The 56,884-nt window shown below is 65.5% G+C and carries 48 protein-coding genes (2 of these 48 running past the window's edge); 15 read left to right on the top strand and 33 right to left on the bottom strand.

Features of this window, described 5'->3' with window-relative positions; translation table 11 throughout:
• The 3 genes from I6F28_RS30200 to I6F28_RS30190 form a co-directional block, all read right to left on the bottom strand.
• Nucleotides 1–353 carry the 5' portion of a hypothetical protein gene (locus tag I6F28_RS30200; RefSeq protein ID WP_036015590.1) on the bottom strand. The gene continues 1 nt to the left of window position 1, outside the view, so 353 of the gene's 354 nt are visible here — the first part of the coding sequence; the start codon lies at nucleotides 351–353; its stop codon straddles the left edge of the window (only 2 of its three bases are visible, at nucleotides 1–2).
• 257 nt (nucleotides 354–610) lie between these two features.
• Complete coding sequence (locus tag I6F28_RS30195; RefSeq protein WP_036015584.1) at nucleotides 611–1,204, bottom strand: DUF2147 domain-containing protein; 594 nt, start codon at nucleotides 1,202–1,204, stop codon at nucleotides 611–613.
• A 173-nt stretch (nucleotides 1,205–1,377) separates the two neighbouring features.
• Nucleotides 1,378–2,406, bottom strand: coding sequence for an NAD(P)/FAD-dependent oxidoreductase (locus I6F28_RS30190; RefSeq protein WP_036015581.1), 1,029 nt, complete (start codon nucleotides 2,404–2,406; stop codon nucleotides 1,378–1,380).
• 182 nt (nucleotides 2,407–2,588) lie between these two features.
• On the opposite strand from I6F28_RS30190, the gene I6F28_RS30185 reads away from it, so the two are divergent.
• Nucleotides 2,589–3,056, top strand: a complete 468-nt coding sequence (locus I6F28_RS30185; protein WP_036030229.1) for an acyl-CoA thioesterase — start codon at nucleotides 2,589–2,591, stop codon at nucleotides 3,054–3,056.
• Between the two features lie 130 nt (nucleotides 3,057–3,186).
• Here the strand turns inward: I6F28_RS30185 and I6F28_RS30180 are convergent, their stop codons facing one another.
• Nucleotides 3,187–3,507, bottom strand: a complete 321-nt coding sequence (locus I6F28_RS30180) for a 2Fe-2S iron-sulfur cluster-binding protein (protein ID WP_008143731.1) — start codon at nucleotides 3,505–3,507, stop codon at nucleotides 3,187–3,189.
• Nucleotides 3,508–3,672: 165 nt separating this feature from the next.
• Complete coding sequence (locus tag I6F28_RS30175; protein ID WP_225142575.1) at nucleotides 3,673–4,047, bottom strand: Hpt domain-containing protein; 375 nt, start codon at nucleotides 4,045–4,047, stop codon at nucleotides 3,673–3,675.
• Between the two features lie 396 nt (nucleotides 4,048–4,443).
• On the opposite strand from I6F28_RS30175, the gene I6F28_RS30170 reads away from it, so the two are divergent.
• Nucleotides 4,444–10,212: an apolipoprotein A-IV repeat region-like domain-containing protein gene (locus I6F28_RS30170; RefSeq protein ID WP_225142573.1), complete on the top strand. Its 5,769-nt coding sequence runs from the start codon at nucleotides 4,444–4,446 to the stop codon at nucleotides 10,210–10,212.
• 143 nt (nucleotides 10,213–10,355) lie between these two features.
• Here the strand turns inward: I6F28_RS30170 and I6F28_RS30165 are convergent, their stop codons facing one another.
• From I6F28_RS30165 to I6F28_RS30155, 3 genes are read right to left on the bottom strand one after another with little or no spacing between them, the layout of a single operon-like run.
• Nucleotides 10,356–11,222 (bottom strand): MlaD family protein, encoded by an 867-nt coding sequence (locus I6F28_RS30165; RefSeq protein WP_036015558.1) that lies wholly within the window; start codon nucleotides 11,220–11,222, stop codon nucleotides 10,356–10,358.
• 28 nt (nucleotides 11,223–11,250) lie between these two features.
• Complete coding sequence (locus I6F28_RS30160) at nucleotides 11,251–12,033, bottom strand: ABC transporter ATP-binding protein (RefSeq protein WP_036015555.1); 783 nt, start codon at nucleotides 12,031–12,033, stop codon at nucleotides 11,251–11,253.
• A gap of 2 nt (nucleotides 12,034–12,035) precedes the next feature.
• Nucleotides 12,036–13,169 (bottom strand): MlaE family ABC transporter permease, encoded by a 1,134-nt coding sequence (locus I6F28_RS30155; RefSeq protein WP_036044530.1) that lies wholly within the window; start codon nucleotides 13,167–13,169, stop codon nucleotides 12,036–12,038.
• A 130-nt stretch (nucleotides 13,170–13,299) separates the two neighbouring features.
• On the opposite strand from I6F28_RS30155, the gene dgcA reads away from it, so the two are divergent.
• A complete protein-coding gene (gene dgcA, locus I6F28_RS30150) occupies nucleotides 13,300–14,295 on the top strand; it encodes an N-acetyl-D-Glu racemase DgcA (protein ID WP_225142571.1) in 996 nt (331 codons plus the stop codon).
• On the opposite strand, the gene I6F28_RS30145 is transcribed toward dgcA, so the two are convergent.
• The gene (locus I6F28_RS30145; protein WP_225142569.1) at nucleotides 14,265–15,461 is read right to left on the bottom strand and encodes an MFS transporter; all 1,197 of its coding nucleotides are present in this window, start codon (nucleotides 15,459–15,461) and stop codon (nucleotides 14,265–14,267) included. The genes dgcA and I6F28_RS30145 overlap by 31 nt on opposite strands.
• Nucleotides 15,462–15,536: 75 nt before the next feature.
• Here I6F28_RS30145 and I6F28_RS30140 point away from each other — a divergent pair, with 75 nt between their 5' ends.
• Nucleotides 15,537–16,958, top strand: a complete 1,422-nt coding sequence (locus tag I6F28_RS30140) for a hypothetical protein (RefSeq protein ID WP_225142567.1) — start codon at nucleotides 15,537–15,539, stop codon at nucleotides 16,956–16,958.
• Nucleotides 16,959–17,079: 121 nt separating this feature from the next.
• On the opposite strand, the gene I6F28_RS30135 is transcribed toward I6F28_RS30140, so the two are convergent.
• Nucleotides 17,080–17,475: a hypothetical protein gene (locus tag I6F28_RS30135; RefSeq protein WP_225129748.1), complete on the bottom strand. Its 396-nt coding sequence runs from the start codon at nucleotides 17,473–17,475 to the stop codon at nucleotides 17,080–17,082.
• Nucleotides 17,476–17,569: 94 nt separating this feature from the next.
• Complete coding sequence (locus I6F28_RS30130; protein WP_036015548.1) at nucleotides 17,570–18,013, bottom strand: RbsD/FucU family protein; 444 nt, start codon at nucleotides 18,011–18,013, stop codon at nucleotides 17,570–17,572.
• Nucleotides 18,014–18,178: 165 nt separating this feature from the next.
• On the opposite strand from I6F28_RS30130, the gene I6F28_RS30125 reads away from it, so the two are divergent.
• On the top strand, nucleotides 18,179–19,990 hold the full coding sequence (locus tag I6F28_RS30125) for a caspase family protein (protein ID WP_225142565.1): 1,812 nt from the start codon (nucleotides 18,179–18,181) through the stop codon (nucleotides 19,988–19,990).
• A 187-nt stretch (nucleotides 19,991–20,177) separates the two neighbouring features.
• Here I6F28_RS30125 and I6F28_RS30120 read toward each other — a convergent pair whose 3' ends face one another.
• From I6F28_RS30120 to thiD, 4 genes are all read right to left on the bottom strand, one after another.
• Nucleotides 20,178–21,161: a threonine/serine dehydratase family protein gene (locus tag I6F28_RS30120; RefSeq protein ID WP_109143149.1), complete on the bottom strand. Its 984-nt coding sequence runs from the start codon at nucleotides 21,159–21,161 to the stop codon at nucleotides 20,178–20,180.
• Between the two features lie 157 nt (nucleotides 21,162–21,318).
• Complete coding sequence (locus tag I6F28_RS30115) at nucleotides 21,319–22,362, bottom strand: glycosyltransferase family 4 protein (protein WP_225142563.1); 1,044 nt, start codon at nucleotides 22,360–22,362, stop codon at nucleotides 21,319–21,321.
• Nucleotides 22,363–22,375: 13 nt separating this feature from the next.
• Complete coding sequence (locus tag I6F28_RS30110) at nucleotides 22,376–23,188, bottom strand: UDP-2,3-diacylglucosamine diphosphatase (protein ID WP_109143147.1); 813 nt, start codon at nucleotides 23,186–23,188, stop codon at nucleotides 22,376–22,378.
• Nucleotides 23,189–23,378: 190 nt separating this feature from the next.
• On the bottom strand, nucleotides 23,379–24,179 hold the full coding sequence (gene thiD, locus I6F28_RS30105) for a bifunctional hydroxymethylpyrimidine kinase/phosphomethylpyrimidine kinase (protein WP_225142561.1): 801 nt from the start codon (nucleotides 24,177–24,179) through the stop codon (nucleotides 23,379–23,381).
• Nucleotides 24,180–24,535: 356 nt separating this feature from the next.
• On the opposite strand from thiD, the gene I6F28_RS30100 reads away from it, so the two are divergent.
• Nucleotides 24,536–26,479, top strand: coding sequence for a hybrid sensor histidine kinase/response regulator (locus I6F28_RS30100; protein ID WP_225142559.1), 1,944 nt, complete (start codon nucleotides 24,536–24,538; stop codon nucleotides 26,477–26,479).
• A 102-nt stretch (nucleotides 26,480–26,581) separates the two neighbouring features.
• Complete coding sequence (locus I6F28_RS30095) at nucleotides 26,582–26,827, top strand: Lrp/AsnC ligand binding domain-containing protein (RefSeq protein ID WP_018642903.1); 246 nt, start codon at nucleotides 26,582–26,584, stop codon at nucleotides 26,825–26,827.
• 137 nt (nucleotides 26,828–26,964) lie between these two features.
• Here I6F28_RS30095 and I6F28_RS30090 read toward each other — a convergent pair whose 3' ends face one another.
• Nucleotides 26,965–27,888: a c-type cytochrome gene (locus tag I6F28_RS30090; protein ID WP_225142557.1), complete on the bottom strand. Its 924-nt coding sequence runs from the start codon at nucleotides 27,886–27,888 to the stop codon at nucleotides 26,965–26,967.
• Nucleotides 27,889–28,035: 147 nt separating this feature from the next.
• On the opposite strand from I6F28_RS30090, the gene I6F28_RS30085 reads away from it, so the two are divergent.
• Nucleotides 28,036–28,455, top strand: a complete 420-nt coding sequence (locus I6F28_RS30085; RefSeq protein ID WP_036015536.1) for a CHRD domain-containing protein — start codon at nucleotides 28,036–28,038, stop codon at nucleotides 28,453–28,455.
• Nucleotides 28,456–28,667: 212 nt separating this feature from the next.
• On the opposite strand, the gene I6F28_RS30080 is transcribed toward I6F28_RS30085, so the two are convergent.
• The 4 genes from I6F28_RS30080 to I6F28_RS30065 form a co-directional block, all read right to left on the bottom strand.
• On the bottom strand, nucleotides 28,668–29,951 hold the full coding sequence (locus tag I6F28_RS30080; protein WP_225142555.1) for a cystathionine gamma-synthase family protein: 1,284 nt from the start codon (nucleotides 29,949–29,951) through the stop codon (nucleotides 28,668–28,670).
• A gap of 228 nt (nucleotides 29,952–30,179) precedes the next feature.
• The gene (locus I6F28_RS30075; RefSeq protein ID WP_036032069.1) at nucleotides 30,180–30,629 is read right to left on the bottom strand and encodes a cytochrome c; all 450 of its coding nucleotides are present in this window, start codon (nucleotides 30,627–30,629) and stop codon (nucleotides 30,180–30,182) included.
• A 128-nt stretch (nucleotides 30,630–30,757) separates the two neighbouring features.
• A complete protein-coding gene (locus tag I6F28_RS30070; protein ID WP_225114174.1) occupies nucleotides 30,758–33,067 on the bottom strand; it encodes a xanthine dehydrogenase family protein molybdopterin-binding subunit in 2,310 nt (769 codons plus the stop codon).
• A 176-nt stretch (nucleotides 33,068–33,243) separates the two neighbouring features.
• Complete coding sequence (locus tag I6F28_RS30065; protein WP_225142553.1) at nucleotides 33,244–33,531, bottom strand: hypothetical protein; 288 nt, start codon at nucleotides 33,529–33,531, stop codon at nucleotides 33,244–33,246.
• Between the two features lie 257 nt (nucleotides 33,532–33,788).
• Between I6F28_RS30065 and I6F28_RS30060 the strand changes: the two genes are divergently transcribed.
• The gene (locus I6F28_RS30060; protein WP_225142551.1) at nucleotides 33,789–34,253 is read left to right on the top strand and encodes a hypothetical protein; all 465 of its coding nucleotides are present in this window, start codon (nucleotides 33,789–33,791) and stop codon (nucleotides 34,251–34,253) included.
• Nucleotides 34,254–34,267: 14 nt separating this feature from the next.
• Here I6F28_RS30060 and I6F28_RS30055 read toward each other — a convergent pair whose 3' ends face one another.
• The 6 genes from I6F28_RS30055 to I6F28_RS30030 form a co-directional block, all read right to left on the bottom strand.
• A complete protein-coding gene (locus tag I6F28_RS30055) occupies nucleotides 34,268–34,663 on the bottom strand; it encodes a DUF1127 domain-containing protein (RefSeq protein ID WP_225142549.1) in 396 nt (131 codons plus the stop codon).
• 256 nt (nucleotides 34,664–34,919) lie between these two features.
• On the bottom strand, nucleotides 34,920–36,446 hold the full coding sequence (murJ, locus tag I6F28_RS30050) for a murein biosynthesis integral membrane protein MurJ (protein WP_225142548.1): 1,527 nt from the start codon (nucleotides 36,444–36,446) through the stop codon (nucleotides 34,920–34,922).
• A 214-nt stretch (nucleotides 36,447–36,660) separates the two neighbouring features.
• Nucleotides 36,661–37,812 carry a DegT/DnrJ/EryC1/StrS family aminotransferase gene (locus I6F28_RS30045; protein WP_225142602.1) on the bottom strand — a complete coding sequence of 384 codons (1,152 nt, stop codon included), beginning with the start codon at nucleotides 37,810–37,812 and terminating at the stop codon, nucleotides 36,661–36,663.
• A 38-nt stretch (nucleotides 37,813–37,850) separates the two neighbouring features.
• On the bottom strand, nucleotides 37,851–38,855 hold the full coding sequence (locus I6F28_RS30040; RefSeq protein WP_225142546.1) for a Gfo/Idh/MocA family protein: 1,005 nt from the start codon (nucleotides 38,853–38,855) through the stop codon (nucleotides 37,851–37,853).
• Between the two features lie 182 nt (nucleotides 38,856–39,037).
• The gene (locus tag I6F28_RS30035; protein ID WP_057028743.1) at nucleotides 39,038–40,450 is read right to left on the bottom strand and encodes a mannose-1-phosphate guanylyltransferase/mannose-6-phosphate isomerase; all 1,413 of its coding nucleotides are present in this window, start codon (nucleotides 40,448–40,450) and stop codon (nucleotides 39,038–39,040) included.
• Nucleotides 40,451–40,457: 7 nt separating this feature from the next.
• Nucleotides 40,458–41,447: an SDR family NAD(P)-dependent oxidoreductase gene (locus I6F28_RS30030; RefSeq protein WP_225129368.1), complete on the bottom strand. Its 990-nt coding sequence runs from the start codon at nucleotides 41,445–41,447 to the stop codon at nucleotides 40,458–40,460.
• 225 nt (nucleotides 41,448–41,672) lie between these two features.
• Here I6F28_RS30030 and I6F28_RS30025 point away from each other — a divergent pair, with 225 nt between their 5' ends.
• Together I6F28_RS30025 and I6F28_RS30020 are read left to right on the top strand one after the other, a co-directional pair.
• Nucleotides 41,673–42,632, top strand: a complete 960-nt coding sequence (locus I6F28_RS30025; protein WP_109143136.1) for a lysylphosphatidylglycerol synthase transmembrane domain-containing protein — start codon at nucleotides 41,673–41,675, stop codon at nucleotides 42,630–42,632.
• Entirely contained in the window at nucleotides 42,629–43,648 is a 1,020-nt protein-coding gene (locus tag I6F28_RS30020) for an MraY family glycosyltransferase (protein WP_225114167.1), read from the top strand. The genes I6F28_RS30025 and I6F28_RS30020 overlap by 4 nt, the downstream gene beginning before the upstream one ends.
• Here I6F28_RS30020 and I6F28_RS30015 read toward each other — a convergent pair.
• The 5 genes from I6F28_RS30015 to rfaD all read right to left on the bottom strand — a co-directional run bounded on the left by I6F28_RS30015 (nucleotide 43,636) and on the right by rfaD (nucleotide 50,377).
• On the bottom strand, nucleotides 43,636–44,583 hold the full coding sequence (locus I6F28_RS30015; RefSeq protein ID WP_225142544.1) for an NAD-dependent epimerase/dehydratase family protein: 948 nt from the start codon (nucleotides 44,581–44,583) through the stop codon (nucleotides 43,636–43,638). The two genes, I6F28_RS30020 and I6F28_RS30015, sit on opposite strands and share 13 nt — an antisense overlap.
• 35 nt (nucleotides 44,584–44,618) lie before the next feature.
• Nucleotides 44,619–46,532 carry an SDR family NAD(P)-dependent oxidoreductase gene (locus I6F28_RS30010; protein WP_074448259.1) on the bottom strand — a complete coding sequence of 638 codons (1,914 nt, stop codon included), beginning with the start codon at nucleotides 46,530–46,532 and terminating at the stop codon, nucleotides 44,619–44,621.
• Between the two features lie 84 nt (nucleotides 46,533–46,616).
• Complete coding sequence (locus I6F28_RS30005) at nucleotides 46,617–47,903, bottom strand: O-antigen ligase family protein (protein WP_225142542.1); 1,287 nt, start codon at nucleotides 47,901–47,903, stop codon at nucleotides 46,617–46,619.
• A complete protein-coding gene (gene rfaE1, locus I6F28_RS30000) occupies nucleotides 47,900–49,384 on the bottom strand; it encodes a D-glycero-beta-D-manno-heptose-7-phosphate kinase (protein WP_225142540.1) in 1,485 nt (494 codons plus the stop codon). The genes I6F28_RS30005 and rfaE1 overlap by 4 nt, the downstream gene beginning before the upstream one ends.
• A 12-nt stretch (nucleotides 49,385–49,396) precedes the next feature.
• Entirely contained in the window at nucleotides 49,397–50,377 is a 981-nt protein-coding gene (gene rfaD / locus I6F28_RS29995) for an ADP-glyceromanno-heptose 6-epimerase (protein ID WP_225142539.1), read from the bottom strand.
• A 158-nt stretch (nucleotides 50,378–50,535) separates the two neighbouring features.
• On the opposite strand from rfaD, the gene waaF reads away from it, so the two are divergent.
• A complete protein-coding gene (waaF, locus tag I6F28_RS29990) occupies nucleotides 50,536–51,597 on the top strand; it encodes a lipopolysaccharide heptosyltransferase II (protein WP_036029947.1) in 1,062 nt (353 codons plus the stop codon).
• Nucleotides 51,598–51,782: 185 nt separating this feature from the next.
• Here the strand turns inward: waaF and I6F28_RS29985 are convergent, their stop codons facing one another.
• Nucleotides 51,783–52,820, bottom strand: a complete 1,038-nt coding sequence (locus I6F28_RS29985) for a glycosyltransferase family 4 protein (protein ID WP_225142538.1) — start codon at nucleotides 52,818–52,820, stop codon at nucleotides 51,783–51,785.
• Nucleotides 52,821–52,946: 126 nt separating this feature from the next.
• Between I6F28_RS29985 and galE the strand changes: the two genes are divergently transcribed.
• From galE to I6F28_RS29970, 3 genes are all read left to right on the top strand, one after another.
• Complete coding sequence (gene galE, locus I6F28_RS29980; RefSeq protein WP_036015779.1) at nucleotides 52,947–53,960, top strand: UDP-glucose 4-epimerase GalE; 1,014 nt, start codon at nucleotides 52,947–52,949, stop codon at nucleotides 53,958–53,960.
• Between the two features lie 119 nt (nucleotides 53,961–54,079).
• Nucleotides 54,080–55,882, top strand: coding sequence for an ABC transporter ATP-binding protein (locus I6F28_RS29975; protein ID WP_225142537.1), 1,803 nt, complete (start codon nucleotides 54,080–54,082; stop codon nucleotides 55,880–55,882).
• A 33-nt stretch (nucleotides 55,883–55,915) separates the two neighbouring features.
• Complete coding sequence (locus I6F28_RS29970; RefSeq protein ID WP_036029941.1) at nucleotides 55,916–56,617, top strand: fumarylacetoacetate hydrolase family protein; 702 nt, start codon at nucleotides 55,916–55,918, stop codon at nucleotides 56,615–56,617.
• A 72-nt stretch (nucleotides 56,618–56,689) separates the two neighbouring features.
• On the opposite strand, the gene I6F28_RS29965 is transcribed toward I6F28_RS29970, so the two are convergent.
• On the bottom strand, nucleotides 56,690–56,884 hold the 3' end of the coding sequence (locus I6F28_RS29965; RefSeq protein ID WP_036015790.1) for a YybH family protein. It continues 264 nt past the right edge of the window; 195 of the gene's 459 nt are visible here — the last part of the coding sequence; its start codon lies beyond the right edge, outside the window; it ends in the stop codon at nucleotides 56,690–56,692.

The raw sequence follows: 56,884 nt of genomic DNA, 5'->3' as shown, positions 1-56,884 counted from the left end.
TACGTCATGCTGCCCGGCATGAAGCAGCGCACGCGCGGATGGCCGTCGATATAGTGCTTCCACACCATGGTGCGGCCGATCTTGTTCGGGACGGTGATCACGGCGCCGTCAGGCACCACGACCCACTCGTCGTCGATGCGCACGCGGTAGCGACCGCGATCGGACTCCCAATCGACGTCGGCGATGACGTAGCCGTCGGCATCCGAGCAGCATAGCCCGAACTCGCTACGCAGACTCTCGAACCAGGGTTTCAGGGGCGAGTTGGCGAAGCGGCCGTCGTCGCGCGCCAGCGCCGCATGCGTCAGAACCGCCAGCCCCAGCAGCACGGCGGCACACTGTCTTGCACGTTTCATGTGGTCTCCGCGGTCGAAGTGATCACCGCGGGGCAAACGCTGCCGTCCGCCTTCCGCATGGTGCGCGGCAGGCGTGGAGACGGCGACTCGCTCCCCCAGCAGCTTTGCCGACAGCTATGCAAATCCAGCGCCAGCGCGCATTCCGGGGAACTACTGGAGGGCGCCCGAGGCACGTTCGCCCTTCGGCGAAGGTGGCCGCACAGGCTGGAGACCCTGCGCTAGGGCCATTGGGACCGCGCAGCGCGCGGCTTGCGCCCTTACTGCTTTGCCGGCGCCATCATCGCGCCGCCCTTCTTCGCCGCGGGCGCCGGTTGCTTGGCGGCTGCAGCCTGCGCGGGCAAGTATTTTGCGACGATGGCCGGATCGACCTGCGCGATGTTGGCATCGGGCAGGCGCGTCCAGGTCTCGTCCTTGCCGAGCAGCGCGATGCCGAGATAGCCGCGCAACGTCAGGGTCTGACCGTCGGGGCTGACCCGCATGTTGGCCTTCCAGATCTGGCCGTCGCGCGGATTGAGCACGTTGCCGCCCTCGTACTTCAATCCTTCGCGCTTCATGTCGCGGACGAAGGAGATGCCGAGCACCCGAGCGTTCTTGCGATCGTCGGTGCACTTGGAGCAGACCTCATTCGGGTCGTCGGTTGGCCGCGGGAAGGTCTTGGCGATCACACCTTCGAAGACGCCGTTGCGATCTACGAAGAGGAACCATCCGACCGTCCTGCCGTCTTCGACCTTCTGCCAAAGGCCCGCCGCAGTGGGCTCGGCGGTCTGCGCCGCGCACGGCGTCACGATCGCGAGCGACAATGCGAGCGCCAGGAAGGAGGGCAGCCGAAAGCTGGAAACGAGAGTCCGCATTATGATCACCTTGCTGAGCCAATCACCTTTGCTGAGCCAAGACTTCGCAGAGCCAAACTGTGCTAAGCCAAAAACCTGGCCAAGCCTATGACCGGAATGGCCGCAGACTACGGCGATTTCACGAACGGTTCCAGCACCAGAAACATGGGGCATCGCCGCCCCGAACGCTTCCGTCAGTTGACACCGAGCTTCTTTTGCAGGCTGGAGGACGAGGTCGTGTACTGGAACACGAGCCGCTTCTCCGGATAGACATAGCGATGGGCTTTTTGCGACATCAGCGCGCCCTCGTGGAAGCCGCACAGGATCAACTTGATCTTGCCGGGATAGGTGTTGATGTCGCCGATCGCGAAGATGCCCGGCACATTGGTCTCGAACGCGGACGTCTCGACAGGCACCAGATTGTTCTCCAGCGCGATGCCCCAATTCGCGACCGGGCCGAGCTTCATGGTCAGCCCGAAGAACGGCAGCATGGTGTCGCAAGCGATTTCGGTGACGCTGTTGTCGTTGCCCTTGACGGTGGCGCCGGTGAGCTTTCCGTCAGCGCCGGAGAGCGCGGTGACCTGGCCGAGCCGCAGATCCATCTTGCCGCCGGCAACCAGCGCGCGCATCTGCTCGACACTATGGGGCGCGGCGCGAAACTCGTCGCGCCGATGCAGCAGCGTGATGCGCTTCGCAATCGGATGCAGATTGAGCGTCCAGTCGAGCGCGGAATCGCCGCCGCCGACGATCAGCACGCTCTTGTCGCGGAACGTCTCCATCTTGCGCACGGCGTAATGCACCGAGGTGCCTTCATAGGCCTCGATACCGGGCACAGGCGGGCGCTTGGGCTGGAACGAGCCGCCGCCGGCCGCGATCACCACCACCTTGCATTCGAACACCTTGCCGGCATCCGTGGTGCAGCGAAACAAGGGATCGCCGATCTTCTCCACGGTCTCGACCATCTCGCCGAGATGGAAGGTCGGATGAAACGGCTTGATCTGCTCCATCAGCGCGTCGGTCAGCCCCTGCCCCGAAACCTGGGGAATGCCGGGAATGTCGTAAATCGGCTTTTCCGGATAGAGCTCGGCACACTGGCCGCCGACCTTGTCGAGGATGTCGACGAAATGCGCCTTCATGTCGAGAAGGCCGAGCTCGAAGGCGGCGAACAGACCACACGGCCCGGCCCCAATAATCAGCACATCGGTTTTGATCACGTCGCTCATGTCGTCTCTTTATCGATCGTTATCGGTTGGACGGCGCCCGTTGGGCAGAGGTGACCCTGCCTGTCTAGCCAACGGGGATGGAACAGGAAAGGCATAAAAGCGGGATCGCCCCGCAGCCGCGCCCACTTGCCGGGCCAAAATAACTGGGCTGTAACGAGGATGGATATGACGGAGATCAATCGGTGAACGCGCCAGCCCGCCTCGACACGACCCCGCGCCTTGAGGACTTTCCGTTTCGTCTCAGCGACAACGTCCGGTTCGGCGACCTCGACCCGAACCAGCACGTCAACAACGCGGTCTATGCCACATATTTCGAGACCGGCCGTGTCACGCTGATGAAGCTTCCCGAATACGGACTGACCCCGCCGGGGCTCGCCTGGATCATGGTGCGGCTCGACATGCATTTTCGCGCCGAGCTGCACTGGCCCGGCTCGATCGAGCTCGGCCTCGGCGTGGTCAAGCTCGGGCGAACGTCGGTGACATTCGAGCAGGTCGTGTTCTCGAACGGCACGTGCATTGCGTCGGCGACGTCGGTCGGCGTCCTGCTCGACGAGGCGACGCGGCGACCGGCGCCGCTGACCGCAGAGGTGATCGAGAAGCTCAGACCCTGGCACAAGCGCGGCATCGAGGTCGCGCCGCCGAGCATTTAGAGCATGATCCGGAAAAGTGTGTAGCGGTTTTCCGAAAAGATCATGCTCAAACAATAACCTAAAGCGCGATGACGATTCATCCTAATCGCATCGCGCTTTAGTCGACTTGGACAGTCTGCTTGGAGACGGATCAGGCCTGGCGCTCGGGCGTCGCCACGACGAGGCCGTCGAGCTCGTCGGAGACCTTGATCTGGCAAGACAGGCGCGAATTCGGGCGCACGTCGAAGCCGAAGTCGAGCATGTCCTCTTCCATCGGCGTCGGGCTGCCGACCTTCTCGCGCCAGGCTTCGTCGACATAGACATGGCAGGTTGCGCAGGCGCAGGCGCCGCCGCATTCGGCCTCGATCCCGGGAATGCTGTTGCGGATCGCAGCTTCCATCACGGTTGCGCCGTTCTCGATTTCCACCGTGCGGGTTTCGCCCTTGTGGTCGACAAAGTGAATCTTGGCCATGTGTGCTCGTGCTGCCGCGGTGCTTTGAATGAAGGAGGGTCCCGGCTGTCCTATAACGGGTCGGTCAGCCCGGCGCCATAGCGTTTTGAAGCCAAATGATTCCCGCTTTGCGGGAAGAAAACGCGTCAAAACAAGCGACTAGAGCCCGGCTCCGGACGTATCGGCTCAACGCTTCAGCATCGCTGCGATGGCAGCGCGGGCCTCGGCCACCGCCTCTTTCAGCGCGGCGAAGGCGTGGGGCCGGCCATGGCCGGTCCGGATCGCAGTCTCCAGGCTGGCAGCGGCATCAGCGACCGCAAAGGCGCCGATCCCGCGCGCCGAACCCTTGAGCTTGTGCGCAAGCGTGCCGGTCTCGGCCGGCAATGCGGTCATCGCCGCGAGCAGACGGGCCGCCTGCTCCGCGAACATGGCCAGCACTTCCTGCTCCAGCTCAGCGTCGCCGAGCGTCATTCGAGAGAGGTGATCGAGGTCGAGCGGGCTGTCGATGGGCGCAAGCGGGGGCGAAGGCATCCAGTCCATCCCTTGCAGGTCAGGCGTCATGGCGCAGGCCCCGGCTTCGCGCGACGGCCGCCGGTCCGGCGGTCAGATTCCCCTCACCCAAGCATGGAAATGGTTAACGAAATGTTTGGGGGATTTGACGCAGATCCGCCGGTTTATTGACGAAAAGTTGCCGCAATTGGCCGAGTCCGGTTGAGAATTGCGTTGATTGCTAAGGCGTTACGGCGCGATCCTGTTAACGATGATTAAGAATGTCTTAATCGCGGGCATTTCATTCGCGACGCTCTGCCAATAGGATGTTGCAGAAATTGGCGGACAAGCCGTCCGGGTGGGGACGGCTCGGAGATCCGCGCAAGCGGCATGATCCGGTCTGTGGGCTTGCGTCGCGCGCAGGGCTCGCGGGGGGACGCGTACAAGTAACGAGGGCTCGGACTGAACATGGCGAACACTCCGAAAAAGGTCAAAGACCCTACAGAAGTTGCGCTTTCTGCAATCCAGGAAGCTCTGAACATCAGCGACACCGCGGCCGATACCAGCCGCAACGCCGCAATGCGCAACGAAACGGCGCCCCCGGTGCCGCCGGCCGCGCCTCCGGTCTTCGACGAGCCGAGCTTCGAGCCGCGCCCCGCCGCCAACGAGCGCTCGACCGTGTTCGACCCGGTCGAGGAGCCGCGCACCGCGCGCCGCGCCGCCAACGACGATCGCGAGACCATCGGCCAGCTGCTCCAGGCGCTGCAGAAGGGCCGCCCTGCCCGCAGCGTCTACACCTTCGCCACCATCTTCGCCGGCATCTGGCTCGCCGCATGCGCTGCGCTGACCTTCGGCTTCCTGCCCTCGATCCAGGCCGCCATGGGCCAGAGCGGCGGCGTGCTCGTGATCGCCGGCCTCGTCGCGATGTTCTTCGCACCGGTCATGCTGTTCTACTTCCTCGCGAGCCTCGTCTGGCGCGGCCAGGAAATGCGCATGATCGCGCAGGCGATGGCGCAGGTCGCGATCCGCTTCTCCGAGCCGGAAGGCTCGGCCTCCGATTCCATGGTCACCGTCGGCCAGGCCATCCGCCGCGAGGTCGCGGCGATGGGCGACGGCATCGAGCGTGCGATCGCGCGCGCCGGTGAGCTCGAGACGCTGGTCGCCAATGAGGTCGCCGCGCTCGAACGCGCCTATTCCGACAACGAGGTGCGCATCCGCGCTTTGCTCCAGGACATCGCGCATCAGCGCGACAACCTGGTCGGCCAGGCCGAGCAGGTTCGCAGCGCCATTTCCGGCGTGCAGATCGACCTGCGCCACGACATCGCGCTGATCTCGGACGCGATCGCCTCCCGCGTCGACGAGGTCGCCAAGTCGATCACCGGCGCTCTGGAAGAGCGCGGCGCCCACATCACCCAGGCGCTGAGCAACGCCGGCGACAACATGATCCTGGCGCTTGGCGAGCGCGGCGGCGACCTGCTCGACCGTCTCGAGGAGGCCAGCAACGAGACCACGCGCGCCGTGCTCGACGCCAGCGAGCGGCTGACCACGAGCCTCAACTTCAAGACCGGCCACGTCCACGACGAGTTCGTCGACCTCGCCGACCGCGTCCACGAGATGCTGAACGAGCGCATCGACCGCATCACCGGCGAGTTCGAGCAGCGTTCCGCCGCGATCGTCGACGGCATCTCCGAGCGTACCGAGCAGGTGCACGATTCCTTGAAGAACTCATCGGACTCGCTGCTGCTCGAGCTCGAGCTGCGTTCCAACGACATCTCCGCCAAGATCGACGACGCCGGCAACCGCCTCGCCGGCCAGATCATGACGAGCGGCGACAAGGCCAGCGAAGCGCTCGACGCCACCGTCAACGCCCTGGTCGCCAAGGTCGTCAGCCAGACCGAGACCGCGCACGATTCGCTGTCGCTGCAGATGAGCGCGTTCGACGAGCTGGTGCGGAACCAGGGCACCGAGCTGGTCGAGAAGTTCGCCCGCGATTCCGGCACGCTGGGCGCGCTGATCACCCGCCACATCTCCGAATTCGACCGCACCGTGAAGACCTTCGGCGGCGAGATCGTCGAGCGCATGGGCCAGCGCACGCAGGACATCGCCGAGACACTGAAGACCTATGTCGACGATTTCGACACCCGCTTCACGTCGAACGGCGGCCAGATCACGGCGGTGCTCGACCAGCGCCTCGTGCAGTTCGAGACCACGATCGGCGAACGCGTCGGCAATATCGACGCCTCGCTGAACGGCAAGATCGCCAGCCTCGACGGCACCATCCAAGGCCACATCAGGACCTTCGACGAGCAGCTCGTCGGCCGCGTCGCCGCGCTCGAGCTGTCGTTCGACAGCCGCGCGAAGTCGATGACCGAGACCATCGACGGACGCATCAACACGCTGGCGACGTCGCTGAGCGACGGTGCCGCGCAGGCGATCCAGTCTATCGACTCCCGCCTCACCTACCTCACGACGTCGCTGACCGGCGGGGCGTCGCAGGCCATCGAAACAATCGATGCACGGCTCAATCACCTCACGAGCTCGCTCACCGACGGTGCCTCGCAGGCCATTGAAACCATCGATGCGCGCCTCAACCACCTCACGAGCTCGCTGACCGACGGCGCATCGCAGACCATCCAGTCGATCGACACCCGCCTGACCCACCTCACGACCACGCTCACGGGTGGCGCGACGCAGGCGCTCGAATCCATCGACTCCCGCCTCACCTACCTGACCACCGCCGTGACCAACGGCGCATCGCAGGCCGTGCAGTCGATCGACACGCGCCTGACGCTGCTGACCTCGACGCTCACCGACGGCACCGCGCAGGCGATCGAGGCGGTCGACCGCCGCATCACCGGCGTCACCGAGATCATCGACGGCCGCAGCACGCATCTGACCGACACGGTCACGGCACGCTTCCAGGAGATCCAGCAAGCCATCGAGACCAAGGTCGGCTCGGTCGCCAGCGACATCGACGTGCGCGTGGCTCAGTTCGAGGATCTGCTCGGCTCGCGCGTCGAGGCCGTGGCCGGCCGCATCGAAAGCAGCGGACGCCAGGCCAGCGAGGACATGATGTCCCGCGCCGAGATGATCTCGACCGCGATCCGCTCGCATGTCGAGGACGCCGAGCGCTCGCTCACCAACCTCGTCGTCAACACCAGCGAGACCATCCAGACCGGCGCGCGCACCGCCCAGCAGTCGCTGCTGACGGTCTCCTCCGATGTCAACGCCCAGCTCAAGATGACCTCCGCCGAGGTCGAGCAGGCGCTGACCGCAGTCGGCACCGGTGCGGCGAACTCGATCCTGACCAGCGCGCGCGAAGCGCAGTCGACGCTGGTTGCGGCCTCGGGCGAAGCCTCCACCCAGATCAAGGGGCTCGCGGCCGATGTCGAGCGCACGCTGTCGGCGGCGGGCTCCGCCACCGCGGCCTCGATCCTGGCCGGCGCCCGCGAGGTGCAGACCACCCTTGTCACCGCGTCCTCGGATGCGGCGAGCCAGGTCAAGACGCTCACCGCCGACGTGCAGCGCTCGCTGTCGATGGCCGGCACCGCCACGGCGGAGTCGATCACCGCCGGCGCCCGCGATGCGCAGAGCACGCTGATCGCGGCCTCGACCGAGACCGCAAACCAGATCAAGGCGCTGTCCTCGGACGTGCAGCGCTCGCTGACGATGGCGGGCACCTCGACGGCCGAGACCATCATGAGCGGCGCCCGCGAGGCCCAGAGCACGCTGGTGACGGCGTCCTCGGACGCGGCGAGCCAGGTCAAGTCGCTCGCAGCCGAAGTGCATCGCTCGCTCTCGCAGGTCGGCCAGACCGCCGCCGAGACGATCACCACCAGCGCCCGCGACGCCCAGAGCACCCTTCTTGCTGTCTCCGCAGAACAAACCAGCCAGGTCCGTTCGCTTGCGGCCGAGATGCAGCGCGCGCTGGCGACCGCCGGCGGCGCCACCATCGAGGCGCTCACCAGCGGCGTGCGCGAGGCCCAGGGTACGCTGATCTCCGCCTCGACCGATGCGGCGGGCCAGATCAAGTCGCTGACGACGGACATCGAGCGCACGCTGACCGCGGTCGGCGCCGACACCGCCTCGACCATCCTCAACAGCGCGCGTGAAGCCCAGATCTCGCTGACCTCTACCTCGGCCGACGCCGCGAGCCAGATCCGCACGATCTCGACCGAGATCGAGCGTACGCTGAGCGCGGCCGCCGCCAACGCGACCAACGATATCCAGACCAGCGCGCTCAACGCCCAGAACGCGCTGATCTCCGCCTCCAACGAGGCGAGCTCGCGCGTCAAGTCGAGCTCGGCCGACGTCGAGCGCTCGGTGCTCGCCGCCAGCTCCAGCTTCGGTCAGGCCATGACCGGCAAGACCGACGAGATCGTCACCTACGTGCAGCAGCAGGCCGACCGCCTGTCGAACATGATCGACGCCAAGCGCGGCGCACTGGTCGACGCGATCGGCTCGAAGACCAGCCAGCTCACGCTCGACATCGACCGCGTCACCTCCGACGCGCTGAAGTCGATCGAGACGCGCGGCCAGGCCTTCTCGCAGACCATGATGGGCAACGGCTCGGAAGTCGCCCGCACCATCAACGCGGCGAGCGAGGTCGCCACCAGCGCCGTCGGCAAGTCGCTCAAGGACCTCGAGCAGGCCTCGCGTTCCGCGATCGACCAGTCGCGCCAGGTCTCGATCGCGGCCGTCACGGAGATGCAGGAGACCAGCAAGATCCTGCGCACCGACACGGTCGCCCTGTTCGAGCGCCTGCGCGAAGGCAACATCCTGCTCCAGGAGGTGCTGACCGGTGCGCACGACAACCTCAACTCGCTCGAGCGGGCGCTGGTGACCCGCGTCGCCGACTTCGTCTCGGCGATGAACGACGTCACCTCGCGCAACGGCGCGGCGACGCAGAACCTGGAAGAGCAGCTCAACGTCTTCAACAGCAAGACCACGAAGGCGCTGCAGGATCTCGGCGAGCTGTCGACCCAGTTCGACAAGCATGGCCAGGCGCTGGTCGAGGCCGCGCAGGTCGTCGAGCAGAGCAACAAGAACACCACTGCCTCGCTCGCCGAACGCAAGCAGGCACTGGAATCGCTCGTCACAACGATCGACCTGCGCACGGCCGATCTCGACCAGCGGCTGTCGCGCTTCACCGGCCTGCTCGATGAATCGCTTGCCGCGGCCGAAGAGCGCGCCCGCGACATCGCCCGCGTCGTCGCCGAGACCGCCGGCGCAGGCTCGGCCGCGATCACCCGCCAGTTCGAGGCGGTGCGCGCGGCGTCCGAAGAGGAGCACCGGCAGACCATCGAGGCCATGCACGACATCTACCGCCAGACCACGGACGAGGCGGATACGATGTTCAAGCAGTCGACCGAGAAGTTCACCAACCTCGTCGCCAGCATGAAGCAGATGGCTTTGGAGATGCACAACGAGCTCGAAGCCACCCGCAACGAGCTGCGCCGCGGCGTACTCGAGATGCCGCAGGAGGCCGCCGAGAGCACGGCGCAGATGCGCAAGGTGATCGTCGACCAGATCGAGGCGCTCGCCGAGCTCAACCGCATCGTGGCCCAGCACGGCCGCGGGCTCGACGTCACCACGGCGGGCCGCGCCAGCGTGCAACGCCAGGAAGAGCCGGTGCTGGCCGCCGTCGGCGGCCGGGCTCCCGAGACCCGCATGCGCGACATCGGCAGCGCCTCGACGCTGCCGCCGCCGGACCTCGGCATGCCGGCCGGGCGCCGCACCGAAGCGCCGCCGGTCGCGCCCGCTGGCAGCGACCAGGGCCGTGACGGCTGGCTGTCGGACCTGCTCAACCGCACCGACGCCAATCAGGGCGCACCGGCCGGCCAGGCCCCGCGTGGCCGCGCGGCACCCGCGCCGCAGCCGCAGGCGCCGCAGGCAAGCAGCAATCCGCTGGAATCGCTGTCGCTCGACATCGGCCGGCTGATGGACCGCAACCTCGCCGCCGAGATGTGGGACCGCTACCAGCGCGGCGAGAACAAGGCCTTCACCAAGCGCCTGTACACGCCCGCCGGCCAGAAGGCCTTCGACGAGGTCGCCCGCAAGTACCGCGCCGACCGCAACTTCAAGGGCACGGTCGACCGCTACGTCGCCGAGTTCGAGCGCCTGCTCGACGAAGTCGCCCGCGACGGCCGCGGCCCGCAGGAGCTGCGCAGCCACCTGATCTCGGAAACGGGCCTGGTCTACACCCTGCTCGCGCACGCGGCGGGCCGGCTGGGGTGAGCGGAAGCTCGCCAATGGCGAATTGCGAATAGCGAATGAAAACGGAGCCCTCGCGGGCTCCGTTTTTGTTTGGGATCGATCCGTGAGGAAGGCTGTATACGCTACTCGCTATTCGCCACTCCCCATTCGCGCTTTCCTACCGCCTACCGCCTCGGCGCTGCCGCAGGCTTCGGCGGCTCGGGCGGCGGGGCGGGCTGCGACGAGTTGCTGGCGCCGAACAGGACGCGGGTCGGGTTGCGGTCGAAATTGTTCACGGCGCGGCTAATGTCGCCGAGGGTGCGGCGGCCGTCGGCCATCAGAGCGCCCGAGCGCTTGTCGAAATCTTCGGCTAGCTCGCGGATCGACTTCACCGCCTGGAACAGCTCGCCGCCGTCCTTGCCGCCGGCCAGCGTGTTGAGGCCGAGCATGAGATTGTCGGCCTTGAGCATGACGCCATCGACCTTGGCCATCACGGCGTCGATCTTTTCGGAATTGCGCGCCAGCGAGTTGGTAAAGGTCTCGAGGTTCTTCAGCGAGTTCTTCACCGATTCCTGATTGTCGGCGACGATCTTGTTGACGTTCTGCAGCGTGGCGCGGATCGCCTCGGTGACATCCTGGAGCTTGTTGGGGTCGGCCGTGAGCGTCGGGATGCCGTCCTGGTCGAGCGGCGGAGCCGGCGCGGCCTCCTCGCCGCCCTTCAGCGAGATCGCCGCAACGCCGGTGAGACCCTGGAATTCGAGGCCGACCAGGGTATCCTTGCGGATCGGGGCGTTATTCTCGATCATGGCGAGTGCGACAACCCGCCGCGGGTTGTCCAGCTTCACCGAGACCACCTCGCCCACCCTGATACCGTTGAAATTGACGCTGCCGCCGTTGCGCAGCCCCGCCGCGGGGCCCTCGAACACGACGCGCAAGGGGCTGCGCTGCTTGGTCGTGTGCAGCGACTGAAACCACAGCACGAAGCCGATCGCGGCGGCGATCACCGCCAGCGTGAACGAGCCGATCAAAATGTAGTTCGCCCGCGTTTCCATCAGGTGCTCCGGCTACTCAACCCAGCTCTCAACCCATGACCGCGCGGGCGCGCTTGCCATGAAAATACTGCCTCAGCCAGGGATGCTGCGAGGCCTGCATGTCGGCGATCGACCCTGCCGCAATGATCTTACCGTTCCCTAAAACGGCGATGCGGTCACATGCTGTGTATAGGCTGTCGAGGTCGTGGGTTACCATGAAAACCGTCAGCCCCAAAGTGCGCTGCAGGGTCCGAACCAGCTCGTCGAAGTCGCCCGCGCCGATCGGATCGAGGCCGGAGGTCGGCTCGTCCAGGAAGACGAGGTCGGGATCGAGCGACAGCGCACGCGCCAGCGCCACGCGCTTGATCATGCCGCCGGAGAGTTCGGACGGGAAACGCTCGGCGACCTCGGGCTTGAGGCCGACCATCGTGAGCTTGGCCATGGTGATCTCGTCCATCAGCCGCTGCGAGACGCGCAGATATTCGCGCATCGGAAACTGGATGTTCTGCCGCACGGTCAGCGATGAGAACAGCGCGCCCTGCTGGAACAGGACGCCCCAGCGCCGCTCGACATTGCGCCGCTGCGACGCGCTCGATGAATCGAGGTCAACGCCGAACACTTCGATGGAGCCCGCGACCTTCGGCACGAGGCCGATGATGGTGCGCGTCAGCACCGACTTGCCCGCGCCCGAGGGGCCGACAAATCCCAAAATCTCGCCGCGCTTGACGTCGAGGTTGAGCCCGTCCAGCACGCGCGTTGAGCCAAACTGCACGGTGATGCCGCGGACGCGGATGATCGGGTCCTGGATCTCGCTTTGAGTTTCTCTTGCCATCGTCACATCCCGATCGAGGCGAAGAAGATGGCGAAGATGCCGTCCATGACGATGACGAAGAAGATGCCCTTCACCACCGACGCGGTGGTGTGCTGACCCAGCGATTCCGCACTGCCCTGCACGGCGAGCCCTTCGACGCAGGCGACGATGCCGATCACGGCGGCCATCACCGGCGCCTTGACGATGCCGACGATGAAATGGTCGATCGAGATGGCGTCGCGCAGGCGCAGCAGGAAGGCCTCCGGCTGAACGCCGCCATAGAGCCAGGCCACCAGACCGCCGCCATAGAGCGCGGCCATGGCGCCGAGAAACGCCAAGATCGGCAGCGCCAGCACCAGCGCCATCATGCGCGGCAGCACCAGGACCTCGATCGGGTCGAACCCCATGGTGCGCAGCGCGTCGATTTCCTCGCGCATCTTCATCGAGCCGAGCTCGGCGGTGTAGGCGCTGCCCGAACGGCCCGCGACCATGATCGCGACCAGGAGCACGCCGATCTCACGCAGCACCAGCACGCCGAGCATGTCGACGACGAAGATGTCGGCACCGAACCTGCGGAAATGGAAAATGCCTTGCTGCGCGATGATGCAGCCGATCAGGAAGGTGATCAGCACGATGATCGGCACCGCGCGCCAGCAGACCTGCTCCATGTGGTGCACGGTCGAGGTCAGGCGGAACGAGCGCGGATGGATCAGGACGCGAAACCACGCCGCGAGCACGGCGCCCAGCATGTCGACGAGGCCTGCCACCGTACCGGCGACGCCGGCCACGGTCCGGCCGATCTGCTCCAGCATGCCGGAGATGGTGATCGGGTCGCTGTCGACCACGGCCGCCCCCCTGACCCGCCGCACCTCGTCCACGAGGCTGGAATAATTGGCGGAGAGCCCCGCGATCTGCGCCTCGACGGGTCCCTTGGTCAGGCTGCGGCGCAGCCGCTCGATCAGCCAGGCGCCGAACGTGTCGAGCTTGGCGACCTCGGAGACGTCGATGAAGATGCTTTGCGGGGTGTCTGCAAGCTTCTCGGCGTCGGCGACCATCCGCTCCAGGACCGGCGCAAAGCTCGCGGTCCAGGTGCCGGTGGCGCACAGTGCCAGGGCGTTGCCCTTGGCAATCCGTTCCAGCTTCGGATCGCCACTCATGTCCGCTCCCGTGCCGGGGCGGAGAAAATCAGATGGTTGCGCACGCGCCCTTACCCAGAGAAGGTATCCCCAAGGGTTAATGTTAGTTGCTAGAGGTAACTAGCAGGTTCAGATTTCGCCAGAGTTCAAAATGACTTCCATGAAATTTGCAGCTCTGGCGACGCGAATCGAGCGCTTCCCGATCGCCGGCAGCTTTACCATCAGCCGGGGCGCCAAAACCGAGGCCGTCACGGTCGTGGCGGAGGTCAGCCGGGGCGGCCTGACCGGCCGCGGCGAATGCGTGCCCTATCCCCGCTACGGCGAGACGCCGGAGGCGACGCTGGCTGCGATCCAGGCCATGCAGGAGGCCGTCGCGGGCGGGCTGACGCGAGAGACCCTCCAGGCCGCAATGCCATCAGGTGCGGCCCGCAACGCCCTGGATTGCGCCCTGATCGACCTCGAGGCCAAGGCGGCGGGCTTGCGCGCCTGGAACCTGCTGGGCCGCCCGGCCCCGGAAGAGCGCACCACGGCTTACACGATCTCGTTAGCGACCCCAGAGGCCATGGCAGCCGCGACCGCCAAAGCGGCGCACCGTCCGCTGCTCAAGATCAAGCTCGGCGGCGACGGCGATCCGGAGCGCATCGCCGCCGTGCGCAAGGCCGCTCCTGAGGCCGAGCTGATCGTCGATGCCAATGAGGCCTGGACCGAGGCCAATCTCGAAACCAATCTCGCCGCCTGCGCCGCTGCCGGCGTGACCCTGGTGGAGCAGCCGCTGCCGGCAGGCCGCGACGAAGCCTTGGCGCGGATCAGGCGCCCCCTCGCCGTCTGCGCCGACGAGAGCGTGCATGACCGCAAGTCGCTTGCGCCTTTGCGCGATCGCTACGACGCCGTGAACATCAAGCTCGACAAGACCGGCGGCCTCACCGAGGCGCTGGCCATGGCCGATGCTGCCCGGGCGCTCGGCTTCGAGATCATGATCGGCTGCATGGTCGCGACCTCGCTATCGATGGCGCCTGCAATGCTGGTGACGCCCCAGGCGCGCTTCGTCGATCTCGACGGCCCCTTGCTGCTGGCGCGCGACCGCGACCACGGCCTGCGTTATGACGGCAGCCTGGTCTACCCGCCGGACGCTTCGCTCTGGGGCTGAGCCGTGAGGCGATGCCGCGCCGACCAGATCAGAATGGCGCCGGCAGCGGCCATCGCGGCCATGACGTAATAGACATTGTCGCCGATGCGGGCGTAGATCGCGCCTGATGCGATCGACGTCGCCGCCCCCAGGAGCCCGTTGCAGGCGGCGTAATAGCCCTGCCCGCGCGCGATCTGATGCGAAGACACGCGCTGCGCCAAAAGGTTCATGGTGCCGACGATGGTCAGGCCGAAGCTGAAGCCGTGGCCGAGCTGGGCGATCGCGAGCAGCACGAGCGGCGGCTCGCTCGCGGTGACGATCCAGCGCTGCACGGCGATCACGCCGCCGATGGCTATCAGCGTGGACGGCTGCAGCGAGAAGCGCGGCGACAGCGCGAACACGACGATCTCTGCCATGATGCCCAGCGTCCACAGCACCGCGATGGTCAGCCCGCTGATGCCTTGGAGCTGCCAGTTGATGGCCGAGAAGGTGTAGAAGGCGATATGACTGCTCTGGATCAGCGCCGCCGACGCGATCACGGCCCAGAAGGCTGTATCGCGCAGCAGCGGCTTGCCGGCATGCCGCTCCGGCGCCCTCCGCCTGAGATCGTCGAGCGGCTGCAGCAGCAGGCTGGCGAGAACCGCGACGACGGCCCAGGCGACGATGACCCAGATCAGGTCGCGCGGAGCGATGACGTCGACGAGATAGCCGCAGGCGAGCGAGCCGGCGGCAAACGCCGCCGACCCCCACAGCCGCAGGGGTCCGTAATCGAGCCCGTAGCGGGCGACACCGCGCAACGCATAGGCATCGGTCAGCGGCATCGTCGGCGTCCACACCATGCAGGTCAGCGCATAGATCAGGAACAGCGCCAGCGGCTGCTGCTGCAGGCCGACCATCGTAAATCCGATCGCAGTGGCCAGCGCCGACACCATGATGGCGGCGCGAATGGCCTGTCGCTTTTCGGCAAAGGCGGTCACTTGCGGCAGCGTGGTGAAGCGCGTGATCGCCGGCAGCGCGGTGATGATGCCGATCCAGACAGCGTCGATGCCGATCGCCTTCAGCCAGACCGGGAAGAACGGCACATGCGTGCCCAGAACCGCAAAGAAGGCCGAATAGAACACGGCGAGGCTCACGGCGAATCGCCGCTTCGTCGCTGCCGCGATGGGGATTTGTGATTCGGACTGCATCAAACCAATTGCGATTCGGTCGATATCGTGGTGATCGTTACAGTAACGCGCACTGATTTGCGCGACGAGATTGTCATGGCCAACGAAGCATTCGCCCTCTCGCCCATGTCTGCCCGCGCGGCCGCGCCGAACGAGCAGGATTACGAAGCGATCCGCGAAGCCTTCATGGAGACCGCGCGCGGCCGCTGGTTCCTCGGCGAGTATGCCAAGCGCAACCGCAATGCCGACACAAGCATGGTGCTGGATGCGGTCGCCAAAATCGAGGAAACCCTTGCGGCACAGCGGCAACCGGTGGTCGAGGACCGCTTGCCCGAGGCGCTGGTCGAGATCCGCCGCGCCATCCGCGAGGCCGAGACGATCGCGCTCGCCGCGTTCGATCCCGGCGCGATCGAGGCGAGTCTCGCGCCGATCCCGCGCGGGGTGCGCATCATCAAGGAGATCTCCTGGCGCTGGCGCGAGATCGGCGCCGACGGGCGAATCTGCGACCTCATTGATTCGCAGCTGGCCTCGATCGAGGCCGCCTGCGGGCAGATCTCGACCCTCGATCCCCGGATCGATCTCAAGGCTGCGTTCGATCTGCTGAAGGATCGAGTCGAGCAGCTCGACGGCGACGCAACGCCGCAGGCCGCGCCTGCTCCGGCGCAGGAGGCGCCGTCATCAGTCGCAGAAGCCTCGCCCGTTGAGACGGCGGCGATGGCGGGCGATGCATCCGTGGCTTTTACGGAGACGCGCGAAGAGATCGCGGCAGCTCCGGAACTCGATGCGGCCGTCGAAGCAGCGGCCGTCGCTGAAACCTCCGCCATGGCCGAGCAGGCCATGGACGCGGCTGTCGCACAGGGGATCGCGGCCGAAAACCAGATCCCTGCCGAAAGCGCGGCACTCGAAAACCTCGCGCCTGATGATGCCGAGCTCGAAGCCGTCGTGTTTGAAGAGCCGGCCGCTCAGCCGGAGGCCTTGACGGAAGCACGCGAGGAGTTCGCGCTCGACGCCGCAGCCGAGGCCGAGGACGAAGCCATCCTCGAGGCCATCGCGATGGAGATGGCCGCGCCCGATCCCGACTTCGACGAGATCATCGAGCCGGTGGAGATGGCAGCCGCGACGCCGGAGCCGGCGCTCTCGGATGTCGTGGCGCCCATTGCCACCGAACAGCCGGAGCCGGTCGCAGCCGAGCCTGTCCTCGCAGCCATCGCCGAAGAGCCCGCGGACGCGCCGATCGCGCTGGACTCGCTCGCGCGCCTCACCGAGGCCATCGCGGAAGCCGCCGCCGAAGTGATGGAGCAGCAGGCACCGGCCGTGGCGGCCGCAGCATCATTGGCGGCAGCCCCGACCGCGACGCTGCCGATGCCCTCGCCCCTGCCCGCGTCCATGTCCGACGCCTCGCTCGGCGCCACCATCCTCGCCAGCGGCATCCTGCAAAAAACCCGCGCACCGGCCAACGACCCGCTCGCCCCGATCCGCCGCATGACCCAGGCCGAGAAGATCGCGTTCTTTTCGTGAGGGCGCGCGCACGCTCCCACACCGTCATTGCGAGCGCAGCGAAGCAATCCAGACTGTCTCCGCGGAAAGATTCTGGATTGCTTCACTGCGCTCGCAATGACGCGTAGGCGACGTCAGCGCCTCACCCGCAATTCCAGATCGGACCGATCGGCGTGCGCGTCCAGCACGGGCCATAGCTGCCGCCGTTGTAGCGGCCGCCGTTGAATCCGGGGCGACCGAAATAGTGCCACTCGCCGTCCCAGCGATAATATTGTGGGACCGGGTCGATGTACCAATGGCGCCGGTCGGCGCGCGACAGGCGGCGCATGGCGTCTTTCTGCTTGTACAGCGGGATGCTGTTGCTGAGCGGCTGCCGATAGCCCGGCAGAAAGCCGTAGCCCTTCCAAACCGGCTTGGGGCGCTTTTGCACGGGCTCGGCGGGTGCGACGGCAGGCAGCAGCGACAGGACGACAGCAACGAAGAGACACAGAAGGCGAGACATGAATTGACGATAGACGCTCGCCTGCTCGAACGCCATTCAAATTCGAGTGCTGGCAGATGGTCGCGCGGGAGCATCGCAGACGATGAAACGGCCGCTTTGATCTCACGTTGCGTCTATCGACGCAGCCCTACTAGCCGATCACGCCTTTCCTGATCAGGAAGCAACCATAGCCCCTGCTGTCGCCGACCTGCACGACGCCAAAGCCTGCCGCTGCCGCGCGATAGAAATCGGGACGCGCGAGCTTGCCGGGCGTGACCGGCCGGCCAGCCGCACGTGCGATCTCCGCGAGCACGGCGCGCTGCACCTCGGGCACGCGGTCGGGATCGTCGACCGGCATCATCACACGCACCGGATCGGGATCGAAATCGTCGAGCGGATAGACCGACATGATGGCCCGGATGGCAGTTTCCATCGTCATGCCCGGCAATTGGATCAGGCGCTGCGATGAGGTGCTCTGCGCGATCCGGGTGGCGGGGTGATTGGCGTCGACGAACACGAGGTCGTCGCCATGGCCCATCGCGGCGAGCAGCCAGAGCAAATCGGGGGTGAGGATCGGATCGATCGATTTCAGCATGTGGCGGACGTCCTCCCAATCGATCGCTAACCATAGCAGGTTCCGAGCGTGATTCAGATCACGGAGGCCAGCATGGTGACAGGGATCACGGACCGCAAGGCTCGAACGCGGCCAAGCTTGCGCGCAACCAATCTCGCATCGAGATGAGTGCCAAAGGAGCACGCCATGTTCCGCCTAAAGCCCTTTTTCATGACGGCGAGCCTGCTGGGAAGCCTGTTCGGCTTCGCCTGCGGGCCCGTTTCCGCGCAAGTCGCCCCGGTTCAGCCTGCCCCCACCGCCCTGCAAGGCCCGGAGCAGCGGGTGGCGCTGGTGATCGGCAATGCGAACTACCAGAACGCGCCGCAGCTTGCGAATCCCGACGATGACGCCCAGTCGATGGCGCAGTTCCTGAACTCCGCCGGGTTCGAAGTGGTCGCCGCGACCGACTTGACCCAGAACGACATGCTCCGCGTCGTCCAGGACTTCTCCGCCAAGGTCGCCTCGCGCGGTCCGAACACGGTGGCGATGGTCTATTACGCCGGTCACGGCGTGCAGCTCGCCGGCGAGAACTATCTCGTTCCGGTCGACGCCAAGGTTTCCAGCCCGACCGAGCTGGTCAACAATTCGCTGCGCCTCGTCGACGTGATGTCGACGCTGGAGACGATCCCGAGCCGCATGCGCATCGTCATCCTCGATGCCTGCCGCAACAACCCTTTCCCTGAAATCAACGACGCCGGCCGTGGCTTGGCAATCGTCGATGCGCCGAACGGCTCGATCGTCGGCTACTCGACCGCGCCAGGTGCCGAGGCGCTCGACGGCACCAATGGCCACAGCCCGTACACACAGGCGTTCCTGAACGTCGCGCGCGAGCCCAACGTGCCGATCGAGCAGCTGTTCAAGCGCGTGCGCCTGCAGGTCAACCAGACCACCAGCGGCGCGCAGATTCCGTGGGAGAGCTCGTCATTGACGAGCGACTTCACCTTCTTCGGTGACACCGCCGTTGCCGCCAACCGCGCGCCGGTGAAAGCGCCGGTCGTGCAGATGGCCTCCAATTTGCCGAGCCGCTCCACCCGCCAGGCCTATGACTACGTCGTGTCCGAGGGCCGGCCGGAGTACTATCAGGAGTTCATCCGGATGTACCCGCACGACCCGCTGTGCGACCACATCCGCTGGCTGCTCAACAACATCCTGATCTCGCAGGCCTGGCACAAGGCGGTGCTCGCCAACTCGCCGCTCGCCTACAAGAGCTTCTATGAGAGCTACGGCAACAGCCCCTATGCGCAGGTCGCGCTGAAGCTGCAGACGCAGCCGAAGCAGATCCCCCTGATGCAGGCGACCAAGTTCCTGGCGCCGCAGACCATTGCTCCGACGATCAAGATCGGCAATCTCGGCCAGCCCAAATACATGCCGCTGATGCAGCAGGGCAATGGCGCGCAGGTGAACGGCAATCTGCCTGTCGTGCAGAAGCCGCTCGACGGTAACGTCCTCGGCAAGCTCGGCAATGGCGGCCAGATCGTCACCCTGCCTGCCGGCAACAACCAGCCGAACCCGCAGAACGGCACGCCGCCGCAGACCCCGAGCAAGATCGTCACGCTGCCTGCGCCGACCAACACGATCAACGGCAAGGTCGGCATCGGCAAGATCGTGACCCTGCCTGCGACCAGCACCATGCCGAATGGCGGCACCGTCAAGCCGGGCAAGATCGTGACCATGCCGGTGAATGTCGGCAAGGGTGGCTCGAACATCGAGTCGAAGCCGGTCAACGTGCAGACTCCGAACCGCCCGATGCGGCTCAACAACGGCAACACCGGCATCGTCAAGCTCAACAATAACCCGGTGAATAAGGTGCAGGTGCAGACCAACGTGCAGAACACCCGCCCGCAGATCAACACGATGCCGAGCCGCATGGTCAGCAGCAACAACAACTTCCGGCAGTCGATGAACCAAGCGCCGAGCATGAACAATGGCGGCAACCGTCGCGGCGGTTTCACGCACTGATTGCGGCGAGCGAGACGACAAAGGGGCAGAGCGGAAACGCTCTGCCCCTTCTTCATGTCTGTTCTTGGTCATTCCGGGATGCGCCGTAAGGCGCAGGCCCGGAATCCATACTCCCGATCGTGGTTATGGATTCTCAGATGCGCAATTGCGCATCATAGCTCTCGCTGCGCGAGCCCCGGAATGACGATCAGGCCACCAGCTCCGCGAACAGATCCGCATCGACATTGCCGCCTGACAGCACGATGACGACGTTCTTGCCGGCGACATCGAGGCGGCCCGCGAGTAGCGCAGCAAGCCCCACCGCGCCGCCGGGCTCCACCACCAGCTTCAGCTCGCGATAGGCAAAGGCGACCGCCGCGCCGACTTCCTTGTCCGACGCCGTGACGCCGCGCGCCAAGAGCTTGCTGTTGATCGCAAACGTCATCTCGCCCGGCATCAGGGCCATCAGCGCATCGCAGATGGTGCGGCCGGCCGGCGGATGCGGCTCGCGATGGCCTGCGCTGAGTGAAATGCCGTGATCGTCGAAGGCCTCGGGCTCGGCGACCACGATCTCGGCTTGCGGATAGCGCGCCTTCACGGCGGTCGCGACACCCGCGATCAAGCCGCCGCCGGAGGCCGGCGCCACCACGATGTCGGGGCCGAGGCCGAGCGTTGCCATGTCCTCGGCGATCTCGCGGCCGGCGGTGCCCTGCCCTGCGATCACGAACGGATCGTCGTAGGGTTTGACAAGCGTCGCGCCGCGCTTCTCGGCGATGCCGCGCGAGATCGCCTCGCGGTCGTCCTTGTCGCGGTCGTACAGCACGACCTCGGCGCCGTAGGATTTGGTGCGCTCGCGCTTCGACAGCGGGGCGTCCGCTGGCATCACGATGGTGGCCTGCATGTCGAGGATCTTTGCCGCCGCCGCCACGCCTTGGGCGTGGTTGCCGGAGGAGAACGCGACGACGCCGCCGGCGCGCTTGTCCTGCGGGATCGAGAACACCTTGTTGAACGCACCGCGAAACTTGAACGAGCCGGTGCGCTGAAGCATCTCCGGCTTCAGGAACACTTTCGCACCGACGCGCTCGTTGAGCACGGGGAAGGACAACAGCGGCGTGCGGATGGCGTAAGGCGCGATCACGCGCGCTGCGGCATCGATGTCGGCAGGGCCGACCGGAAGGGCCTGTTCGGTCATGGCGGAATGTTATCGCGGCCGATCAGGCCCGGGCAAGACATCTCCGCGAGAGGATTTCCCCATAGCGTTTTCGCGCGAAGTGGATCCCGGTTCGCGTGAAGAAAACGCGTCAAAACAAGAATCTAGAGCTATTTCGATCGATCGGATCGAGATAGCTCTAGGCGACTTGGCGCGGCTGTTCCGCGGCGGTCCGGCCGGGCAGCACCGCCCCGACCGCCAAAATGCTGTCGATAAAGACCGTTGCAGAGGCCTCCCAGGTGTAATTGGCGGCGAACGCGACGCAGTCCTGCCGGGAGATATCGAGCGCGGCGAAGCAGGCATTGCGCAGATCGTGATCGAGCGCGCCGACCGGCGCATCGCCAATCACGTCGCGGGGACCCTTCACGGGGAAGGCCGCGACCGGCAGGCCGCTCGCGAGCGCCTCCAGCAGGACCAGGCCGAAAGTGTCGGTCTTGCTCGGGAACACGAACACGTCGGCGGCCGCGTAGATATCCGCCAGTTCCTCGCCGTGCTTCTCGCCGAGGAAGATCGCATCGGGGTAGACCTCTTCCAGCGAGGCGCGCGCCGGGCCGTCGCCGACGACCACCTTGGTGCCGGGTAGGTCGAGGTCGAGGAACGCCTCGACATTCTTCTCGACTGCGACGCGGCCGACCGACAGGAACACGGGCGCCGGCAGGCAGAGATCGATGACGCGCGGGTGGAACAACGTGGTGTCCACGCCGCGCGGCCACAGCACGACATTGTCGAAGCCGCGCTCGGTCAGTTCGCGCGCGAGCGCCGGCGTCGCCGCCATCACGGCGCGACTGGCGCTGTGGAAGCGCCGCAGCGCCCGCCAGATCAGCGAGCCCGGCACTGGCACGCGGGCGCGGACATATTCGGGAAAGCGGGTATGGAAGCTGGTCGTGAACGGCAGCTTGCGCTGGCGGCAATAGCGGCGGACCATCAGGCCGATCGGCCCTTCGGTCGCGATGTGGATGCTGTCGGGACGTGCCTCCTCGATCAGCCTTGCGATCCGGGCCGGGCGCGGCATGGCGAGGCGCACGTCGCGATAGCTCGGCATCGCGAAGGTGCGGAACGATTGCGGCGTCAGGAACGTGAACTCGACGCCGAGCGCTTTTGCAGCGTCAGAGAGCTTGGTCAGCGTCCGAACCACACCGTTGACTTGCGGGTGCCAGGCGTCGGTCGCGACCAGGATGCGCATCAAGAGGTCCTTGTTATGCAGCTCTGGCTGCGACCTGTGGCACCTGCTCCGGCTTCCGCAACTGATCCGCCCAGGTGATGATCTCGAAGTGACCGTCGTCATGCTCGACCAGGGCGGTGCAGCTCTCCACCCAGTCGCCGCAATTCATGTAGCGGATGCCGGCCTCGTCGCGGATCACGGCGTAGTGGATGTGGCCGCAGATCACGCCGTCGGCCTGGTGACGCCGCGCCTCGGCGGCGAGCGCCTGCTCGAACGCGCCGATATAGTTGACGGCGTTCTTGACCTTCTGCTTGGCCCATTGCGACAGCGACCAATAGGGCACGCCGAACAGGCGGCGGAAGAAGTTGACCAGGCGGTTCATCTGGATCGCGAAGTCGTAGGCCTTGTCGCCGAGATGGGCGAGCCAGCGCGCGTTCTGCACCACGAGATCGAAGATGTCGCCGTGAATGACGAGATAGCGCTTGCCGTCGGCGCCGGTGTGAACCGTGTTCTCGACCACGTCGATGCCGCCGAAATGCGTACCGTAATAGTTGCGCAGGAACTCGTCGTGATTGCCGGGAATGTAGATGACCTTGGCGCCCTTGCGCGCCTTGCGCAAAAGCTTCTGGACGAGGTCGTTATGCGATTGCGGCCAGTGCCAGCTCGATTTCAGCGCCCAGCCGTCGACGATGTCGCCGACGAGATAGATCGTATCGGCATCATGGTAGCGCAGGAAGTCGAGCAGAAGATCGGCTTGTGAACCGCGGGCCCCGAGATGGACGTCGGAGATGAACAACGTGCGAAAGCGCCGCTCCGGGCTCTCGTCACTCACATCGTAACTTCCCATGCGCCAGCCTGTAACAATGTCCCGTGACAGGGGGATGACCGATTGAACCCTTGAGGCACCTTCAAATACGAATCACGCCTTGCCTCGCCCTCCCCGCGAATATCAGTCGCATGCGACAATCAGGCGACATGGCGCCGCAGGGTGGGGGCGCTCCCTCCCCCGCTTGCGGGGGAGGCGAAGCAAGCCCGCCTCAGTAGAACTTGTGGAAATGATGGATCGGCCCATGGCCGTGGCCGACGCTGAAGCGGTCGGCGGTGGCGATCGCGGCGCTGATCCAGGCCTTGGCGTTGCGCACGGCGGCCTCGAGGTCCTCGCCCCTGGCCAGCCCTGCCGCGATGGCGGAGGACAGCGAGCAGCCGGTGCCATGGGTGTTGCGGGTGGCCACACGCGGCGCGGCGAGCGCGATCGCGGTCTCGGCAGTGACGAGATAGTCAGTGCTCTCGGCGCCCTCACCGTGCCCGCCCTTGATCAGGACGGCGCGGCAGCCCAGCGCCAGCAGGCGGCGTCCCTGGCTTTCGATCTCGGCCTCGCTCGCCGCCACCGGCGCATCGAGCAGGGCCGCAGCCTCCGGCAGGTTCGGCGTGATCACGGCAGCCAGCGGCATCAGCCTGGTGCGCAGGGCGTCGACGGCTTCAGTGGCGAGCAGGCGGTCGCCGGAGGTCGCCACCATGACGGGATCGAGCACGACATGCCGCGGCGCCCAGCGCGAAAGCGCGGCCGCGATGGCATCGATGCTGGCGGCCTGGGCCACCATGCCGATCTTCACCGCACCGATGTCGAGGTCGGAGAACACCGCGTCGATCTGCTCGGTGACGAACCCGGCCGGCACCGCGTGAATGCCGGTCACGCCGCGCGTGTTCTGCGCCGTCAACGCCGTGATCACGGAGGCGCCATAGACGCCGAGCGCGGCAAAGGTCTTCAGGTCCGCCTGGATGCCGGCGCCGCCGCTCGAATCGGAACCGGCGATGGTGAGTGCGACCGGGGTCGTCATCGCGGGAGACATGTGCTTGAGGAGGCCGCCATGGCCTCTCGTAGCGCGACCGTGGAACGTCAGCAAGCGCGCCGGGCCGCCGCCAGGCGTGATTCGCGAACCGATTGCGCGCCTTGCGAATCAGTCGGACACCGCGCGGACCAAGGCCCGCAATGATGCGGGCTTGAAAATGCAACGGCGCCGGACCCTTGCTATAGTCGCGTACCTTAGCGTGCTTCGCCGGTTACGCGAGACGTCAGGTGGTGGAACCGTCCAGCGCCCCCATGTTGCGGGCCGCCGGCCCCGCAAGCCACCTGAACAAGACTCCTTGGGGTGGAACGATGTGGGCCTTCTTCGAACGTCTCCTCGACTCGTCCATGCTGTCGCCGCACGGCATCTGCCTGTTGTGGGAGCCTGAGCTGATCTGGCTTCACGTCGTTTCCGACGCCAGCATTGCCGCCGCCTATTTCTCGATCCCGTTCGCCCTCGCCATCCTCGTCACCAAGCGGCGCGACCTCAAGTTCGGCTGGGTCTACTGGGCGTTCGCGATCTTCATCATGGCGTGCGGCCTGACCCACGTGCTGTCGATCTATACGCTCTGGGTTCCGATCTACGGCATCGAGGGCATGCTCAAGGCCGCCACGGCGGTCGCGTCGGTCTTCACCGCCGCCGCGCTCTGGCCGCTGCTGCCGAAGATCCTCACGATCCCCTCGCCGTTCGAGCTGCGACAGGTCCAGGCCGCGCTCGAGGAGGAGGAAATCAAGAGCCGCGACGCCACGCTGCTGCTGCAGCAGGTCCGCGACGCCCAGCGCGCGATGCGCGAGAGCGTGGCGCGCCTCACCGCGATCGTCGAGACCGCGGTCGACGGCGTCATCCTGCTCGATGCGCAGGACCGCATCCTGCTGTTCAATCCGGCCTGCGAGCGCTTGTTCGGCTACCGTGCCGACGAGGTGATGAACCGCAACGTCGGCATGCTGATGCCCGAGGCGGATGCAGCATCCGAGCGCCAGGCGCGGCATTTCGCGACCGGCGGCGAGGCCGTCGGCCTGCGCAAGGACGGCACGACGTTTCCGATGGAGCTGTCGGTCGGCCAGGCGCGGCAGGACGGCGAATTGATCTTCGTCGGCATCGTCCACGACCTCACCGCGCGCAAGCTGACCGAGCAGCAGCTTCAGCAGGCGCAGAAGATGGAGACGGTCGGTCAGCTCTCCGGCGGCATCGCGCATGACTTCAACAATCTGCTGACCGTCATCATCGGCAATGCCGAGCACCTGAGCGAGCAGCTAAAGGCGAGGCCCGACCTCGGGCGCTTTGCCGACGACATCTGCCAATCGGGCGAACGGGGTGCCGAGCTGACGCAGCGCCTGCTCGCCTTCAGCCGCCGCCAATTGCTGCGGCCTCAGACGATCGATTGCCGGAGCCTGCTCGATTCCATGTTCAAGCTGCTCAAGCGCACCTTGCGCGAAGACATCGAGATCAGGACGACCTCCGGGCCCGGCACGATCCTGGCCTTTGCCGACCGCGCGCAGCTCGAATCCGCCGTGCTCAATCTCGCGCTCAACGCGCAGGATGCCATGCCATCGGGAGGCCACCTCACGCTGGCCACGGAGCTGATCACGATCGAGGATGATGACGGTGCCGTTCACCGGGAGGTCGCACCCGGCAGCTACGTCCTGATCGCGGTTACCGATGACGGCGAAGGCATGACGCCGGAGGTCGCCGCACGCGCGTTCGAGCCGTTCTTCACCACCAAGGAGGTCGGCAAGGGCTCGGGCCTCGGCCTCAGCATGGTCTATGGCTTTGCCAAGCAATCAGGCGGCCATGTCTCGATCTACAGCGAGGCTGGCCTTGGGACCACGGCCAGGATCTACCTGCCGCGCGCGAGCACCGGTAGGTCCCAAGCCGATCTTCCCGACGGCGAGGACACGGCGCCGCGAGGCTACGAGACGGTCCTGATCGTCGAGGACGATCCGTTCGTCCGCTCCTCCGTCATTCGCAGGGTAGAAGCGCTCGGATATCGCGTCGTCGCCGCGGTCAACGGCAAGGATGCCTTGCAGCAGCTGCAGAGCGATCCCGGCATCGACTTGCTGTTCACCGATATCGTGATGCCCGGCGGAATGAGCGGCTGGGAGCTCGCCGATCAGGCGCGGCGGGTGCGTCCCGGCCTGCCGGTCCTGTTCACCTCGGGCTACGCGCTGGAGACCCTGGTCGAGCAGGGCCGCGCGCAGGCGCGAGCGGTCGTGCTGACCAAGCCCTACCGCAAGGTCGAGCTCGCCCAGCGCCTGAGGGATGCATTGGCCGCCGCAGTGGTCCCATCCTAGCATCGCGCCCGAATGCACCTCGGATGATCCAGCAAGTTCGCTTGCTAAATCCAGCCGGTTTTGGCCTATTAGCCGGAAGAATACGCTTTCGGAGTGCCCGCGATGGTTCCTTTTTTCGTTCAGATCAAATGCAAGCTCGGCCAGTCCTATACGGTGGCCAATGCGCTTGCCGAAGCCGAGATCGCCTCCGAGATCTACTCCACGGCCGGCCAATACGACCTCCTGGTGAAGTTCTACGTCGACAAGGATACCGACATCGGCCACTTCGTGAATGAGAAGGTGCAGGTGCTGCCGGGCATCCAGGACACTCTCACCATCATCACCTTCAAGGCGTTCGGCACCGGCTAAAGCATGATCCGGAAAAGTGCGAAGCGGTTTTCCGGAAAGATCATGCGTAAACAACAACCTAAAGCGCGATGATGATTCATCCCAATCTCATCGCGCTTTAGATCACGCGCAAAACAACGGCCGAAGCGCCGGCAGCGCTAGCCGCCCTCCTTGCGCTTGGGCGGTGTCGGTCCCTGCACCGGCGGCAGCGACTTCAGATAGGCGGCCATCGCGGCGCGGTCTTCCGCGGTAAGTTGCGCCAGATTCTTGATCACCGCCCGCATCGCGCCCGAAGCGCTGTCGCCCTCGGGCAGGTCGCCGGTCTCGAGAAAATCCGCGATATCCTTCTCGCTCCAGTTGCCGATGCCCTGCTGCGTGATGTTGGGCACCCAGCCCTCCCCTTCGGGATTGGGCCCACCGGCAAAGCGCTGGCTGGCGATGATGCCGCCGAGCGCATTGCGCGGGCTGTGGCATTCGGCGCAATGGCCGAAAGCGTTCACGAGATAGGCTCCGCGATTCCATTGCGGCGAGCGCGCGGCGTCCGCGACGAACGGCGCGGTGTCCATGAACAGCAGCTTCCAGATGCCGACATTGCGGCGGATGTTGAACGGAAACGGCAGCGCGTGGTCACCCACTGTGCCGGACACCGACGGAAGCGTCTTCAGATAGGCAAAGAGATCGCGGACGTCGTCGACACTGGCCAGATGATAGGACGTGTAGGGAAAGGCGGGGAAATAGTGCGTGCCCGTGGGCGAGATGCCGCGCATCACGGCGTTGACGAAATCGGCCTCGCTCCAGCGGCCGATCCCGTAGGCGGGATCGGGGGAAATATTGGGGACGTAGAACGTCCCGAACGGCGAGCCCAGCGCCAGCCCGCCGCCGAGCCGCAGGCGATCGGGCTGATTGGGGGTGGCATGACAGGACGAGCAGCCGCCGGCGTTGAACAGCTCCTGCCCGTTGGCGAGATCGGCGTTGCGTGTCGGCGCCGGCAAGGCCAGCACGGCCGGGGCGGTCAACCACCAATAGAGTGCGAACGCCGCGGCGGCGGCGATCAGGGCGGCAAGGAGCGTTCGTCGCAACATTCGATCATTCCATCGTGAACGCGCGAACTTAAGGGTCATGCCGCGCTCGATCCAACCACGAATATTTTAGACGGCCCGGATGTAATGCCGGAATAAACCGCATGACGCACTGTTTGAAAAGCAATCAGGCGTCAACAGGAGAAAGCCATGACCAAAGCCGTTTTTGCCACACTGGTACTCGGAGCCGCCGTTGCGTTCGCCGCCCCGGCCAGCGCGGAGAAACTGAAGGCGACGCTGGACGGCAAATCCGAAGTCCCCGCCAACACCAGCAGCGCGACCGGAACGGCCGATCTGGACTACGACGCTGCCAGCAAGAAGCTGTCCTGGACCGTCACCTATTCCGGCCTCTCGGGCCCCGCCACCGCCGCGCATTTCCACGGGCCTGCCGAAGCCGGCAAGAACGCCGGCGTCGCGGTCCCGATCCCGAATGCAGCTTCGAGCCCGGTCAAGGGCGAAGCCACGCTCACCGACGCGCAGGCCGCCGATCTGCTCGGCGGCAAGTACTACATCAACATCCATACCGCGGCGAACCCGGCCGGCGAGATCCGCGGTCAGGTGACGAAGTAAAGCGAAAACGCGGGCTTCGTCGCGGAAAGGCCGGACGCAAGGAGGGAGCGTCCGGCCTTTTCGATTCCAAGCAACTTCGTAGCCCGGATGGAGCCAACGGTCGGCGCGAAGCGCCGCCCGTTGGTGCAATCCGGGAGCCCTGCGCGTTGCGGACAGGTCCCCGGATTTCGCTGCGCCCCATCCGGGCTACGACGCTACGACTCTGACCGTGCTCAAGCCGCGTTCAGCGCCTGCGCGAGGTCGGCGATCAGGTCCGACGGGTTCTCGATGCCGATCGACAGCCGGATCGTGGAATCGAGCACGCCGATCTTTTGGCGGATGTCGGCGGGAACGCCGGAATGGGTCATCGTCGCCGGCAGGCTTGCGAGCGATTCCGTGCCGCCAAGGCTCACCGCCAGCTTGAGGATCTGCAGCGCGTTGAGGAATTTCACCGCCGCCTCCTTGCCGCCGACGATGTCGAACGAGAACGTCGAGCCCGCGCCCAGGCATTGCCGCGCGAACACACGGCCGGACAGCGAGCCCTGCTCGTGGTGACCGAGATAGTGCACCCTGGCGACCTTCGGATGGTCGCGCAGGAAGTCCGCCACGAGCCGCGCATTCGCATCGGCCTTCTCCATCCGCAGGCTGAGCGTCTCGAGCGAACGGTTGATCATCCAGCAGGAATGCGGATCGAGCTGGGTGCCGATGGCGCCGCGCAGCGCCTTGATGCCTTTCATGATCGCCTTCGATCCGAGCGCGGCGCCCGCGATCAGGTCGGAATGGCCGCCGACATATTTCGTCAGCGAATACAGCGACAGATCCGCGCCGTGCTCGATCGGCCGCTGAAACACCGGCCCGAGCAGCGTGTTGTCGCAGGCGACGACCGGCGTGTGTCCCTGGGCCTTGCCGATGGAATCGGCGATGCGGCGGATCATTGCGATGTCGACGAGGCCGTTGGTCGGATTGGCCGGCGTCTCGATCAGGATCATCGAAACCCGCCCCTTGCCCATGGCCTCCTCCGAGGCCTGCTTGACCGCCGTCTCGTCGATGCCGTCGGCAAAGCCGACGGCGCCGATCGACAGGCGCGCGAGCGTGTTCGTCAGCAGCGTCTCCGTCCCGCCATAGAGCGGCTGCGAGTGCAGGATGACATCGCCGGGGCGAACGAAGGCCAGGATCGTGGTGGCGATAGCCGCCATGCCGGACGAGAACAGCGCGCAACTCTCCGTGCGCTCGTAGATCGCGAGCCTGTCCTCGACGATCTCGCTGTTGGGATGATTGAAGCGCGAATAGACCAGGCCGGCGCCCATGCCTTCCGGCGGCTCGCGCCGTCCGGCGACGTAGTCGAAGAAGTCCTGCCCGTCCTCGGCGGTCTTGAACACGAAGGTGGAGGTCAGGAACACCGGCGGCTTGATGGCGCCCTCGGACAATTGCGGATCATAGCCATAGGTCAGCATCAGGGTTTCCGGATGCAGCATATGATTGCCGATATGGGTCTTGGAGGGGAACGGTTTTGCCATGGCCTGTCTCGCTGTTGATCGAGGTGCTCGCCGCGCGCTGGGAATCCCACGTGAGGATGCCGGGAGGAGACTCGTGTGAGCGCACGGCCGTTGGTGCAAAGATAGCCGCTCTCGCGGCAATCCGTCAGGCCTTGCGGACGGAAGTTCCTGCAGGCCGCGGTCAAGAAAAAGGCGGTTGCTTTCGCAACCGCCCTTCTGAAGTCCTTGGTAGCCCGTTAACTGCGCCCGCTATTTCAATTTCACGCGATAGGTTTCGTGACAATCATTGCAGCGGTCGTTGATCGCCGTGTAGGCCGCCTTCAGGCCCGCGACATTGGTGATCTTGCCTTTGGCGTCGGCGATCGCCTTCTGCACCGGCGGGATCTTGGCATCGAAATCGGCCTTGTTCTGCCAGACCTTCGGCGACGAACCATAGGTCGCGTTGACGACATCCTGCTTGGGATTGATCTCGAAGGTCTTGGCGATCTTGGCAACATCGGCCTCGATGCTGGCGATGGCCTCATCGGCAGCCTTCTTGTCGAAGGGAATATCGCCCTTGCTCATCTTCTGAAGCACGCCATACTGATTCTTGGCGATTGCCCGCATCAGATTGTCCTGCTGGACGGCAATCTCCTGTTGCGCCATGACGGCGCCCGCGCCCAGCACGAGGACGCCCGCGACAATCATCGTCCGTTTCATTGGTTGGTTTCTCCGGCTATCGAGACGTTCAGGGAATGAGACGTCACCGGCTTCACGCGAAGCCGGGACCCATCATGGGTAGAACCCCGCGCGGCGGGTTTATTCCCGTGCGCGCGGGAAGCGCGGCTTCACAAGCTGTGACGGCGGTGATGCTCGCTGATCGCAACCCACACCCGCTCGGGCGTTGCCGGCATGTCGATGTGGTCGATCTTGTACTCGCGCCAGAGCGCATCGACGATGGCGTTGACCACGGCCGGACAGGAGCCGATCGCGCCGGCCTCGCCGGCCCCCTTCACGCCCATCGGATTGGTCTTGCAGGGCACGTTGTGGGTCTCGAACACGAAGGCCGGCCCGTCCGCCGCGCGCGGCAGCGCATAGTCCATGAAGGTCGCGGTGATGAGCTGGCCGTCGGTCGGTCCATACACCACCTGCTCCATCAAGGCCTGGCCGATGCCCTGCATGGCGCCGCCATGCACCTGGCCGGCCAAGAGCAGCGGATTGAGCGTCTTGCCGAAATCGTCGACGATCACGTAGTTGACGATTTTGATGATGCCGGTCGCCGGATCGATCTCGACCTCCGCAACATGGGTGCCGTTGGGATAAGTGCCGTCGGCGCTGGCAAAGGTCGCGCTACCGTTCAGCTTCGATGGATCGACGCCGGGCCGCTTGGCCAGGTCGGCAAACGAGATCGAGCGGTCGGTGCCGGCGATCCGCACCACGCCTTCGGAGATTTCGAGGTCGCCCGCGCTGGCTTCCAGCGCCTGTGCCGCGATCTCCTTCAGCCTCGAACCGAGCTCGCGCGTGGCGCGCTCGACGCTGACGCCGCCGGAGGGGATCGAGGCCGAGCCGCCGGTGCCGAGGCCGGTCGCGATCTCGTCTGTGTCGCCCTGGCGAACATGCACGCGCTCGGGCGCCACGCCGAACTGTTCGGCGACGATCTGCGCATAGGCGGTCTGATGGCCCTGCCCGCTCGATTGCGTGCCGATCAGCACGGTGACGTCGCCATTGGCATCGAGGCGGACGTTGGCCGTCTCTTCACCCATCACGCCGCAAATCTCGACATAGCTCGCAAGCCCGATGCCGCGGATCAGGCCGCCCTTCTTGGCCGCCTTGGCGCGCTTGGGGAATTCCTTCCATTCCGCGATCTCCATCGCGCGCTTCAGGTGCGCGGCGAAGTCGCCGGAATCGTAGACCTTGCCGGTCGCGGTCTTGTAGGGCAGCGCCTTCGGAGGGATGAAATTCTTGCGGCGGATGGCATCCGGCGTCATGTCGAGCTTTCGCGCGCAGGCATCGACGAGGCGCTCGATGACATAGGCGGCTTCGGGCCGGCCCGCGCCGCGATAGGCGTCGACCGGCACGCTGTGGGTGAAGATCGTGCGCACCCGGCAATGGAAGGCCTGGATGTCGTAGAGGCCGGGCAGCATGCCGGCGCCGCCATGCGGGATGTAGGGCCCGAAGGTCGACAGATACGCGCCCATGTCGCCCATGAGGTCGCAATCCATCGCGAGGAACTTGCCGTCTTCAGCCAGCGCCATCTTGGCAGTGGTGACGTTGTCGCGGCCCTGCGCATCGCCCATGAAATGCTCGGAGCGGTCGGCCGCCCACTTCACCGCCTTCTTCAGTTTGCGCGCAGCGACGGCCATCAGGGCATATTCCCGATACGGAAACAGTTTTGTGCCGAACCCGCCGCCGACGTCGGGGCAGATCACCCGCATCTTGTCGGTAGGGATGTTGAGCACGTTCTGGCAGAGGATGTCGCGCAGACGGTGGCTGCCCTGGCTGCCGACCGTTAGCGTCAGATGGTCGCGCTTGGAATCGTATTCGCAGACCGCCGCACGGGTCTCCAAGAAGCTTGCAACCACGCGCGGATTGACGATGGAGATCTCGGCGACCGCATGCGCTTTCGCGAAGGCAGCTTCCGTCGCCGCTTTGTCGCCGATCGAGACGTCGAACAGCACGTTGCCCGGCTTGTCCGGCCAGACCAAGGCTGCGCCTTTCTTCACGGCGTTGACGACGCCGGTCACCGCGGGCAGCGGCGACCATTTGACCTCGATCGCCTCGATCGCGTCGCGAGCCTGGTCGATGGTCTCGGCGACCACGAAGGCGATGGCGTCGCCGACATGGCGCACCTCGTCCTTGGCCAGGATCGGGTAAGGCGGGCCGGTGAACGGATCGGTCTCGAGGTTGAACAGGCAGGGCAGATTGCCGAGATCCCCGACGTCGTCGGCCGTCAGGATCAGCGCAACACCCGGCAGGCCGCGGGCGCGGGTCGCATCGACGGTGTATTTGGCATGCGCATGCGGCGAGCGCAGCACCAGGCAGCGGAGCGCAGCCTGCGGCGCGTAATCGTCGGTATAGCGGCCCTTGCCGCGGATGAGCGCATCATCCTCCTTGCGCAGCACGCTTTGGCCAACGCCGAACTTGATGGGAGCCGCCATTTTATCTTCCCGTTCTCATGGTTGTTTTGTGGGCATATTGCCGTGGAAAAACTGGCAAGGCAAACGGGTTTCGGCGGGCGCACGGGTGGCAGCTTCAAAAGCGCCACGCGTGCCTCACTGGAATGCACGGCAGGCCCCAGCGTGATCGTGTGACGTTGACGGCGAGAGCCAAGCGCTCACGCTTGGCTGTTCTCGTGCTCACCCCGAGCTTCAGATAGCTGATGAGCATCGGAGGCCGTGAGCGTCAGCCCGTACAAATCTTTCAGCGTCGAAATGCGTTGCAGCGTCGCAGGCTCGAACGGAGTCTTGCCTTCGAACGAATGCAGGAGAACGCCCTCCAGCAAATCACCAAGGCTCATATCCAGGTATTCAGCGAGGCCCTTCGCGACCTTGAGAATGCGCTTCTCAATCCGAACTCCCGTCTGTACGCGTTGGACTGAATGCTTGTGGGCTTCTGGGTTCATAATGTGTGACCTCGATCGGAAGGCGGGGGTTTAGTCGCATCATGCCATTGCCGGACTTGCTCGGGCATCGGTCTCCAGCCCTGCAACTCACGTCCTCAGAGACCAGGTGAATCTTGGATTCGTTCGGACGCCTGCGGGGTCGACGGTCTGACCGAGGAACGATTGTTGTCACACAGGCAGAGCCTGGGCGGCCGAGTTGACCGATCCCAATTTGCCTTTAATGTTACCTTGGTACTAAGGTAACATAGGACGCCGCCATGAGCAACAGACGTAGCTGCACGGATGCTGCAGAGGTCGCCGAACTGAGCGAGGGCTTCCTCGCGCGTACACTTCCGGGGGCACGTTTCAGCCATCGTGAACATCTGATCGTGACGAGCTACTTGCTCGCCACTGATCCGGCTCGGGACTGGCGGGTCGAACTCCCCGAGATGATCCGCGCCTACAATGTTGCCGCTGGCGGCGTGAACGACGATGTGCGTGGCTATCACCACACGATTACGATGGCTTTCTTGATGATCATCGAAGGAATTCTTGCGGAGGTCGGCCGCCGCGACATTGTCGCCGCCTGCAACGCGGTGCTGGCGTCCCCGGCAACCGAAAAGGATGTACTCTTACGTTTCTGGAGCCGCGAAGCGCTGTTCTCGCGGGAGGCCCGGCACGGCTGGATTGAGCCAGACCTTGCCGAGTTCAACCCGCGCGCGGCAGGTCATATGCCGGCGTGAGGATCGTCGATCACTCACATTCCGCGGCTCAGCAGATACCTCGTACTATCTCTGAGCGCATCGATCTCCCGCCCAGGTGCGAGATAGTTGATCTCGGCGCGCGTCAGGCCGATGTCCATCAGCTCCCTGTCGCTCAGATCCAGCAAACTGCCCCGCGGGTGCAGGCGCCACTTCCCAAGAGCAGACCAATATCGCTTGAGCAGGCCCAGGAGGCTTTGCGCCGGCGCGGCTGCGGCAGCTTCTCTCCCCGACAAGGCTTGGCCCGGCGTTGCAACGGACACGTTGAGACGAGCCGCTGCCGCCAGAACCTCGTCCATGGCCTGCTTCGCGAGCGCAATGGATTGGTCGAGGCGAAGCACCGCCGCATCGTGCTCGGCCTCGGATGAAATGCTGGTCAGTTGTGGTGGCATCGGACGCTCCTGCTGTTGAGCCGGCAGGGAGCGTGGCCAAACAAAAGGCCCCGTCCGATGCCGGCGGGGCCTGGTGAAAAAGATGTCGTCGAAATCCTAGCGCACGACTCCTCCCACCGCCCAGCCGAAGCGGGTGATGTGATTGCGGGAGACTTTGCGCGAGCATTTGATCATGAGCGACTCCTACCACCGCAATCGCGCAAAATCAAGAGATGTGCCGATGTTGGCTGCAGCTTGGAGGCGAATGCCGTGCTCTCTAACCCCGCACCAGCGAGACCAGCCACTTGCGTCCGAACAATACGAGGATCGCGAGCGCGTAGACGATCGTGCCGCCGACGGCGAGCAGGATCAGTATCAATTCATCCCGGAAGTGCATCGCGCCCAGCCAAGGGCTGCTGAAGTGCGCAATCAGCCAGAACGCGGCGGCGAGGATGAGGCCGCTTAGCAAGAACTTGGCGAGCGACAGCAGCCAGGCGCGGTCGAGCACGAGAAAGCCGCGCCGCACGGCGAAGAACAGCACCAGCAAGAGATTGGTCCAGACGCCGACGGCGGTCGCCAGCGCGAGGCCGATCTGGGCGAGTGATCCCATCAAGGCGACCTTCAGCGCGACATTGACCGCGATGCCGGTCAGCGACGCGCGGACCGGCGTTGCGGTGTCCTTGCGGGCATAGAAGGTCGCGACCGCACTGCGGATCAGCACGAACGGGATGAGGCCGATGGCATAGGCCGCGAGCGTCGCACCGGCGGCGGCGGCATCGGCCTTGGAGAACGCACCGCGCGCGAACAGTGCGCGCATGATCGCATCGGGCACGGTGAGGAAGGCCGCGACGAACGGGATCGAGAACAGCAGCGTGAAATCGAAGGCACGGCGCTGCGCGCTCAGCGCACCGTCGTGGTCGTTTGCGGTGATCCGCCGCGACATCTCCGGCAGCAGCACCGTGCCGATGGCGATGCCGATGACGCCGATCGGCAGCTGGTTAAGCCGGTCGGCATAATAGAGCGCCGACAGCGCACCGGCGGGCAGGAACGTCGCAATGATGGTGTCGGCGAACAGCGCGAGCTGCGTGCCCATCGAGCCCAGCGTCGCAGGTCCGAGCGCTTTGAAGAAGCCGCGAACGTCCTCATCAAGCTTCAAGGGCGCAAAGCGCGGCAGGCCGCCATGGCGGGCGAGATCGCCCGCGAGCAGGAAATATTGCAGGAAGCCGGAGATCAGCACGCCCCAGGCCGCGGCATGGCCTGCGGTCGGAAACCAGACGGCAACCGCCAGCGTCATCATCATCGCGACGTTGAGGAAGATCGAAGCGGCCGCGGCGCTGGCAAAGCGCTGCATCACGTTGAGCATGCCGCCATAGAGCGTCACCAGCGTGATCAAGAGCAGATAGGGAAAGGTGATGCGGGTCAACTCGATCGCGAGCTTGCGCTGCTCGGCATCCTCACCGAAGCCTGGCGCCAGGATGCTCATGGCCTGCGGCATGAACAGCCAGGCGGCGATCAGCAGCACCACCTGCGAGGCCAGGAGCAGCGTGAAGATGCGGTCGGCGAACAAATGTGCGGCCGCCTCCCCCTTCTCGCCATGGACATGGGCATAGGCCGGCACCCAGGCGGCGTTGAAGGCGCCCTCGGCGAAGATCGCGCGGAAATGGTTGGGAAGCCGCAGCGCCACGAAAAAGGCGTCGGCCACCGGCCCGGCACCGAGGATCGCCGCGAGCATGATGTCGCGGGCAAACCCCGTCAGCCGCGACAGCAGCGTGTAACCACCGACCGTGAAGATGCGTCCGAGCATGCGGATTGTTGTAGAGACTTATCGGACGGAGGTCGATGCATCTTGCGATGCGCATTACTGCGCCCTCTCCCCTTGCGGGAGAGGGCAGCACCGCAGGCAGATACAGACTCAATCGGGTGAGGGGTATCTCTCAGTGCATGCCGTACGGAGAGAGACCCCTCACCCGGCTTCGCTTCGCGAAGCCAACCTCTCCCGCAAGGGGAGAGGGAAGAACTCAGCCCGCCAGCGCGCCGCGGACGGCGGCGATGATTCGCTCCTGATCGGCCTCGGTCAGGTAGGCATGCATCGGCAGGCTGATGACGTCCTGCGACAGGCTCTCGCAACCGGGCAATCCGCCCTCGGCGACCGGGTACTGTTTGTAGGCGGTCTGCTGGTGCATCGACTTGCCGTAATAGATCGCGGTCGGCACTCCCTGGGCTTTTAGCGCGGCAGCGAAGCCGTCGCGGTCGATACCCTTGGGAAGACGAATGGTGTACTGCGCCCAGACTGAGGTATTGCCCGGCGCGATGCGCGGCACGGTGACCACGTTGGACAGGCCGCGCGCATAGCGCTCCGCGACCCTGTTGCGGGCGGCGATCTCGTCGTCAAAAATCTTCAGCTTCTCGATCAGGACCGCGGCCTGCATAGTGTCGAGCCGGCCGGTCAGGCCGAGGCGGACGTTGTCGTATTTGTCGACGCCCTGCCCGTGCACGCGGATGCTGCGCAAGGTGGCGGCGAGCTCGTCGTCATCGGTGAAGATCGCGCCGCCGTCGCCGAAGCAGCCGAGCGGCTTTGCCGGGAAGAAGCTGGTCGCAGTGGCGTGGCCGAGGGTGCCGAGCTTGCGCCCCTTGTAGCTCGCGCCAAAGCCTTGCGCGGCGTCGTCGAGCACGAACAGGCCCTCGGCCCTGGCGATCTCGGCGATGGCGTCGTGATCGGCGGGCTGGCCGAACAAATCGACCGGAATCACCGCGACGGGCTTGAGACCGGCCTTGCGGGCGGTGGCGATGCCGCGCTTGAGCGATTCCGGGCTCATGTTGAAGGTGGTCTCGTCGACGTCGACATAGACCGGCGTCGCGCCGGTCCGCGCCACCGGCGAGGCGGTCGCGATGAAGGTAAAGGACGGACACAGCACGGCATCGCCGGGCCCGACATTCCTGGCCATCATCACCATCAGGATGGCGTCGGTGCCGCTGGCGCAGCCGATCACGTGCTTGGCGCCTGAGTAGGCCGCAAGCTGCTTCTCGAGCTCGAAGACCTCCGGCCCGTTGACGAACTGGCAATGGTCCATCACGCGCTTCACGGCGGCATCGAGCGAGGCGCCGAGCCGGCGGCGCTGCGAGGCGACGTCGATGAAGGGAATGGGTTCGGAACGTAAGTGCTGGTTCATGACGCCTTGTGACGTTTGAGCGGTCGACATGGAAGGGATCAGCCGGCGACGCGGCGCGGCCCCTTGCGCGCGGGTGACGTCGCCGCAGGACGCGAGGGCCTCTCCAGGCATTGCGTGGCGATCTCGAGGCTGGCGACGCCCTCGTCGCCCGTCACCGCCGGCGTCTCGCCGTTGCGCACTGCCTTCAAGAACGCGATCAGCTCGGCGCGAAGCGGCTCGTCATGGCCGACCGGCAGATGCCGCATCGAGTAGCTGCCGTCCGGCTTGAAGCCGAAGCATTCGGTGACCTGGCGCGTCAAGAGATCGCCCATCACGTATTTGCCGCGCGTTGCGACCGTGACGCTGCGCGCCTTGAACGGCGTCAGCCAGTTGGTGTTGATGTGGGCGAGCACGCCGCTCTCGGTGCGGAACTGCAAGAGCGCGATGTCCTCGCGCTCGGCGACCGCGCTCGACAATTGCGGCTGCACCTCGACGATGTCGGATTCGGTGAACCAGCGGATCAAATCGATGTCGTGCACGGCAAGATCGATGACGACGCCGACATTGGACATGCGCGGCGGGAACGGGCCGACGCGGGTGATCGCGATGGAGAGAATGTCCTCGCCCGCGATCGCCTGCTTGACCGCGGCCACCGCCGGATTGAAGCGCTCGACATGGCCGATCATCAGCGTGACGCCGGCCTTATGCGCGGCGGCGACGATCTCGCGGCCCTCTGCCACCGTGGAGGCGATCGGCTTTTCGACCAGCACATGGATGTTCTTGGCGATGCAGGCGAGCGCGACCTCGTGATGCAGATGGGTCGGTGCCGCGATGGTGACGGCATCGACGCCTTCGGCGAACAGCTGGTCGAGCGTCTCGAAGCTTTCGCAATTGGCGAGCTCCGTGGCCCGCGCACGATGTGCCGGCGAGGGATCGACGACGCCGACGAGGCTGACGCCGGGCAGGCCGCTGAGCACGCGCGCATGGTTGCTGCCCATCACGCCGGCGCCAATGACACCGACGCGCAAGCCGGCCTTTGCCGGTGCAGATCCCCTGGAAGTCATCTGAGCAAACCCCGATTCAACGCAAATCCCCGGGCCGCTTCTAGCACGGACGCCACATTTGTGGCGAATGCCGCCCTGGCGGGCCGGACACGATTTGATTCAAAAAGTTACACGTTCCCCGGGCCTTAGGCCGAAAAAGATACCGCTTCTCGGCCCGGGTCGCGTGATTCGGAGTTTGCTGGTTACGACCTTTGATAGTCGTCTTCAATCCGGATGATGTCGTCTTCCCCCAGATAGCTTCCAGTCTGGACCTCGATCAGCTCCAGCTGGATCTTGCCGGGATTCTCCATCCGGTGGACGGCGCCCATGGGGATGTAGATCGACTCGTTCTCGTGCACCGTCTTCACGGTCTCGTTGACGGTCACCTGCGCCGTGCCGCGGACCACGATCCAGTGCTCGGCACGATGATGGTGCTTTTGCAGCGACAGCCGCCCGCCCGGCTTCACCACGATGCGCTTGACCTGGTGGCGCTCGCCATTGTCGACGGATTGATAGCTGCCCCAGGGCCGGTGCACCTTGAGATGCTCTTCGGTGACTTTCGGCGCGACCGACTTCAATTTCGTCACCAGGCGCTTCAGCCCGTTGGCATCCTTCTGCCGCGAGACCAGCACCGCGTCCGCGGTCGCGACGACGACGAGATCGTCGACGCCTTCGAGCGCGACCAGCGCGGAATCCGTGGTGACGTTGCAATTGCGGGAATCCTCGAACACGGCGGTGCCGTGCGCGGCATTGCCCTGCGCGTCCTTCTCCGACAGCTCCCACACCGCATGCCAGGAGCCGACGTCGGACCAGCCGCACGACACCGGCACGACCGCGGCGCGCGAGGTCTTCTCCATCACCGCATAGTCGATCGAGATCGCCTTGGCCGCGCCGAACGCCTCGGGCTCCAGCGTGACGAAGCCGAGATCGCGGCCGGCATTGTTGACGGCATTGGTGACGGCCTCGACGCTTGCCGCATCGACCCTGCGATATTCGTCGAGCAGCACGCTCGCCGGGAACATGAAGTTGCCGCTGTTCCAGAGATAGCCCGAATTGACGTAGTCGGAGGCCTTCACCGCGTCCGGCTTCTCGACGAAGCGCGCAACCGCCTGCACCTCGCCCGCGATCACGTCGCCCGGATTGATGTAGCCATATTCCGTTGCCGGCCGTTCCGGCTTGACGCCGAAGGTGACGATGCGCCCGGCATTCGCGGCGGTGAGGCCCTCGCGACAGGCGGCGACGAAGGCAGCATTATTCTGCACGACGTGATCGGCGGCGAGCGCGAGCACGATCGCCTCGCTGGCGCGGTTCTGCGCGAACACCGCGCCGGCCGCGATGGCAGGGCCGGAATCGCGCCGCATCGGCTCGAGGATCACGTCGGCCTCAATGCCGATCTCGGCGAGCTGCTCCAGCACCATGAAGCGGTAGGAGGCGTTGGTGATGACGATCGGCCGGTCGAACAAAGAGGGATCGGACACGCGCAGCAGCGTGTCCTGGAACGTCGAGCGCGTGCCGAACAGCGGCAGGAACTGCTTGGGCCGAACCTCGCGCGAAGCGGGCCACAGCCGCGTGCCGGCACCGCCGCACATGATCAGGGGGATTATGCGTTTGTCCATCGTGATCTCAAACCTTGAAATGGTCCCGATACCAGGTGACGAAGTTATGAACCCCATGCTCGATCGGCGTTGACGGTGCAAAGCCGGTGTCGCGCGAGAGATCCTCGACATCCGCGAACGTTTCCAGCACATCTCCCGGCTGCATCGGCAGCAATTCTTTGATCGCCGTCCGGCCCAGCTCCCGCTCCAGAAGACCGACGACGTGCATCAGTTCCTCCGGATGATGATTGCCGACATTGTAGAGCTTTGACGGCGCATTTGCGGCAGCCGGATCGTCCGCAGGCACGAGATCGATCAGCTTGGACACGACGCGCGTCACATCGTCGATATAGGTGAAATCGCGGCGCATTTTGCCATGGTTGAAGAGCCGGATCGGCTTGCCGGCCATGATGGCGCTCGCGAACAGAAACATGGCCATGTCGGGGCGGCCCCATGGCCCGTAGATGGTGAAGAACCGCAGCCCCGTGACCGGCAGGCGATAAAGATGGCTGTAGGACTGCGCCATCACCTCGTTCGCCTTTTTGGTCGCGGCGTAGAAGCTGACCGGATGGTCGGTGCGGTCCGCAACCGCAAATGGCAGTTTTGTGTTGGCGCCGTAAACGGAGGATGACGAGGCGTAGACCAGATGACCGCAGCCATTGTTGCGGCAGCCCTCCAGCACGTTGAGAAAGCCGACGAGATTGGAATCGGCGTAGGTCTGCGGCTGCTCGATCGAGTAGCGCACGCCGGCCTGCGCGGCCAGATGCACGACTTTGGCAAAACGATGCTGCGCGAACAGCGCCGCCATGGTCTCGCGGTCGGCGAGATCGGCCTCGACGAACGAGAAACGCGGTTGGTCCCGGAGCAGAGCAAGGCGCGCTTTCTTCAGCGCCGGATCGTAATAGCTGTTGAGATTGTCGAGCCCGACGACGGCGCGACCTTCGCCCAGGAGCTGCCGGGCGACGTGGAAGCCGATGAAGCCGGCCGCACCCGTGACCAAAATCGCCCGATCCGTCATCCTGTTCCCTGGGTGATCCCTCGCCCGATCCTGTCTAGCCGCCACCTCGACGGGGTCGCAATAGGCTCCCCGCTCCTTCACGCGGTCTCCTCATGGCGTCCTTAACGACGGCTCCTCGACGAGAGCTATTGCAAGATCGGCGCCAAAACCATACCAAAGCGGCCGAATTCGGCGCCTCGCGTCGGGTTGCCTCCAATCTTAGCAAACCCTGTTCATGCGGACGAGATGCGCCGAATCCTGTTGTCGACGGCCAAGATCCTGATTTCCGCGGCGCTGCTCTATCTGGCGCTGCGCAAGGTCGACCTATCCGAGCTGTTTTCCCGATTCACCCTGACCAGCCTGTTCTGGCTCGGTGTCGCGATCGCGGTCACGTTCCTGCAGATCTTCGTCGGCGTGCTGCGCTGGCGCGAGATCAGCGCCGCCTGCGGCGCGCCGCTCGAGCTCGGCCGCGCCATGCGATACAACGTGATCGGCTCGTTCTTCAACCAGACGCTGCCGTCGGCGATCGGCGGCGATGCGGTGCGCCTGTGGCTGGTCGCCCGCGCCGGCGCCGGCTGGCGCACGGCGACCTACTCGATCTTCGTCGACCGCGCCATCGGCCTGGTCGCGCTCGCGATCTTGATCGTCGCCAGCCTGCCCTGGAGCTACACCCTCATCACCGATCCGCACGGTCGCTCGGCGCTGCTGCTCATCGACCTCCTGGCGCTCGCCGGCGGCCTCGGCTTCCTGATCTTCGGCGCGCTGAAATGGCGCTGGCTGAAGACCTGGTGGGCAACGCATCACATCCACGCCTGCGCCGTCATCGCCAATCGCGTGATCTTCAGCGGCACCCGCGGCCCCGTCGTCGCGATCCTGTCGGTCCTCGTTCACGTGCTCGCCGTCGTCATCGCCTGGTGCGTCGTGCAGTCGATTGGGGCCCCGGTTCGCTTCAGCGACGTCTTTCTGCTCGTGCCGCCGGTGATGCTGATCACGATGATGCCGATCTCGATCGCCGGCTGGGGCGTGCGTGAGGCCACGATGAGCCTTGCGTTCGGCTTCGCGGGACTTTCCGCCAACGAGGGCGTCAACGTCTCGCTGCTGTTCGGCGCCGTGTTCTTCCTGGTCGGGGCAGTCGGCGGCCTGGTCTGGATCCTCAGCGCCGAGAAAGCCGCGCAGGGGTCGGCCCCGATCGGAGTGCCGGAGTGAATTCGGCTGCCGATGCGCTCGCCGGCGCGGCCCTGCTGCTTGCCGTTGCGGCGGCCGCGCTGATCTCGGCGCTCGTGACCTGGACCAGCCGCCCCCTGCTGCAGCGCTACGCGCTGGCGCGGCCGAATGCGCGGTCCTCCCATCGCGTCCCGACCCCGCAGGGCGCCGGCATCGCGGTGATCGCCGCGACGCTGATCGTTGCCTCGCTGTGGGGGGTCTCCGCCAATGTCGCGATCCCGCCGGCGCTGGTCGCTGCGACAATCGTGATCGCGCTGGTCGGCTTCGTCGACGACATCGTATCGCTGCCCGTGCTGGTGCGCCTGGTGCTGCAGGCCGCCTGCGTCGGCGCCGTGGTGTTCACCGCCCCCGACACCGCGCGCATCGTGCCGGCGCTGCCGCTCGCGCTGGAGCGCGGCCTCATCGTCCTTGCCGGCGTCTGGTTCGTGAACCTCGTCAACTTCATGGACGGGCTCGACCTGATGACGGTGGCGGAAGTCGTTCCGGTCACCGCTGCGCTGCTGCTGCTGGGAATGCTCGGGGATCTCCCATGGCCGGCCGTGCTGATCGCCACCGCGCTGTGCGGCGCCATGCTCGGCTTTGCGCCGTTCAACCGTCCTGTCGCAAAAGTCTTCCTGGGCGATGTCGGCAGCCTGCCGATCGGCCTCCTGCTCGGCTGGTGCCTGCTCGAGCTCGCCTGGCACGGACAAGCGGCTGCGGCGCTGCTGCTGCCGGCCTACTACCTCGCCGATGCCACCATCACGCTGTTTCGGCGCATCGCGCGCCGCGAGCCGTTCTGGTCGGCGCACCGTTCGCATTTCTATCAGCGCGCGACCGACAACGGTTTCTCGGTGTCCCGGGTGAGCGGCGAAGTCTTCCTGCTTAACCTCGTGCTCGCAGGGCTGGCGATCCTCGCCGTTCGCGCCGCGACGGTGGTCGTCACGCTGCCCGCGCTGATTGCCGGCGCGATCGCGGTCGCCCTCCTGCTGCGCCGCTTCTCCCGCCCTCAGGCGTCCTGAGCCGACACGGCGAGCCGCAGCCCCTCATCGAGCGAAACCTCCGGCCGCCAGCCGGTCGCGAGCGCCTTCGAGACGTCGAGCTCGAGCGAGCCGATCAGGCTGTCATGCATGTCCTGCCGGCCGATCATTCGGAAAAGCGCGCTGAGCAAGCCCGGCGGCAAGCCGAATAGTCGTGGGCTCTTGCCGGACGCCTTCGCCAGACGCGCGATGAATTCGGGCGTCGAGAACTGCTCACTGTCGGCGAGCAGGAATATCTCGAAATGGCCGGCCGCATCTGGATGAGTGAGCCGATGCAGGATGAAGGACGACAGGTTCTGCACGGCAAGGAAGGCGCGGCGATTGCGGATCGCGGCGAACGGCAACGGCACCCCAAGGTTCATCGCGCGCGTCAACAGAGCGAAACTTCCCTTGGCGCTCGCGCCATAGACCATGGGCGGCCTGATCACAGAGATCTTCATGTCGCTCTCGCCCGCGAGCGTCCTCAGGCCTGCCTCGGCCGCCGCCTTGGACGTTCCGTAGAGGCCGCGCGGCGTCGGGACGTCGTTCTCGCTGAACGGGGCCCTGCCCTCGTTGCTGCGGCCATGCACCAGCACGGTGCTGATGAAGATGAAATGGCGCACGCCCTCCCTCGCCGCGCAGCGCGCCAGGTGCACCGTGCCGGCGGTGTTGACGTCCTGGTAGAGCTGGGCTGCATGCTCCTCGCGCCTGTGATGCACGCGCGCGGCAAGGTGGACGACCGCCTCCACCCCCTCGAGCGCGGCCCGCCAATCGGTGTCGGGGCCGATCGATTCGATCACGACCTCGCCGTCGATGCCCTGACGCTTGCGGACGACGGGGCGGACCGACCATCCCTTGCGCACCAGCGCCTGCCCGAGGTGACGGCCGATGAAGCCGCTCGCTCCCGTCACCAGCACGACCGGTTTGCGTTCGCTCATCGTCGCTCCCCGAGCGCTGGATTGCGCAACAATGGTCAGGCCGCCGTGGATCCAAATTCCGGCACGGCATCCTTCAGGATGGTCCTGATGGTGGCGCGATCGTCGCGCGCGATCGCCTGCTCAAGCGCCGCATTCCATTTGCGCAGCGTCTGCATCGGCGGCTCGTTCGGCTGCGCGGCCATGATGCCGGGCACGCCGATCTCGCGGGTCGGCTCCTCCGAGGCAAAAAGGATCTCGTGCAGGCGCTCGCCCGGCCGCATGCCGGTGAACACGATCTCGATGTCGTAGCCCGGCTGCAGCCCGGACAGGCGGATCATGCGCTCGGCGAGATCGACGATCTTCACCGGCTGGCCCATGTTGAGCACGTAGACCGAGACGTCGGGACGCTGCGTCCCAAGCGCATGCGTCGCCGCGGTGATGACGAGATCGCAGGCCTCGCGGATGGTCATGAAGTAACGGACCATGTCGGGATGAGTTACCGTCACCGGCCCGCCGGCCTCGATCTGGGCCTTGAACTTCGGCACCACCGACCCGTTCGAGGCCAGCACGTTGCCAAACCGGACCGAGATCAGCCGCATCGGCGGCTTGCTGCCGCTCGCTCCGGCTGCGAGGTCGCGATCGAGCGCCTGGCAGTACATTTCGGCAAAGCGCTTGGTGAGGCCGAGCATCGACACCGGCTCGATTGCCTTGTCCGTAGAGATCATCACCATCGCCTCGGCGCCGGCGGCAACGGCGGCGTCCGCGACGTTGATGGAACCGAAGATGTTGGTTTTGACGCCCTCACTCCAATCGCGCTCGAGGATCGGCACGTGCTTGAGCGCCGCGGCATGGAAGACGATGTCGGGCTTGAACTCGGCCATCAGGCGCATGACGCGCTCGCGGTCGCGAATGTCGGCAATCCGGCCTTCGATCTGTGCTGTGGCACCACGCGCGGCCAGCGCCTCGGTGACCGCGTAGAGAGCCGGCTCGGAATTTTCCACGATCAAGAGACGTGCCGCGCCGAAGGCGACCACACGCTCGCAGATCTCGGATCCGATCGAGCCGCCGCCGCCGGTGACGATCACGGCCTTGCTCCTGATCAAGGCCTCCAGGCGCGCATAGTCGATCTTCTCGCTCGGACGCAGCAGGAGGTCCTCGACCGCAACCGCCGTGAGCCTTGGCGTATCGCCGCTCTCCAGCGAGGGCATCCGGCTCACGATCACACCCAGTTTGCGCGCCCGCATCAGGATCGATTCCGGATGCGACTCCGGCTCGAAAGCCGATGGTGTCATGATGAGGCGCGCGATGGGCTTGTCGCGCTTGGCGAAATCCGAGATCACATCCTCGACGTCGTCGATGCCGCCCAGCACCGGCACGTTGCGAATGAGCTGGCCCCGATCGGCAGGCGATGGTGACAAGACGCCGATCGGCCAGATGCGCTTGATCGCTCCGCTCTCGATGCCGCGCAGCAGCACTTCGGCATCCGCGGCGCGGCCGATCAGCAGCGTCGGCGCGGCCTCCCCGCCCCTCGCGTGACGCCGCACCCGCGTATAGCGGAAGTAGCGGTACGCCATGCGCAGCGCGCTGAGGAAGAAGATCTCGAGAAACCAGTAGAGGACGATCGTCACCTTGCCGAGAAAGAAGGCGCCCCGAACGTTGGGGGCAACGAGGATGTAGTCGAGCACGAGCAGCGCAACCGTGAGCACGGTCGCCGCGCGAATGATGTTCAGCGCGTCAGGCAGCGAGATGAAACGCCATTTCGTCGTGGTCAGATTGCAGAGGAAGAACACGACCACGCTGAAGGCGAGGAAGTAGGGCAGGATCTGGAACAGCAGCGGCAATCGAGCGTAGAAATCGTCGCCACCCTCGAATCGCAGATAGAAGGCGGCAAAAAGCGCCGCCGTGGTCGCCAGCAGGTCGTGGAGCGCGATCAGGAAATTGCGCGAGGTGAGATGCGAAAGTCGCGTCATCCGCCGACCGATGAAAACCCAGTTAAATGCAACTTGACCGCGCTGATAGCCCATCTCGACAAGACTTGCCAGCCGCGTGGCCCCTCAGGAACCGGCTTCCCTCATCTTCGCCCCGAGCTGTTGTTCCCGGATCACCATTCCGCCGGCGACGCCGACGCCAATGACGTACATCCAGCCCTCGTGGAAGTCGAACAGATGCGAGTTGAACAGCGAGGTAAAGACATTCTGCACCACGACTAGGAGTCCGATCCAATTGGCAATCCCGTCGCCGCGAAACAACCGCAGATGCAATATCCAAATCGCGTAGAGAATGGCGACACCGATCGCGCCCCATTGCACCGCAACGTTCAGCGTCTGGTTGTGCGGGTTGCCGATCACCTCGGCTGACGCCCGCCCCTGACCGGCGGGCGTCGCGACGCGTTCGAACAACCCGCGGGTCGAACCGGTGCCGTGCCCCAGGATCGGCGCCTCCGCGAAGAAGCCGAGCGACTTCCGCCAGAACTCGAGCCGCATGCCCATGGAGGTTGCCTCGCCCCGTTCCACATAGCCGGTGTAATCGGTGGTAAACCTCTCGGCGGTGTGGCGCAATTGCGGCGAGGCCTGCCAGGCGAGAACGGCGCCGACGAGCAGCGCGCCGGAGATGATCGCGATGCTGCGCCATTTGAGGTGAAGCAGTGCAAACACGCCGAACATGATCGGAATGGTGACGAGCGCGGTGCGCGACACCACCACGAAGGTCATATTGATGAAGAAGCTAAGCGCCAGCGCCGTCAGCAACGCGGCGAACCAGTATCGCTTCTCGCGCAACAGCATCACGATCGGATAGGCGAGCGCCACCGCGCAAAGCGCGAATTCCTGGCTCTGGTCAATGTAGTTCTTGACGAAGATGCCGCGCTCGGGCGGATCGGTCTTGAGCGCGAGGTTCGGGTAGAAGGCGACCAGCCAGGACATCACCGACAGCAAGGCGCAGGACACCAGGAAAGCGATGAATATCCAGTGGCCACGCGGCGAGCGCTCGAAATGATAGAGCAGGACCGGCAGCACGAGCAGCTTGACGGTCGGATTGACCGCGTAGAAGCGCGCACCCCAGGCCGCGTCCGACCATAGCGTCCCCAGCAGCGCGAGAACGACCAGCGCGATCGGCGCAATGCAGATCGGACGCTTCAAGGACTGCAGGAAGTCGCGTAGATCGAGGAACGGCACCATGCAGATCAGCATCAGCGCGTTGAAGATCCCCGCAAGCGATGTCGACCAGGGCAGCGAGGCCGCAGTCAGGATCGCAAACAGATCGACTGTTTCACGCCAGGCCGCCGGACTGCGCAGGCGCCGCCGCAACATCTGGCCGGGGGTCTCGCGTGCGAGCGCCGTCACTTGCCCCCTCCCCGGGCGCGATGAACCAGCGCCGTCGTGCTGAAGCCCTGGAGAATGTCGACCAGCACGACCGCCCCGCCCGCGGCCTCGACCACCTCATGGCCGACGACCTGTTCGCGTGTGTAATCGCCGCCCTTCACCAGCACGCCGGGGTTGATCCTGGTGATCAGGTCGATCGGCGTGTCCTCAGTGAAGATGACGACGAGATCGACGGCCTCCAGTGCGGCGAGCACCTCGGCACGCGCGCGCTCGTCCTGGACCGGACGATCGGCACCTTTCAGCCGCCGCACCGAGGCGTCGCTGTTGAGCCCCACGATCAGGCGGTCGCAGGCGGCGCGCGCCGCGGTCAGCACCTTGACGTGGCCGGGATGAAGGATGTCGAAACAGCCGTTGGTGAAGCCGACGCGCAGGCCCTGCCTTTTCCATTCGGCGAGCTGCGCGTCGAGTCCGGCCGGGTCGAGCACGATCTTCTCTTCGGCCGCGAGCGTGGCATGCGGCAGGATCTTGCGTCGCAGCTCGGCCGCGCTGACGCTGGCGGTGCCCTGCTTGCCGACCGCGACGGCGGCGGCGGCGTTGGCCATGCGCAGTGCCGTGTCCCAGTCCGCGCCGGCCGCGAGCGACACCGCAACCGCAGCGGCGACGGTGTCACCGGCGCCCGAGACGTCGCGCACCTTCACCGGGACGGCCGGCACGTGGACGGCGCCGCCATTCCGCGGCACCAAGGTCATGCCGTGCTCGCCCTGGGTGACCAGGATCGCCTCGCAGTCGGCGAGCCGCATCACGTCCTCGCTGACCTCGACGATGCTCTGCACCGTGTCGGCGCGGCTGCGGGTCGCTTCCGAGAATTCCTTGCGGTTGGGCGTGAGCAGCGTCGCGCCGCGATAGATCGCCCAGTTCAGGCTCTTGGGATCGACGATGACGGGCTTGCCGAGTTTGCGCGCGGCATCGATGGTGTGGCGGATCACGCGCGCCGTCAGCACGCCCTTGGCATAATCGGACAGCAGCACGATATCGGCGCGCGCGATCTGCGGCAGGATCGCGTCGATCAACTTCGTTTCGATCTCGTCGGACGCAGCCAGCGCCTGCTCCCAATCCGCGCGCAGCATGTGCGTGGAAAAATGTTCGGAGACGAAGCGGACTTTTCGCGTGGTCGGCCGCGAGGCGTCGCGCACCAGCACGCTCTCGATGCCGGCTTGATCATTGAGCGCGGCCTCGAGCCGCGTGCCGGCGTCGTCGTCGCCGACGAGGCCGACGAAGATGCAGCGCGCGCCGAGCGAAGCGACGTTGCGCGCGACGTTGCCGGCGCCGCCGACGTGGATCTCGCTGCGCTGGGCGGCGATGACGGGCGCCGGCGCTTCCGGCGAGATCCGCGACACCTCGCCGTAGACGAACTCGTCCAGCATGATGTCGCCGATGCACAGCACCGTACGGCCTGAGATGGCTTGCGCGAGGGCATCGAAATCGAGAATGGGCGTCGGCATGGTCGAAAGGCCTCAGCGAAAGCGGTCGGGCCGGTCGAGATAATCCCCGACATAGGCCTTCACCGCGTCCTCGAGCGTCGTGAAGCCGCCGTTATAGCCGGCGCGGAGCAGACGATCGACCTCGCTCTGGGTGAAATACTGGTAGCTGTCCCGGATCTGCTCGGGCATGTCGATGTATTCGATGTTGGGCCTGGTGCCGAGCGCCGCATAGGCAGCCAGCATGAGGTCCTTGAAGCTGCGCGCCTTGCCGGTGCCGACGTTGAACAGGCCGGACGCCGACGGCGTCGCGAGCAGCCAAAGGACCACGCGCACGACATCGTCGACATAGATGAAATCGCGACGCTGATCGCCGTCCTCGATGCCCTCGCGATGCGACTTGAACAGCTGCACGACGCGGCCTGCCCTGACGTCGTCGAAGCGCCGCGCCAGCACGCTCATCATCGAGCCTTTGTGATATTCGTTCGGCCCGAACACGTTGAAGAATTTCAGGCCGGCCCATTGCGGCGGGAGCCGATCGCCGCGCGCCACACGTTCGGCGACAGCGAGATCGAACAGGTGCTTGCTCCAGCCGTAGAGATTCATAGGCCGCAACTTCTTCAGCGCCGGCAGCGAGGAATCGTCGTCGAAGCCTTCCGTGCCGTCGCCATAGGTCGCCGCCGAGGACGCGTAGATGAACGGCACGGCATTCATCGTGCACCAGTCCAGCAGGCGCATCGACAGGCGGAAATTGGTCTCGACGACGAGATCACCGTCGGTCGCCGTGGTCGCGGAAATCGCCCCGAGATGGATCATGGCCTCCAGCTTGCGGCCCTTCAGCCAGTCCATCAGCTCGGTCGGGGGAACGATATCCACAAGCTGCCGCTTGGCGAGATTGCGCCATTTGCCTTCGGTTCCGAGGAGATCGCAGATCACGACGTCGCTGCGACCGGCCTCGTTCAGCGCGGCCACGACATTCGATCCGATAAAACCGGCCCCGCCGGTCACCAGCAACATTCCACCTACCTGCCCGATTTTAGGTGCCCGATCCTGCCCTAGCGCATGATCCGCCAAAGTGTAAGCTGTTTTGGGATTGCTCTTCTGCCGCCTTTACCTGCCGGCCCGGAGCGGCTAACCGAGCCGCCATATCGGCACGTGTTCGGCCCTCATAACGAATGAATATTGATTCGCAACTTGGTAGTGATGCAGATCGGAGCGACACACGCCCGATCCTGATCGTCCCCTACATGTGGATCGGCGATTTCGTGCGGAATCACACCGTCGTGCGGGTCCTGAAGGAGCGCTGGCCGAACCGGCCGGTCGATCTCCTCACCACCTCCCTGTGCGCCCCGCTGGTGGACTACATGCCCGGGGTGCGCGCCGGCATCGTTTGGGATATGCCGCGCAGCCGGCTGGCCGTCGCACGCCAGTTCGGCTTGGCAGGGCTGCTGCGGAAACAGAATTACGGCACTGCCCTGGTGCTGCCCCGGACCTGGAAAGCGGCCATCGCGCCGGCACTCGCCGGTATTCCTGAACGGATCGGCTTCGTCGGCGAGTTCCGGTTCGGCCTGCTCAACCGCTGGCGCTGGGGTGAGAAGAAGCTGCCCCGCTTCATCGACAAGAACGCCGCCCTCGCCCAGCCCGACGGCGCGCCCCTGCCCGCGGAATGGCCGGTACCGCAACTGCGCGTCCCGGCCGAGGAGATCGCCCGGTGGCGCGAGGCCAATGGTCTCGGTGCCGGCGCCGCGGTGGCACTCGCCCCGGGCTCGGTCGGCGTCTCCAAGCGCTGGACCTCTTATCCCGAAGCCGCCCGCCTGCTGGTCGAGCGCGGCCTCGAGGTCTGGGTGGTCGGCGGTCCCGCCGAAAAGGAGCTCGCCCAGGAGATCGTCGCCGCCGGCGGCCCGGGCGTCCGCGATCTCACCGGCTCGGACTTGCGCAACGGCATCCTCGCCATGGCCGCCGCCGGCGTTGCCATCTCCAACGATTCCGGCCTGATGCACATCGCAGCCGCCCTGGGCACGCCGACCATGGGCATCTTCGGTCCCACCAGCCCCTATCTCTGGGCCCCGCTGAACGGCCTCGCCGCGACACTGGTGCAGGACAAGGAAAAGCTGTCCTGCCAGCCCTGCCAGAGCACGGTCTGCAAGGTGAACGACCACCGCTGCATGCGGAATATTGCGGCAAGCGAGGTGGTGGGGATTGCGGAGAGGGTGCTGGGGGAAGCGGGAAGCGGGTGACGAACTGAGGCGATCGTGGCTCGGGCCGATGATGACATCCTGCCACTGTTTTGCCCGACGAGTCAAAATTCGTTCGAAAAATCCGCAATCTCTCGAACTCTCCGCCAACTCCTTGATTTTGCTGACCCGGGCTACTGTGCATGGGGTTGTTTTCGCGGTTTTGTTTGCGACAGGCGAAAACGGCCTCAGAGCAGCGGCCGATAGACCGCGCCGATCCGCGCCGCCTCGGCATCGAGGCTGAACTTCTCGAGCACCCGCGCCCGCCCGCGCTCGCCCATCGCGGTCGCCACGGCCACATCACGCATCAGCGGCTCGAGCGCCGCAGCGAGCGCGTCGGCATCTCCCGTCGGGATCAGCACGCCGGTGACACCATCCTCAACGACGAGCTCCGCCGCGCCGGCGCGCGCGGCCACGAGCGCGCTGCCCGCCGCCATCGCCTCGATCAGCGTCAGCCCAAAGCCTTCGTTGCGCGAGGTGAAGGCGTAGATGGTCAGGCGCTGATACCAGCGCTGCACTGCTTCGATCGGCAGCTCGCCGGTGATGACGACGCGCGATTGCAGGTTTGCTGCTTCGATGCGCTTCTTCAGGTCGTTGGCAAAGGGCGTCTGCTCGGCCGTGACCTGCCCGACGATGACAGCAGTGAAATCCGGATAACGCGGCAGCAGACGGCACATCGCATCGACGAACAGATCGGTGCCCTTCTGCGCACGGACGCGACCGAAGCAGCCGATGGCGTAACGGCCGGGCAGCGCGGCTTCCGCGAAAGCCGCAGCGCGATCGGCGGACGGCGCGTAGACGTCGGTGTCGACGCCGTGCGGGATCACCGTCGCCTTCACCTTCAGGAACGAGGCCGAGAGATCTGACGTTGCGATGATCGCGTCCATGCGCCGGATCAGCCAGCGCGTGATCCAGCTATGGTGCCGCTGCGCCGCCGAGGTGAACACGAGCTTGAGCGGCCAGCCGAGCGCGCGCAAGCCAACGCCCGCGATCATCTCGTTGTTGCGGCGCGCATGCCAGATCACAGACCGCTTGCGGCGCCAGAGCTTGAGGAGATCTCCGATGCTCAGGCGCGCGATCCCCGCCGGCGCGTCCGAGCCGAACCAGGCGGCGCGGTACAGCTTTGCCAGCCGCGGCGCCACCATCCGGTTGGTCGCGGTGACCCCGGAATAGCGCCTGTGCAGATTTGGCACGATCAATTCGAGATCGCCGGGGAAACCCGCCACGTCACACTCCATTTCGCAAAGTCCCTATACGCAACATTAAGCATAGTGACCAGTTCAGCTGTGCCGATACCCCCTCTTCACCACGCAAGCGCTAGCCTTGCGCGTTGATGGAAGACGGGTGAGATCATGACTGTGCTAGTCACCGGCGGCGCCGGCTATATCGGAAGTCACACGGTCCTGGCGCTGGCGGAAGCCGGCGAGGACGTCGTCGTGATCGACGATCTCTCCACGGGTTTCTCGGCCTACCTGCCCGAAGGCGTGCCGCTGTTCATTGGAGACGCCGGCGACGAGAACCTGCTCGAAGGCGTGATCGCCCAGCACGACATCGAGAGCATCATCCATTTCGCAGGCTCGGTCGTCGTGCCGGATTCGATGCGCGATCCGCTCGGCTATTACCGCAACAACTTCACCACCGCGCGCAACCTGCTCAACGTCGCGGTCAAGCGCGGCATTGGCCGTTTCATCTTTTCCTCGACCGCTGCGGTCTACGGCAATCCGGATCAGGTGCCGGTGCCCGAGCATGCGCCGACGCGGCCGCTGTCGCCTTACGGCTCCTCGAAGCTGATGACCGAGATCATGCTGCACGACGTCGCTGCCGCCTACGGCATGCAATACGTGACCTTGCGTTACTTCAATGTCGCCGGCGCCGATCCCCAGGCGCGCATTGGGCTAGCCACCGTCGGCGCCACGCACCTGCTCAAGATCGCGGTGGAAGCCGCCACCGGCCAGCGCGCCAAGATCGACGTGTTCGGCACCGACTATCCGACCCCGGACGGCAGCTGCATCCGCGACTTCATCCACGTCACGGACCTGTCGCAGGCCCATCGCTCGGCACTCGCTTATCTGCGCAATGGCGGCGCCTCGTCCACGCTCAATTGCGGCTATGGCCGCGGCTATTCGGTGCTGGAGACCATCGACGCGGTGCGCCGGGTTTCGGGCCGCAGCTTCGCCGTGCAATACGCCCCGCGCCGACCTGGCGACATCATGACCATGGTCGCCGACACCAGCCGCATCCGCAGCCTGCTCGACTGGCGGCCGCAATACGACGACCTCGAGACCATCGCAGCCCATGCGCTGGCCTGGGAGGACAAGTTGTTCCGCGAGCGCCACGGCGAGCTCCGCCACGCCGCCTCCGCCTAGAATCATCCCAAGCGCAAGCCCTTAATTGGGCTTGAAAAACCCGGCTTGAGCGGGCACAGAGGCCCATCGATCCCTGACGCGCGGGCAGGCTTTTGTCCTGCGCCGTCAATGGACACCGGATGGCCCAGTTTCCAAAGAAAATCACCGACGATCCCTACGCGGCAGCGGTCCTGATTCGCCGCCTGATCACGGAACAGGGAATCATCTACTGGCGGCGCTACCTCGTGGCCTTCGCGCTGATGGCGCTGGCGGCCGGTGCGACCGCAGGCGCGACCTACGTGCTCGGCCAGGTCATCAACCAGGCCTATGTCGACAAGAACATCCCGGGCATCGCGATGTTTTCGGGGATCACGGTCGTTCTGCTCTTCATCAAAGGCGTGGCGACCTACGGCCACATGGTGATCCTGACCAAGATCAGCAACGCCATCCTCGCCACCAACCAGCGCCAGCTGTTCGCCAAGCTGATGCGCGAGAGCGTCGGCTTCTTTTCCGAGCGGCACTCCTCCGAATTCCTCGCGCGGCTGACCGCCGGCGCCAAGTCGATCACGGACGTGCTCAACATGCTGGTCAACGCCGTCGGGCGCGACCTCCTGATGCTGCTCGCCATGATCGGCGTGATGGTGTGGCAGGATCCGCTGATGTCGTTCATCGGCCTCGTCGCAGTGCCCCCGGCGATGCTGGTGCTGCGCAAGCTGGTCAAGCGCATCAAGGGCCTCGCCTTCAACCAGTTCACCGGCACCGCCGACATCATGGAGACGATGCAGGAATCGCTGCAGGGCATCCGCACCGTCAAGGCGTTCACGCTCGAAGAGACCATGCAGAAGCGCATCGACGAGAACATCGCGGTCGTTGAGCGCAACGCCAACAAGATGGCCCGCGTCGCCAACCGCTCCAACCCGCTGATGGAGATGCTGGGCGGCTTCGCCGTCGCGGGCTGCCTGATGTATGGCGGCTATGCCGTGGTCGCGCTGAACGCCACGCCCGGCGCGTTCTTCTCCTTCATGACCGCATTCCTGATGGCGACCGAGCCGGCCAAGCGGCTGGCCCGGCTCAACATCGATCTCAACAGCCAGCTCGTCGGCGCCCGTATGCTGCTCGAGGTCGTCGACAGCCCCGCGAGCGAGCAGTCCGACGATGACAAGCCGGCGCTGAAGCTGACAGATGCCCGTATCGAGCTGCGCGATGTCAGTTTCTCCTATCGCTCGGGCGAGACGGTGCTCAACCGGATGAGCTTCGTCGCGGAGCCCGGCAAGGTGACTGCGCTGGTCGGCCCCTCCGGCGGCGGCAAGTCGACCGTGCTGGGCCTGCTCCTGCGCTTCTACGAGGTGACGCAGGGCGACATCGTGATCGACGGCCAGCCGATCTCGTCGGTCTCGCGCAAATCGCTGCGCGCCCAGACCGCCTATGTCGGCCAGGACGTCTATCTGTTCCGCGACACCATCCGCAACAACATCGCCTTCGGCAAGCCGGACGCCAGCGAGGACGAGATCGTCGAGGCGGCGAAGGCGGCCTGCGCGCACGACTTCATCACGGGCTTTCCGCTCGGCTACGACACGCCCGTCGGCGAGCACGGCACCCAGCTCTCGGGCGGACAGCGCCAGCGCATTGCGGTCGCGCGCGCGCTGCTCAAGAACGCGCCGATCATCCTCCTGGACGAAGCCACTGCCGCGCTCGATTCCGAATCCGAGCGGCAGGTGCAGGAGGCGATCGAGCATCTCTGCCAGAACCGCACCACCATCGTGATCGCGCACCGCCTGCACACCATCAAGCACGCAGACAGCATCCTGGTGGTCGAAGGCGGCGAGATCGTCGAGCAGGGCCGCCATGACGAGCTGCTCCGTCGCGGCGGCCGCTATGCCTCGTTCTTCCGCCTGCAGCATCACGACGCCGGCACTCTGGCGCCGATCAGCGCAACCGCATAGAGTTCGTTCCACCTCAAGAGCAGCGAGACCCGCATGAACGCCGCCTCCTACGTCATCCCGCTTCCGCCCCAGGCTTCGCTTCCCGTCGTCGGCGAGAGCGGCCGTTATCCGGTACGCCGCATCTGGTGCGTCGGCCGCAACTATCTCGAGCACATCCGCGAGATGGGCAATGACGAGCGCGCCCCGCCGTTCTTCTTCGCCAAGCATGCCGACATGCTGGTGCCCGACGGCGCCACCATTCCCTATCCGCCTCTGACCAAGGATCTGCATCACGAGGTCGAGCTGGTCGTCGCGATGAAGAGCGGTGGACTGAACATTCCCGCCGACAAGGCTCTGGACCACGTCTACGGCTACGCCGTCGGCATCGACCTCACCCGGCGCGATCTCCAGATCGCCTCGCGCAAGAAGGAGCGCCCGTGGGAGATCGGCAAGTCGTTCGACTATTCGGCGCCCTGCTCCGCGCTGCAGCCGGCCTCGAAGATCGGCCATCCCTCCAAGGGCAAGATCTGGCTGACGGTCAACGGCAAGGAAGCGCAGAAGGGCGACCTCACCGAGTTGATCTGGAACGTGCCCGAGATCATCTGGCAGCTCTCCCAGCAGGTGAAGCTCGCCGCCGGCGACATCATCATGACCGGCACGCCCGCCGGCGTGTCGCAGCTCCAGCCTGGCGACAAGCTCGAATGCGGCGTCGACGGCATCGGCACGCTGAAGGTCAGCATCGGCCAGCCGGAATAAGGCTCGCTGCAGCTCGAACTCAAAAGGCCCCGGAATGGGGCCTTTTGCATGTCGATCGTGCACGCGGTCGAGCTACCAGGCCTTTACCGGCCGATTGGCGTGGCTCGCCTGCGGCACACCGCGATTGAGCGACATGTGCGAATGCACGCACAGCCAGCCATCGCCGTTCCTCGAAAACACCATCGTCGCGCGGCCTGGGCGCGCGAACGTGCTGCCATCGGGATGATAGCCCGTGCTCGTCCACGGCGCGACGACGGTTGCCATCAT

Origin of the sequence: Bradyrhizobium sp. NBAIM14 (assembly GCF_020193895.1) — a bacterium.
Classification (GTDB): Bacteria; Pseudomonadota; Alphaproteobacteria; order Rhizobiales; family Xanthobacteraceae; genus Bradyrhizobium; species Bradyrhizobium yuanmingense.
This window is presented reverse-complemented; position numbering and strand designations above follow the sequence as displayed.

What these genes read in the sequence shown, in the direction of transcription:
- I6F28_RS30195 (WP_036015584.1), bottom strand. Translation starts at nt 1,204, where the DNA reads ATGCGGACTCTCGTTTCCAGCTTTCGGCTGCCCTCCTTCCTGGCGCTC.
- I6F28_RS30190 (WP_036015581.1), bottom strand. Translation starts at nt 2,406, where the DNA reads ATGAGCGACGTGATCAAAACCGATGTGCTGATTATTGGGGCCGGGCCG.
- I6F28_RS30180 (WP_008143731.1), bottom strand. Translation starts at nt 3,507, where the DNA reads ATGGCCAAGATTCACTTTGTCGACCACAAGGGCGAAACCCGCACGGTG.
- I6F28_RS30175 (WP_225142575.1), bottom strand. Translation starts at nt 4,047, where the DNA reads ATGACGCCTGACCTGCAAGGGATGGACTGGATGCCTTCGCCCCCGCTT.
- I6F28_RS30170 (WP_225142573.1), top strand. Translation starts at nt 4,444, where the DNA reads ATGGCGAACACTCCGAAAAAGGTCAAAGACCCTACAGAAGTTGCGCTT.
- I6F28_RS30165 (WP_036015558.1), bottom strand. Translation starts at nt 11,222, where the DNA reads ATGGAAACGCGGGCGAACTACATTTTGATCGGCTCGTTCACGCTGGCG.
- I6F28_RS30160 (WP_036015555.1), bottom strand. Translation starts at nt 12,033, where the DNA reads ATGGCAAGAGAAACTCAAAGCGAGATCCAGGACCCGATCATCCGCGTC.
- I6F28_RS30155 (WP_036044530.1), bottom strand. Translation starts at nt 13,169, where the DNA reads ATGAGTGGCGATCCGAAGCTGGAACGGATTGCCAAGGGCAACGCCCTG.
- dgcA (WP_225142571.1), top strand. Translation starts at nt 13,300, where the DNA reads ATGACTTCCATGAAATTTGCAGCTCTGGCGACGCGAATCGAGCGCTTC.
- I6F28_RS30145 (WP_225142569.1), bottom strand. Translation starts at nt 15,461, where the DNA reads ATGCAGTCCGAATCACAAATCCCCATCGCGGCAGCGACGAAGCGGCGA.
- I6F28_RS30140 (WP_225142567.1), top strand. Translation starts at nt 15,537, where the DNA reads ATGGCCAACGAAGCATTCGCCCTCTCGCCCATGTCTGCCCGCGCGGCC.
- I6F28_RS30135 (WP_225129748.1), bottom strand. Translation starts at nt 17,475, where the DNA reads ATGGCGTTCGAGCAGGCGAGCGTCTATCGTCAATTCATGTCTCGCCTT.
- I6F28_RS30130 (WP_036015548.1), bottom strand. Translation starts at nt 18,013, where the DNA reads ATGCTGAAATCGATCGATCCGATCCTCACCCCCGATTTGCTCTGGCTG.
- I6F28_RS30125 (WP_225142565.1), top strand. Translation starts at nt 18,179, where the DNA reads ATGTTCCGCCTAAAGCCCTTTTTCATGACGGCGAGCCTGCTGGGAAGC.
- I6F28_RS30120 (WP_109143149.1), bottom strand. Translation starts at nt 21,161, where the DNA reads ATGACCGAACAGGCCCTTCCGGTCGGCCCTGCCGACATCGATGCCGCA.
- I6F28_RS30115 (WP_225142563.1), bottom strand. Translation starts at nt 22,362, where the DNA reads ATGCGCATCCTGGTCGCGACCGACGCCTGGCACCCGCAAGTCAACGGT.
- I6F28_RS30110 (WP_109143147.1), bottom strand. Translation starts at nt 23,188, where the DNA reads ATGGGAAGTTACGATGTGAGTGACGAGAGCCCGGAGCGGCGCTTTCGC.
- thiD (WP_225142561.1), bottom strand. Translation starts at nt 24,179, where the DNA reads ATGACGACCCCGGTCGCACTCACCATCGCCGGTTCCGATTCGAGCGGC.
- I6F28_RS30100 (WP_225142559.1), top strand. Translation starts at nt 24,536, where the DNA reads ATGCTGTCGCCGCACGGCATCTGCCTGTTGTGGGAGCCTGAGCTGATC.
- I6F28_RS30095 (WP_018642903.1), top strand. Translation starts at nt 26,582, where the DNA reads ATGGTTCCTTTTTTCGTTCAGATCAAATGCAAGCTCGGCCAGTCCTAT.
- I6F28_RS30090 (WP_225142557.1), bottom strand. Translation starts at nt 27,888, where the DNA reads ATGTTGCGACGAACGCTCCTTGCCGCCCTGATCGCCGCCGCCGCGGCG.
- I6F28_RS30085 (WP_036015536.1), top strand. Translation starts at nt 28,036, where the DNA reads ATGACCAAAGCCGTTTTTGCCACACTGGTACTCGGAGCCGCCGTTGCG.
- I6F28_RS30080 (WP_225142555.1), bottom strand. Translation starts at nt 29,951, where the DNA reads ATGGCAAAACCGTTCCCCTCCAAGACCCATATCGGCAATCATATGCTG.
- I6F28_RS30075 (WP_036032069.1), bottom strand. Translation starts at nt 30,629, where the DNA reads ATGAAACGGACGATGATTGTCGCGGGCGTCCTCGTGCTGGGCGCGGGC.
- I6F28_RS30070 (WP_225114174.1), bottom strand. Translation starts at nt 33,067, where the DNA reads ATGGCGGCTCCCATCAAGTTCGGCGTTGGCCAAAGCGTGCTGCGCAAG.
- I6F28_RS30065 (WP_225142553.1), bottom strand. Translation starts at nt 33,531, where the DNA reads ATGAACCCAGAAGCCCACAAGCATTCAGTCCAACGCGTACAGACGGGA.
- I6F28_RS30060 (WP_225142551.1), top strand. Translation starts at nt 33,789, where the DNA reads ATGAGCAACAGACGTAGCTGCACGGATGCTGCAGAGGTCGCCGAACTG.
- I6F28_RS30055 (WP_225142549.1), bottom strand. Translation starts at nt 34,663, where the DNA reads ATGCCACCACAACTGACCAGCATTTCATCCGAGGCCGAGCACGATGCG.
- murJ (WP_225142548.1), bottom strand. Translation starts at nt 36,446, where the DNA reads ATGCTCGGACGCATCTTCACGGTCGGTGGTTACACGCTGCTGTCGCGG.
- I6F28_RS30045 (WP_225142602.1), bottom strand. Translation starts at nt 37,812, where the DNA reads ATGAACCAGCACTTACGTTCCGAACCCATTCCCTTCATCGACGTCGCC.
- I6F28_RS30040 (WP_225142546.1), bottom strand. Translation starts at nt 38,855, where the DNA reads ATGACTTCCAGGGGATCTGCACCGGCAAAGGCCGGCTTGCGCGTCGGT.
- I6F28_RS30035 (WP_057028743.1), bottom strand. Translation starts at nt 40,450, where the DNA reads ATGGACAAACGCATAATCCCCCTGATCATGTGCGGCGGTGCCGGCACG.
- I6F28_RS30030 (WP_225129368.1), bottom strand. Translation starts at nt 41,447, where the DNA reads ATGACGGATCGGGCGATTTTGGTCACGGGTGCGGCCGGCTTCATCGGC.
- I6F28_RS30025 (WP_109143136.1), top strand. Translation starts at nt 41,673, where the DNA reads ATGCGCCGAATCCTGTTGTCGACGGCCAAGATCCTGATTTCCGCGGCG.
- I6F28_RS30015 (WP_225142544.1), bottom strand. Translation starts at nt 44,583, where the DNA reads ATGAGCGAACGCAAACCGGTCGTGCTGGTGACGGGAGCGAGCGGCTTC.
- I6F28_RS30010 (WP_074448259.1), bottom strand. Translation starts at nt 46,532, where the DNA reads ATGACGCGACTTTCGCATCTCACCTCGCGCAATTTCCTGATCGCGCTC.
- rfaE1 (WP_225142540.1), bottom strand. Translation starts at nt 49,384, where the DNA reads ATGCCGACGCCCATTCTCGATTTCGATGCCCTCGCGCAAGCCATCTCA.
- rfaD (WP_225142539.1), bottom strand. Translation starts at nt 50,377, where the DNA reads ATGTTGCTGGTGACCGGCGGGGCCGGTTTTATCGGATCGAATGTCGTG.
- waaF (WP_036029947.1), top strand. Translation starts at nt 50,536, where the DNA reads ATGAATATTGATTCGCAACTTGGTAGTGATGCAGATCGGAGCGACACA.
- galE (WP_036015779.1), top strand. Translation starts at nt 52,947, where the DNA reads ATGACTGTGCTAGTCACCGGCGGCGCCGGCTATATCGGAAGTCACACG.
- I6F28_RS29975 (WP_225142537.1), top strand. Translation starts at nt 54,080, where the DNA reads ATGGCCCAGTTTCCAAAGAAAATCACCGACGATCCCTACGCGGCAGCG.
- I6F28_RS29970 (WP_036029941.1), top strand. Translation starts at nt 55,916, where the DNA reads ATGAACGCCGCCTCCTACGTCATCCCGCTTCCGCCCCAGGCTTCGCTT.